The sequence below is a fragment of the Pseudomonas sp. TWI628 genome, from assembly GCF_039673865.1.
GTDB lineage: Bacteria > Pseudomonadota > Gammaproteobacteria > Pseudomonadales > Pseudomonadaceae > Aquipseudomonas.
Window position 1 is genome coordinate 1 of sequence record NZ_JBDJMM010000014.1, and the last position, 57,671, is coordinate 57,671.

The 57,671-nt window shown below is 63.8% G+C and carries 49 protein-coding genes, 1 tRNA gene and 1 pseudogene (1 of these 51 running past the window's edge); 39 read left to right on the forward strand and 12 right to left on the reverse strand.

Features of this window, described 5'->3' with window-relative positions:
• Positions 1-118 precede the first annotated feature (118 nt).
• From ABE528_RS12495 to norR, 5 genes are all read right to left on the reverse strand, one after another.
• Positions 119-1,303: an HlyD family type I secretion periplasmic adaptor subunit gene (locus ABE528_RS12495; RefSeq protein ID WP_152956604.1), complete on the reverse strand. Its 1,185-nt coding sequence runs from the start codon at positions 1,301-1,303 to the stop codon at positions 119-121.
• Positions 1,300-3,468 (reverse strand): type I secretion system permease/ATPase, encoded by a 2,169-nt coding sequence (locus ABE528_RS12500; RefSeq protein WP_346653136.1) that lies wholly within the window; start codon positions 3,466-3,468, stop codon positions 1,300-1,302. Before ABE528_RS12500 ends, ABE528_RS12495 begins: the two co-directional genes overlap by 4 nt.
• On the reverse strand, positions 3,465-4,898 hold the full coding sequence (locus tag ABE528_RS12505) for a TolC family outer membrane protein (RefSeq protein WP_346653137.1): 1,434 nt from the start codon (positions 4,896-4,898) through the stop codon (positions 3,465-3,467). Before ABE528_RS12505 ends, ABE528_RS12500 begins: the two co-directional genes overlap by 4 nt.
• Before the next feature lie 63 nt (positions 4,899-4,961).
• Positions 4,962-16,457 carry a BapA/Bap/LapF family large adhesin gene (locus ABE528_RS12510; RefSeq protein WP_346653138.1) on the reverse strand — a complete coding sequence of 3,832 codons (11,496 nt, stop codon included), beginning with the start codon at positions 16,455-16,457 and terminating at the stop codon, positions 4,962-4,964.
• 195 nt (positions 16,458-16,652) lie between these two features.
• Positions 16,653-18,206, reverse strand: coding sequence for a nitric oxide reductase transcriptional regulator NorR (gene norR / locus ABE528_RS12515; RefSeq protein WP_346653139.1), 1,554 nt, complete (start codon positions 18,204-18,206; stop codon positions 16,653-16,655).
• 155 nt (positions 18,207-18,361) lie between these two features.
• Here norR and hmpA point away from each other — a divergent pair, with 155 nt between their 5' ends.
• The 12 genes from hmpA (at position 18,362) to ABE528_RS12575 (ending at position 29,467) form a co-directional block, all read left to right on the forward strand.
• Positions 18,362-19,540, forward strand: coding sequence for an NO-inducible flavohemoprotein (gene hmpA, locus ABE528_RS12520; protein ID WP_346653140.1), 1,179 nt, complete (start codon positions 18,362-18,364; stop codon positions 19,538-19,540).
• A 361-nt stretch (positions 19,541-19,901) separates the two neighbouring features.
• Positions 19,902-20,408: a disulfide bond formation protein B gene (locus tag ABE528_RS12525; protein ID WP_346653141.1), complete on the forward strand. Its 507-nt coding sequence runs from the start codon at positions 19,902-19,904 to the stop codon at positions 20,406-20,408.
• Between the two features lie 558 nt (positions 20,409-20,966).
• Positions 20,967-21,911 (forward strand): ubiquinol oxidase subunit II, encoded by a 945-nt coding sequence (cyoA, locus tag ABE528_RS12530; protein ID WP_152956609.1) that lies wholly within the window; start codon positions 20,967-20,969, stop codon positions 21,909-21,911.
• Between the two features lie 3 nt (positions 21,912-21,914).
• Entirely contained in the window at positions 21,915-23,933 is a 2,019-nt protein-coding gene (gene cyoB / locus ABE528_RS12535) for a cytochrome o ubiquinol oxidase subunit I (RefSeq protein WP_027920309.1), read from the forward strand.
• A gap of 3 nt (positions 23,934-23,936) precedes the next feature.
• On the forward strand, positions 23,937-24,560 hold the full coding sequence (cyoC, locus tag ABE528_RS12540; RefSeq protein WP_027920308.1) for a cytochrome o ubiquinol oxidase subunit III: 624 nt from the start codon (positions 23,937-23,939) through the stop codon (positions 24,558-24,560).
• Entirely contained in the window at positions 24,560-24,892 is a 333-nt protein-coding gene (gene cyoD, locus ABE528_RS12545; protein ID WP_027920307.1) for a cytochrome o ubiquinol oxidase subunit IV, read from the forward strand. Before cyoC ends, cyoD begins: the two co-directional genes overlap by 1 nt.
• Before the next feature lie 11 nt (positions 24,893-24,903).
• A complete protein-coding gene (gene cyoE, locus ABE528_RS12550; protein WP_110638487.1) occupies positions 24,904-25,791 on the forward strand; it encodes a heme o synthase in 888 nt (295 codons plus the stop codon).
• 240 nt (positions 25,792-26,031) lie between these two features.
• Complete coding sequence (alaC, locus tag ABE528_RS12555; protein ID WP_152956610.1) at positions 26,032-27,240, forward strand: alanine transaminase; 1,209 nt, start codon at positions 26,032-26,034, stop codon at positions 27,238-27,240.
• Between the two features lie 151 nt (positions 27,241-27,391).
• A complete protein-coding gene (locus ABE528_RS12560) occupies positions 27,392-27,775 on the forward strand; it encodes a YkgJ family cysteine cluster protein (RefSeq protein ID WP_346653142.1) in 384 nt (127 codons plus the stop codon).
• Positions 27,776-27,957: 182 nt separating this feature from the next.
• A complete protein-coding gene (locus tag ABE528_RS12565) occupies positions 27,958-28,521 on the forward strand; it encodes a GNAT family N-acetyltransferase (RefSeq protein WP_254483275.1) in 564 nt (187 codons plus the stop codon).
• Positions 28,518-29,075, forward strand: a complete 558-nt coding sequence (locus ABE528_RS12570; protein WP_346653143.1) for a hypothetical protein — start codon at positions 28,518-28,520, stop codon at positions 29,073-29,075. Before ABE528_RS12565 ends, ABE528_RS12570 begins: the two co-directional genes overlap by 4 nt.
• Before the next feature lie 11 nt (positions 29,076-29,086).
• Positions 29,087-29,467, forward strand: a complete 381-nt coding sequence (locus ABE528_RS12575; protein WP_346653144.1) for a lysozyme inhibitor LprI family protein — start codon at positions 29,087-29,089, stop codon at positions 29,465-29,467.
• A 41-nt stretch (positions 29,468-29,508) separates the two neighbouring features.
• On the opposite strand, the gene mnmH is transcribed toward ABE528_RS12575, so the two are convergent.
• Positions 29,509-30,609 (reverse strand): tRNA 2-selenouridine(34) synthase MnmH, encoded by a 1,101-nt coding sequence (gene mnmH / locus ABE528_RS12580; protein WP_346653145.1) that lies wholly within the window; start codon positions 30,607-30,609, stop codon positions 29,509-29,511.
• Positions 30,609-31,643 carry a selenide, water dikinase SelD gene (selD, locus tag ABE528_RS12585; protein ID WP_152956679.1) on the reverse strand — a complete coding sequence of 345 codons (1,035 nt, stop codon included), beginning with the start codon at positions 31,641-31,643 and terminating at the stop codon, positions 30,609-30,611. Before selD ends, mnmH begins: the two co-directional genes overlap by 1 nt.
• Before the next feature lie 126 nt (positions 31,644-31,769).
• Here selD and ABE528_RS12590 point away from each other — a divergent pair, with 126 nt between their 5' ends.
• The 4 genes from ABE528_RS12590 to phnE are packed head-to-tail and all read left to right on the forward strand — an operon-like array spanning position 31,770 to position 35,003.
• Positions 31,770-32,624 (forward strand): putative selenate ABC transporter substrate-binding protein, encoded by an 855-nt coding sequence (locus ABE528_RS12590; protein ID WP_152956680.1) that lies wholly within the window; start codon positions 31,770-31,772, stop codon positions 32,622-32,624.
• A complete protein-coding gene (locus ABE528_RS12595; RefSeq protein ID WP_346653146.1) occupies positions 32,621-33,418 on the forward strand; it encodes an ATP-binding cassette domain-containing protein in 798 nt (265 codons plus the stop codon). The genes ABE528_RS12590 and ABE528_RS12595 overlap by 4 nt, the downstream gene beginning before the upstream one ends.
• Positions 33,412-34,239: an ABC transporter permease gene (locus ABE528_RS12600; RefSeq protein ID WP_346653147.1), complete on the forward strand. Its 828-nt coding sequence runs from the start codon at positions 33,412-33,414 to the stop codon at positions 34,237-34,239. Before ABE528_RS12595 ends, ABE528_RS12600 begins: the two co-directional genes overlap by 7 nt.
• Entirely contained in the window at positions 34,236-35,003 is a 768-nt protein-coding gene (phnE, locus tag ABE528_RS12605; RefSeq protein ID WP_346653148.1) for a phosphonate ABC transporter, permease protein PhnE, read from the forward strand. Before ABE528_RS12600 ends, phnE begins: the two co-directional genes overlap by 4 nt.
• Before the next feature lie 29 nt (positions 35,004-35,032).
• Here the strand turns inward: phnE and ABE528_RS12610 are convergent, their stop codons facing one another.
• Complete coding sequence (locus ABE528_RS12610; RefSeq protein ID WP_346653149.1) at positions 35,033-35,923, reverse strand: bestrophin family ion channel; 891 nt, start codon at positions 35,921-35,923, stop codon at positions 35,033-35,035.
• Positions 35,924-36,133: 210 nt separating this feature from the next.
• Between ABE528_RS12610 and ABE528_RS12615 the strand changes: the two are divergent.
• Positions 36,134-36,280 (forward strand): annotated as a pseudogene (locus ABE528_RS12615) (transcriptional regulator); the annotation flags it as partial.
• Positions 36,281-36,290: 10 nt separating this feature from the next.
• On the opposite strand, the gene ABE528_RS12620 reads toward ABE528_RS12615, so the two are convergent.
• The gene (locus ABE528_RS12620; protein WP_152956684.1) at positions 36,291-36,770 is read right to left on the reverse strand and encodes a GNAT family N-acetyltransferase; all 480 of its coding nucleotides are present in this window, start codon (positions 36,768-36,770) and stop codon (positions 36,291-36,293) included.
• Between the two features lie 79 nt (positions 36,771-36,849).
• Entirely contained in the window at positions 36,850-37,494 is a 645-nt protein-coding gene (locus ABE528_RS12625; RefSeq protein WP_152956766.1) for a trypsin-like peptidase domain-containing protein, read from the reverse strand.
• A 357-nt stretch (positions 37,495-37,851) separates the two neighbouring features.
• Between ABE528_RS12625 and ABE528_RS12630 the strand changes: the two genes are divergently transcribed.
• Positions 37,852-39,183 (forward strand): Fic family protein, encoded by a 1,332-nt coding sequence (locus tag ABE528_RS12630; protein ID WP_346653150.1) that lies wholly within the window; start codon positions 37,852-37,854, stop codon positions 39,181-39,183.
• A 92-nt stretch (positions 39,184-39,275) separates the two neighbouring features.
• On the opposite strand, the gene ABE528_RS12635 is transcribed toward ABE528_RS12630, so the two are convergent.
• Positions 39,276-39,360, reverse strand: a tRNA-Leu gene (locus ABE528_RS12635).
• A 108-nt stretch (positions 39,361-39,468) separates the two neighbouring features.
• Between ABE528_RS12635 and queA the strand changes: the two genes are divergently transcribed.
• The 6 genes from queA (at position 39,469) to ABE528_RS12665 (ending at position 45,534) form a co-directional block, all read left to right on the forward strand.
• The gene (queA, locus tag ABE528_RS12640) at positions 39,469-40,518 is read left to right on the forward strand and encodes a tRNA preQ1(34) S-adenosylmethionine ribosyltransferase-isomerase QueA (protein WP_152956685.1); all 1,050 of its coding nucleotides are present in this window, start codon (positions 39,469-39,471) and stop codon (positions 40,516-40,518) included.
• A gap of 14 nt (positions 40,519-40,532) precedes the next feature.
• Positions 40,533-41,648 (forward strand): tRNA guanosine(34) transglycosylase Tgt, encoded by a 1,116-nt coding sequence (gene tgt, locus ABE528_RS12645; protein WP_178120086.1) that lies wholly within the window; start codon positions 40,533-40,535, stop codon positions 41,646-41,648.
• Between the two features lie 42 nt (positions 41,649-41,690).
• A complete protein-coding gene (yajC, locus tag ABE528_RS12650) occupies positions 41,691-42,026 on the forward strand; it encodes a preprotein translocase subunit YajC (protein ID WP_027920288.1) in 336 nt (111 codons plus the stop codon).
• A 64-nt stretch (positions 42,027-42,090) separates the two neighbouring features.
• On the forward strand, positions 42,091-43,953 hold the full coding sequence (gene secD, locus ABE528_RS12655) for a protein translocase subunit SecD (RefSeq protein ID WP_152956687.1): 1,863 nt from the start codon (positions 42,091-42,093) through the stop codon (positions 43,951-43,953).
• 10 nt (positions 43,954-43,963) lie between these two features.
• A complete protein-coding gene (gene secF, locus ABE528_RS12660; RefSeq protein WP_152956688.1) occupies positions 43,964-44,872 on the forward strand; it encodes a protein translocase subunit SecF in 909 nt (302 codons plus the stop codon).
• A 119-nt stretch (positions 44,873-44,991) separates the two neighbouring features.
• The gene (locus ABE528_RS12665; protein WP_346644602.1) at positions 44,992-45,534 is read left to right on the forward strand and encodes a glycine zipper 2TM domain-containing protein; all 543 of its coding nucleotides are present in this window, start codon (positions 44,992-44,994) and stop codon (positions 45,532-45,534) included.
• 57 nt (positions 45,535-45,591) lie between these two features.
• Here the strand turns inward: ABE528_RS12665 and suhB are convergent, their stop codons facing one another.
• Positions 45,592-46,410 (reverse strand): inositol-phosphate phosphatase, encoded by an 819-nt coding sequence (gene suhB / locus ABE528_RS12670; protein WP_152956689.1) that lies wholly within the window; start codon positions 46,408-46,410, stop codon positions 45,592-45,594.
• Positions 46,411-46,561: 151 nt separating this feature from the next.
• Here suhB and trmJ point away from each other — a divergent pair, with 151 nt between their 5' ends.
• The 15 genes from trmJ to ispG form a co-directional block, all read left to right on the forward strand.
• Entirely contained in the window at positions 46,562-47,332 is a 771-nt protein-coding gene (gene trmJ / locus ABE528_RS12675) for a tRNA (cytosine(32)/uridine(32)-2'-O)-methyltransferase TrmJ (RefSeq protein WP_152956690.1), read from the forward strand.
• A gap of 3 nt (positions 47,333-47,335) precedes the next feature.
• Entirely contained in the window at positions 47,336-48,124 is a 789-nt protein-coding gene (cysE, locus tag ABE528_RS12680) for a serine O-acetyltransferase (RefSeq protein WP_152956691.1), read from the forward strand.
• A gap of 179 nt (positions 48,125-48,303) precedes the next feature.
• On the forward strand, positions 48,304-48,795 hold the full coding sequence (iscR, locus tag ABE528_RS12685) for a Fe-S cluster assembly transcriptional regulator IscR (protein WP_054887562.1): 492 nt from the start codon (positions 48,304-48,306) through the stop codon (positions 48,793-48,795).
• 51 nt (positions 48,796-48,846) lie between these two features.
• Positions 48,847-50,061, forward strand: coding sequence for an IscS subfamily cysteine desulfurase (locus tag ABE528_RS12690; RefSeq protein WP_027920282.1), 1,215 nt, complete (start codon positions 48,847-48,849; stop codon positions 50,059-50,061).
• A gap of 46 nt (positions 50,062-50,107) precedes the next feature.
• On the forward strand, positions 50,108-50,494 hold the full coding sequence (gene iscU, locus ABE528_RS12695) for a Fe-S cluster assembly scaffold IscU (RefSeq protein ID WP_007929523.1): 387 nt from the start codon (positions 50,108-50,110) through the stop codon (positions 50,492-50,494).
• A gap of 35 nt (positions 50,495-50,529) precedes the next feature.
• Positions 50,530-50,853, forward strand: a complete 324-nt coding sequence (iscA, locus tag ABE528_RS12700; protein WP_023630636.1) for an iron-sulfur cluster assembly protein IscA — start codon at positions 50,530-50,532, stop codon at positions 50,851-50,853.
• Positions 50,854-50,861: 8 nt separating this feature from the next.
• Positions 50,862-51,383 (forward strand): co-chaperone HscB, encoded by a 522-nt coding sequence (gene hscB, locus ABE528_RS12705; RefSeq protein ID WP_346653151.1) that lies wholly within the window; start codon positions 50,862-50,864, stop codon positions 51,381-51,383.
• Between the two features lie 42 nt (positions 51,384-51,425).
• Complete coding sequence (hscA, locus tag ABE528_RS12710) at positions 51,426-53,288, forward strand: Fe-S protein assembly chaperone HscA (RefSeq protein WP_346653152.1); 1,863 nt, start codon at positions 51,426-51,428, stop codon at positions 53,286-53,288.
• A 3-nt stretch (positions 53,289-53,291) separates the two neighbouring features.
• Positions 53,292-53,633, forward strand: coding sequence for an ISC system 2Fe-2S type ferredoxin (gene fdx, locus ABE528_RS12715; protein WP_054887566.1), 342 nt, complete (start codon positions 53,292-53,294; stop codon positions 53,631-53,633).
• A gap of 10 nt (positions 53,634-53,643) precedes the next feature.
• Positions 53,644-53,844, forward strand: coding sequence for a Fe-S cluster assembly protein IscX (gene iscX / locus ABE528_RS12720; RefSeq protein ID WP_023382209.1), 201 nt, complete (start codon positions 53,644-53,646; stop codon positions 53,842-53,844).
• A 90-nt stretch (positions 53,845-53,934) separates the two neighbouring features.
• Positions 53,935-54,360 (forward strand): nucleoside-diphosphate kinase, encoded by a 426-nt coding sequence (ndk, locus tag ABE528_RS12725; protein WP_054887567.1) that lies wholly within the window; start codon positions 53,935-53,937, stop codon positions 54,358-54,360.
• A gap of 28 nt (positions 54,361-54,388) precedes the next feature.
• The gene (gene rlmN / locus ABE528_RS12730) at positions 54,389-55,534 is read left to right on the forward strand and encodes a 23S rRNA (adenine(2503)-C(2))-methyltransferase RlmN (RefSeq protein ID WP_152956693.1); all 1,146 of its coding nucleotides are present in this window, start codon (positions 54,389-54,391) and stop codon (positions 55,532-55,534) included.
• A 13-nt stretch (positions 55,535-55,547) separates the two neighbouring features.
• Positions 55,548-56,309 (forward strand): type IV pilus biogenesis/stability protein PilW, encoded by a 762-nt coding sequence (gene pilW, locus ABE528_RS12735; protein ID WP_152956694.1) that lies wholly within the window; start codon positions 55,548-55,550, stop codon positions 56,307-56,309.
• The gene (locus ABE528_RS12740) at positions 56,306-57,328 is read left to right on the forward strand and encodes a RodZ domain-containing protein (protein ID WP_346653153.1); all 1,023 of its coding nucleotides are present in this window, start codon (positions 56,306-56,308) and stop codon (positions 57,326-57,328) included. Before pilW ends, ABE528_RS12740 begins: the two co-directional genes overlap by 4 nt.
• Before the next feature lie 3 nt (positions 57,329-57,331).
• Positions 57,332-57,671 carry the beginning of a flavodoxin-dependent (E)-4-hydroxy-3-methylbut-2-enyl-diphosphate synthase gene (gene ispG, locus ABE528_RS12745; RefSeq protein WP_060511408.1) on the forward strand. Its footprint extends 770 nt past the window's final position, so only the first 340 of its 1,110 coding nucleotides appear in the window; the start codon lies at positions 57,332-57,334; the stop codon falls past the right edge of the window.

Genomic DNA, 57,671 nt, shown 5'->3' on the forward strand with positions numbered 1-57,671 from the left:
GGCGATTGGCCGCGAAGCGGCCCCAGGATTTAAGGTTGTTGCATAAATTGCCGGGGCCGCTTTGCGGCCCATCGCCGGCAAGCGCGGCTCCCACAAGGGCTTTGTGCTGCCTTTGAGGTCAGCGTTCGCGCAAGGCCTCGCGGGCGCGGTTCAGCGGTTTGATCAGGTAATCGAGGATGGTCTTCTCGCCAGTGCGGATATCCACCGTGGCAATCATCCCCGGCACAATGGCGAAGTGCTTGCCGGCCTTGTTGGTCAGGCTGTCCTGTTCGGTGCGGATGAACACCCGGTAGTAGTAGATCTCCGGTTTCACCTCATCCTGCAGGGTATCCGGCGATATCCCCACGACCTTGCCTTCCAGCCCGCCATACACCGAGTAGTCATAAGCACTGATCTTGACCTTGGCTGCCTGGTCGGGGTGGATGAAGGCGATGTCCCGTGGGGCGATGCGGGTTTCGATCAGCAGGCGCTCATCCATCGGCACGATCTTCATCACTTGCCCGCCAGGCTGCACCACGCCGCCCAGGGTGTTGACCTCGATATCCTTGACGATGCCGCGTACCGGCGAACGCAGGGTCAGGCGCGTCAGCGAATCGCTGCGCCCGCGGATCACTTCCGACAGGCTGTCGGCCTCGGCACTGGCCTTGGCCAACTCTTCGCGTGCGCGCACCAGGTACTCGGAGCGGGCTTCGTTGGCCTTGAGTTCCAGCTCCGAACGCTGGCGGTTCAAGCGGATCACTTCGACCCGGCTGGAGGCGCCCATCTTGGCCAGGTTCTCGGTGATCTTCAGCTCCGCGCGCACCAGCCGCAGCGAATCCTCGATGCCGGCCAAGGTCTGCTCCAGGCCACGGCGGCGGGTCTCGTACAGCGCCGTCTCGGCGTCGATCAGCTCGGGCGAATCACGCAGGCTTTCAGGGAAGCTCAGCGGCTTGCCGGTAACCTCGGCACGCAGGCGCGCCACGCTGGCCTTGGCTGCACGGTATTTGGCTTCGCTTTCGCCAACGCTGGAAGCGGTCTTGGTCGGGTCGAGCTGGGCGAGCACCTGGCCGCGTTCCACCAGGTCGCCTTCGGCCACGTTCATCTCGGCAACGATGCCGCCTTCGAACGACTGGATCACCTGCTCGCGTGAACTGGGAATCACCTTGCCGGTGCCGGTGGACACCTCGGTCACCTCGAACCACGCCGCCCAGGCCAGGAACGCCGCGAGCATGAGTGCGCAAATGGTGATGATGCGGCCGGCGCGCAGCACGGCCTGGTCGTCCTGGCCGTCCAGATACGAGGCGGGGAGTTCGTGGTTGCTCATGCCTGCGCTCCTTGCAGCTTGGCCAGGGCGGCGTCGCGTTGGTCGTCGATGACGATGCGCCCGCCGTCCAGCACGATGATGCGGTCCACACGCTGCAGCACGCTGAGGCGGTGGGTGGCGATCACCAGGGTGCGGCCCTGGCAGAAGCGCTCGAGGTTATCCAGCAGCTTGCGTTCGGTGACGTCGTCGAGCGAGGCGGTGGGCTCGTCGAGCAGCAGCACCTGCGGTTGGCGAACCAGCAAACGGGCGAGCACCAGGGCCTGGCGCTGCCCGCCGGACAGGCCCTGGCCGCCTTCGAGGATCAGGTGGTCGAGGCCTTTGGGCAGGTGGCGGACGAATTCCAGTGCGCCGGTGGCGGCCAGCGCGGCCACCAGTTCCTGGTCGCTGGCCTGGCCGGCGCCGAGGGTGAGGTTTTCCCGCAGGGTGCCGTGGAACAGCCGGGCGTACTGGGCCAGCAGGCCGACGTCACGGCGCAGGTCGGCCGGGTCGAGGTGGGCCAGGGCGATGCCGTCTAGGCTGACCTCGCCCTGGCTCAGGTCCATGGCACCGCCCAGTGCCTGCAGCAGGGTCGATTTGCCGGCGCCGTTGCGCCCGAGCACGGCGATGCGCTCACCGGGCTGTATGACGAGCTGGGCGATGTTCAGTACGGGAGGCGCTTCCGGGCTGTAACGGAAGTTGGCCTGGCGCAGCACATATTCGCCACGGATCGCCGGCAGGTGCACGCGGGCCTCGCCTTCGGGGTGGTCAACCGGTGCCTGCATCAGTTTATCCAGGCCCTCCAGGGCCACCTTGGCCTGCTGCCAGCGGGTCAGCACATGGGTCAGCTGCGCCAGCGGCGCCATCATCCGCGATGACAGCATCGAAGCGGCCACCAGGCTACCGGTGGTGAGGTCGCCGGCAATCACCATCGGCGCACCGATCACGATGACCACGGCAAACACCGCGCCCTGCACATTCTGGGTCCAGGTCACCAGGCCGTTGGTCAGGGTGCGCAGGCGCAGGCTGGAGTGCGCGCAGGCGGCGTTGTACTGGTTCCACTGGCGCTCGAAGCGCGCCTCGGCCTGCAGCGCCTTGATCTCGTCCAGGCCCTGGATGCTCTCAACCAGCATGGCGTTGCGCAGCGACGACTCGCGCATCGAGGCATTGGCCAGTGCCGCCAGCCGCCGCTGCGCCAGCAGCCCTGGGATGACCATGGCCAGCAGCGCCACCAGCGGGATGAACACCAGCACCCCGCCGATCAGCCAGAACACCAGCAGGAATAGCAGGAAGAACGGCAGGTCGGCCAAGGCCGTGGCGGTGCTCGAAGTGATCAGGTCGCGGATCGACTCCAGTTCACGCAGCTGAGAGATGAACGAGCCAGTGGATTTCGGCCGTGCCGAATTACGCAGGCGCAGCGCATGGCCGTAGACCAGGTCAGACACCCGCAGGTCGGCACGCTTGCCCAGCAGGTCGGTGACCTTCAGCCGCAGCAGGCGCATGCTGAAATCGAACACCAGCGCCAGCACCACGCCCCCGAACAGCACGTACAGGGTCGGCAGGGACTCGGCGGGAATCACCCGGTCATACACCTGCATCGAAAACAGCACCCCGGCCAGGGCCAGCACGTTGGCCACCAAGGAGGCGACCATCACCTGGCCATACGGGCGCAGGTCGCGCAGCACGATGCGGGTGAACCAGTGGCGATCGTAGGGCGCGGTGTAGTCGTCGGTGCGCACATCGCGCAGCGGCCGTGCCGGGCGCATCAAGGCCACGCGGTTGATGCGCCCTTCGAGCGCTTCACGGGGCAGGCGCGAGGTCAGGCGCTGGTCACCGGCAAACACCACAGCCAGTTCGTTTTCCTCGGTCACCGCCTCGACCGTGGCCAGCTGGCCATCGTCCAGTTCCAGCACCAGCGGCGTGCGCCATTGGCGCAAGGCCTTGGCGTCGTAGCGCACGAAGCGCAAGGTCAGCCCGGCCTGGCGCGCCATGTGCCGGAGGATTTCATCCAGCGGGCGCGCATCTTCCACCGCTGCCAGGCGGATACGCTGGGGCGAGACGTCCAGGCGGTAGTGGTGGGCGACTTGCAGCATCACTTCCAGCCAGGGGCCGAGATCAGGGCGGTGCACCACCGCCGGCTCCGGGTTCTGTGCCTGACCGGCCTGGCTCAGCTTGACGGTATCGTTCATGGCTCGATTTCCACCCCTTGCAGGTTGCGCCCTTCCAGCCCGAAGGCGGTGCGCAGGGCGCCGGAGTTGTACAGGCAGTCGACGTCCAGGCGCAGCAGGTCGGAACGGGTGCCGGCGAGTTCGAAGCGTGACTGGTAGATCTCCTGCTCGGCGTTGAGCAGGTCGAGCAAGGGCCGGGTGCCCAGGTCCAGGTACTGCCGGCCATACAGCTCGCGGGCTTCCTGGATGCTGGCCTGGCGCGCCTCCAGCGAACTCAGGCGCCGGCCCAGCCCGGAGGTCTGCGCCATGGCTTCGGCCAGGCCACGGCGGGCTTGCAGGCGCGCGGCGTCTTCGGCGGAATCGGCGGCGCTCAAGGCGTGGCCGGCGGCGCGGCTGCGGGCGCTGATGGCGCCACCCTGGTAGATGGGCACCTCGACGTTCAGGTAGATGCCCGCCTGGGTGCGGTCCAGGCTGCGGTTGTCGCGGTTGTAGTCGTTGTCCAGGTAGTGGTTGACCTGCGGTTGCAGCGACAGTGTGGGGTAGGCCTCGGCCTTGGCCTGGGCCAGTTCGGCCTGGGACTGGGCGCGCAAGGCCAGGGCCATCAGCACCGCCGGCAGGCGGTCGCTAGCGCCTGAAGAGCGCTTGCAGGCCTGGTTCAGCTCCGGTGGCGACTCCTCGGCCAGGGCCGGCGGTGCCACGCGGCCGAGCAGTTCGGCCAGGGTCGAACGCCAGCGTTCGTACTGCGACTGGTATTCCTCGAGGGTGGCGCGGGCGCCTTCCACCCGCGACTCGGCCTGGACCACATCGGAGCGGGTGCTGGCGCCCATGTCGCTGCGCTGGCGGGCCATGCCGGCGATGTCGCCGACGCCAAGGATCTGGTCGCGGGCAATCACCATCAGCTGTTCATAGCGGCGGGTTTCGATCCAGGCGTAGGCGGTGTCGCGGGCGAGGTCGTCGACCACCAGCAGGATGTTGGCCTGGGCCCGGGTAGCGGCGGCCTGGGCGGCACTGACGGCATGGTCGACCTTGCCGAAGTCGTAGAGCATCTGCTTCAACGACAGGTTCAATGCCTGGCTGTTGCGGTCACCGCCATAGCCGGAGTCATAGCCGGTGCGGATACCGCCGGAAATCTGCGGGTAATACCCGGCACGGGCGACGTTGATGCCTTCGCCCTGCTTGTAGAGGTTGCCGACAGCTTCGGCGATGCTCGGGTGCCACTGGGCGGCGGTCAGCACCGCCTCGGCCAGCCCCAGGCGGTCGCCATTGCTGGTGGCCTGGCCTGACGGCGGGCGAGCGGGGATGGCATCGGGCGCATCACGCATCAATGACGGCCCGATGGTGCGCAGTCTGGGGTCTATGTCATCGGCTGCCTGGGCAACCGGGTTGAGGTTCAACACCAGGAGCCCGAAGGCCCCCAGCCACAGCGGTGACAGCGGACTGCGTCGCTTCACGAAATTCCCTTACTGCTGTTCGTCCTTGCCGCCGGGCGCACTGCCCGGCGGATTGCGCCGGCCTCAAACGACATGGATGCTGTTCTGCACCCACAGGTGGTGGCTTGGATCTTCCTGGGCCGTGTACTGGTTATAGTCGATGCCGTCGACGGTCTGGTTGCCGACCAGGGTCCAGTTGTCCGTCATGTGCACCGAATCTTTGTCATCCCCCTTGATGATCAGCGTGTCGTTGCCGGTTTCGGTGATTGCCACCACGTCCGCCAGGTTGAGGGTCAGGGCCACCGCACTGGTGTCGTTGAGGTCGATCACCTCGATGTTGTGGATACGGTCGGCCAGGGTGCCCAGGTCGATGCTGGTATCGCCGCCACCCCACAGCAGGGTGTCGGTACCAATGCCACCATCGACGCTGGCGAACTGCTGGTCGACCACTTCGAGGATGTCGTTGCCAGCGCCGCCTTCCAGGGTGATGTGCCCGCCCTGGCTGCCGACCAAGTGGTCGTTGCCGTCGCTACCGGCGAGCACTTCGCTGGACGTGGCGGCCGCCACGCTGGCCACGGTGAGGCTGTCGTCGCTGGTGTCGGCCACCAGTGCGGAGAAGGTAGTGACGCTGGCGGCGTTGTCCAGGTTGACGGTGAGTGTGGCGGTGTCGGTGGTGCCGTTAGGGTGGGTCAGTTCGTAGGTGAAGGTGTCGTGCTGGCCGATCACCGCCGAGGTCAGCCCGCTGTTGAGGGTGTAGGTGTAGCTGCCGTCCGCATGCACCAGCAGCGTGCCGTAGGTGCCGGCCACACTGACCCCGTTGTAGCCGGGGATGGTGTAGGTGCCAGCGGCCGTCAGCACGCTCAGCACGGTCAATGCCGAACCCAGGTTGTCGGTACCGGCCGGGTCGGTGATCAGGTTGCCGCTGGCCACCGTGGCGCTGCTGACCACGAACTCGGTGAGGTGGGTGGTGGTGGTATTGAGGCTGGTGGTGATCGAACTGGCCAGGCCGATGCCACCGGCGCTGACCACGATGTGGTAGGTGCCTGCGCCCTGGTTCTGGAAGGTATAGCCGGCGCCGCCACCGAGCAGGCTGATCAGCGAGCTGCCGCTGACCGTCTGCACCACGTCGTACTGACCGGTGCTGGTGTTGAGCTTGAGCAGCTGGATGGTGGTGCCGTTGAGCAGGCTCAGCAGATTGGTGGAGTTGACCACCACTTGCAGGTTGGCTGTGGTGTCGGCGGCCACCGTAGTGGTGTAGGTGGCCGAGCGCGAGCCGATCAGTGGCAGGGTCAGTGAGCCTAGGGTAGCGCTGCTGCTGTCGACCCGGTTGGCCAGGGTGATGTGGCTGCTGTCGACATCGTTGACCGCATCCACCACCGTGGCCGGCGCGCCGAGGTTGCTGTTGTTCCAGGTCTCCGTGGCTTGTGGGCTGTCGATGCGCACGTAGAGGTTGGCCGTAGAGGTCAGCCCGTTCGGGTGCACCAGCTCGTAGCTGAACACATCCACCTTGCCGACGCTCGCCGGGCTGCCGTTGGGGGTGTAGGTGTAGCTGCCGTCGGCATGGATCACCAGGGTGCCGTACTGGCCCTGCACCGTGGTGCCCGCGCCGCTGGCTGCGGTCACGTAGGTGCCGTTGATCAGTACCTTCAGCACGGCGCCGCTGTCCGGGCCGAGGGCGTCGACCGCGCCATTGGTGCCCGGGTCGGTGATGACGTTGCCCGAGGTGGCGGTGCCGGTGCCAGTGAACTGGGTCAGGCTGGTGGCTTCGATGTCCAGGCTGGTGGTGACCTGGGTCACCAGGCCAATGCCGCCGCTGGCCACGGTCAGGCGGTAGTCGCCTGCCTGCAGCTTGCCGATGTCGACCTGGAGCCCCAGCGGCAGCACGATCAGGTCGAGCAGCCCCTGGGTGTTGCCGGTGGCGATGGTGACCCAGGCACCGCTGGCGTCTTTTACCTGCAGGGTGAAGGTGGAGTTGTTGAGCAGTGCCAGCACGCTGTTGGTGGTCAGCGTCAGGGTCGGGTCGACCGTGGTGCCGGGCGCCACCGTCCAGGTGTAGGTCTTGCTGAAGCCCGACAACAGGGTGGTGAAGCTGTCGGTGTAGGTGGTGGTGGCGGTGACCGGCGCCAGGTTGACGGTGGCGGTGGCCAGGTTGTTGCTGGCGACTACCGGGGCGTTGGCATCGACGTCGGGCGCGGTGATGTTGACGTTGCCGGAGACGTTGCTGCGTGGGTCGGTCAAGGTCACCGACAGCACCTGGCCGTTGTCCTGGGCCGGGCTCAGGGTGACAGTGAAGGTGCCGTTGGCCTGCACCACGGCGGTTTGCAGCACGGTGCCGCTGGCGCTGCGCACGGTGACCGTGGCGCCGACCTCGCCGGTGCCGGTGAGGGTGGTGCCGTCGGCGCTGATCACCAGGTTGCTGGCGTTGGCCGGTGGGGTGAGGTCCGGGGCGGTCAGCGCCGTGGCGGTGGAGGTGTTGCCTGCGGCGTCAGTGAGGGTGACGGTCAGTGCCTGGAAGTTGATTTGCGCCGTGCTCAGGCTGACCACGTACTGGCCGTTGCTGCCCACCGTGGCGGTGCCGAGCACGGTGCCGGCACTGTTGCGCACGGTGACCGTGCTGCCGATTTCGCCAGAGCCGCTGACCGAGGTGCCATTGGCGTTGATGGCGGCCACCGGCGCGGCTGGCGGGCTGGTGTCTGGCGCGGTGATGCCGGTACTGCCAGACACGTTGTTGCCGGCGTCAGTCTGGCGCACGACCAGGGCCTGGCCGTTGTTCTGGGTGCTGGTCAGGGTGACGCTGAAGGTGCCGTCGCCCTGCACGATGGCGGTGCCGAGCGAACCACCCGGGCCTTGCACGGTCACGGTGGCACCCGGCTCGCCGTTACCGGTGAGCACGGTGCCCGCGCCATTGATTGCCAGGTTGGTCGGTGCCAGCGGCGCCTGGGTGTCGGGCGCGGTGTAGCTGGTGGCGCCGGAAACGTTTTGCGCGGCGTCGGCCTGGGTCAGGCTCAGTACCTGACCGTTGAGCTGGGCACTGCTGAGGTTGATGCTGAACGCCCCGGCGCCATTGACCAGGCCGCTGCCGAGGATGTTGCCGCCGGCATCACGCACGGTCACCGTGGCGCCGGCTTCACCGGTACCGCTGAGCACCAGGCCGTTGGCCGACAGCGCGCTGACCACCGGGTTGGCCGGTGGAGTGATGTCGGCGGCGGTGACGAATACCGGTTGCGACTCACCCCCCAGCAGCGACACCGAAGTCACCGACAAATGTTGCCCGTTGAGCTGGGCGGCGCTCAGGGTGATGGAGAAACCACCGTTGAGGATGTTGGCCGAGCCGCTGCCAATCAGGTTGCCCGCGGCGTCATAGACACGGATGGAGGTGCCGGTGGCGGCGGTCCCCGTGAGGGTCAGGCCGTCGGCGGCCAGTGTCACGCTGATGGGGGGCTCCGGTGGCGGCACCAGTGGCGTGACGTAGGTCGCCACGGCCGAGGTGTTGTTGGCGGCGTCGGTCTGGGTCACGGCCAGGGAGGCGACCGACCCGGGTGCCGGTTGCAGGTTGATCGAGAAGTTGCCGCCGGCGTCCACCAGGCCGGTGCCTATTACCACGCCGCCGAAGCTGACGGTCACGCGGGCGCCGGCTTCGCCGCGCCCGGTGAGGATGTCGTAGGTGTTGTTGACGGCGAGGTTGGTCACGGCCGCAGGCGGTGAGGTGTCGGCGGTCTGGTACTGGGCGGGCGTCGAGGTGTTGCCGGCGCTGTCGGTGGCGATCACGGTCAGCAGCTGGCCGTTGTTCTGCGCCGCGTTCAGGGTCACGGTGAAGTTACCGCCCGCTGGCACGGTGACGGTACCGACCACGGTGCCGGCCGGATCGCGCACGCTGATGATGCTGCCCACCTCACCGGTGCCGCTGAGTAATGTGCCGTTGCCGGTCAGGTTGAGGTTGGCGGGCTGCGTCGGTGGGGTCAGGTCGGGCGCGGTCAGCTGCAGCGGTGCAGATGGGTTGCCGGTGGCGTCCTGGGCAATGACGCTGAGCACTTGGCCGTTGATTTGCGCTGAAGTCAGGTTGAGTACGAAGGTGCCGTCGGGGTCGATGGTGCCCTGGCCGAGCATATTGCCCTGGCTGTCCATCACGGTGACGCGCGCCCCGGCCTCACCGGTGCCCACCAGCTGGGTGCCGCTGGCGTTGAGGCTGGCGACCACCGTGGCCGGTGGCGTGCTGTCGATGGCGGTGACGGTACTGATTGGCGAGACGTTGCCGCTGGCGTCCGCCAGGGTCACTTGCAGGGTCTGGCCGCTGAGCTGGGCTGGGCTGAGGTTGACCACGAAGGTGCCGTTGGGCCCGACCGTGGCGGTGCCGATTTCGGTAGTGCCGGCGAACACGCGCACGGTGCTGCCGACTTCGCCGGTACCGCCGAGCTGGTCACCTGCCGCATTGAGGTGCAGGTCGGTGGCTGCGGCCGGCGGGGTGAGGTCCGGTGCGTTGAGCGTGACCGGCTCGCTGATGTTGCCGGGTGGGTCGGCCTGCTGCACCGACAGCACCTGCTGGTTGACCTGCGCGGGGCTCAGTTCGACACGGAAGCTGCCATCGGCGAGCACCACGGTGGTGCCCAGCACCACGCCGGCGGTGTTGGTCACGGTGACTGTCGCACCGGGCTCGCCCGAGCCGCTGACCACGCTGCCGTTGGCATTGATCACCACGTTGGTGAGGATGTCTGGCGGCGTGAAGTCAGGTGTCTGCAGGGTGGCGGCTGGCGACACGTTACCGGCGCCGTCGGTCTGGGTGAAGCTGAGCACTTCGGCGTTGCCCAGGGCCGGGTTGAGGGTCAGGGTGAAGTAGCCGCTGGCATCGACCAGGGCCGTGCCGATCTGCTGGCCGGCCGGGCTGGTCACGATCACCGTGGCGCCGGCTTCGCCTCGCCCGGTGATGGTCGCACCATCGCTGGAAATGGCCAGTTCGCTGGGCGCATCAGGGGGGGTGGTGTCGGGTGCGGTGATGGCGCTGGCGCTGGACTGGTTGCCGGCGGCATCGGTCAGCACCACCTGCACCGCCTGGCCGTTGGCCTGTGGCGGGTTGAGGGTGACCTGGAAGCTGCCGTTGCTCATCACCGTGGCGGTGCCCAGCACGGTGCCGTCGGCCGCGACGACTTTCACCGTGGTATTGGCTTCGCCGGTACCGTTGAGCAGGCTGCCGCCACTGGCGAATGCCAGGTTGGCTGGCGCATTCGGTGCAGTGGTGTCAGGCGCGGTCAGGCTGACGCTGTTGGACTCGTTGCCGGCAGCGTCGGTTTGCGCGGCGCTGAGCCGTTCGCCGTTGACCTGGGCGGCGGCGAGGTTGACGCTGAAGTTGCCATTGGCGCCCACCACGGCGGTGCCCAGATTGGCCCCGCCGAAACCGAGCACGGTCACCGTGGCACCTGGTTCGCCATGGCCGGTGAGCACCAGACCATCGTTGGACAGCACCAGGTTGGTCAGCGCTTGCGGCGCAGTGGTGTCCGGTGCCTGCAGGTCGGCCGGCAGTGAGGCGCTGCCATCGGTCCCTACGGCGCTGACTTGCAACAGCTCGCCGTTGGCCTGGGCGCTGCCGAGGTTGACGGTGAAGGTGCCGTCGTTGCCGACCGGGGCGGAGCCCAGCAGCACACCGCCGGCGCCGTAGACGTTGACCGTGCTGCCTGGCGCGGCGCTGCCGGTGACGACCAGGCCATCGGCGGACAGCACCAGGTTGTCGGGTGCGTCTGGCGCCAGCGCACCGGGTGCAGTGACGCTTTGGGCTGGCGAGGCATTTTGCGCAGCGTCGGTCTGCACCACGCTGAGGCTTGCGCCCGTCGTGGCGGCCGGTGCAAGGCTGACCGTGAAGCGACCATCGTTGCCCACCGTGGCGGTGCCGAGCGACGAACCGTCCGGGGCGCGTACGGTGACCGTTGCGCCCGCTTCGCCGGTCCCCATCAACGTGGTGCCGTCGGCGGATACCGCCAGGTTGGCGACTGCTGCTGGTGCTGTGGTGTCGGCAGCGGTGTACGACGCTGCGGGCGATACGTTGCCTGCTGCATCGGTGGCCGTGACGTGCAAGGTCTGGCCGTTCGTCTGGGCACTGTTCAGGGTGACCTGGAAGGTGCCGTTGCTGTTGGCCAAGACGGTGCCGAGCAGATTGCCCGCGGCGTCGCGCACGGTCACCGTGCTGCCGGCCTCGGCACTGCCGCTCAGTTGCAGGCCGCTGCCGGCCAGGGCCAGGGCGGTGGGCGCCGCGGGTGGGGTATGGTCGGGGGCGGTCACTGCGACGGCGGCAGAGGTGTTGTTGCCAGCGTCGGTCTGGGTCACGCTCAGGCGCTCGGCGTTGAGCTGCGCAGTGGTGAGGTTGAGGGTGAAGCTGCCGTTGGCGGCCACCAGGCCGGTGCCGATGATGGTGCCGTCAGGGCCACGCACGGTCACCGAGGCGCCGGCTTCACCCAGGCCGGTGAGGGTCAGGCCGTTGTTGTTGAGCACCACGTTGGTCAGCGCCGCCGGGGCACTGAGGTCGCTGGTGACGACAGTGACCGCTGGCGAGGTGTTGCCCGCAGCATCCAGCTGGGTCACGCCGAGCGCCTGGCCGGTGGCCTGCGAGGTCGCGAAGGTGACCGTGAAGCGCCCGTCTGCACCCACGGTGGCGCTGCCCAGCACGGCGCCGCTGGCATCGCGCACCTGCACCGTGGCACCGACTTCACCGCTGCCGGACAGCTGCCGGCCATCGTTGCTGAGCGCTGGGTTGGTAATGGCTGCCGGTGGCGTGCGGTCCGGGGTTGCCAGGCTGGCCGGGCCGGACACGTTGCCGGCGGCGTCGCTGAGGGTCACCTGGAGCGTGCTGCCGGTGGTCTGTGCGCTGGGCAGGGTGATCTGGAACTGGCCGCTCTGGTTGACCGTGCCGGTGGCCAATACGGCGCCACTGGCATCGCGCACGGTCACCAGTGCGCCCGCTTCGCCCAGGCCACTGACCACCGTGGCGGCGCTGTTCAGGCTCAGGCCGCTGGCGGCATCCGGGGCTTGCAGGTCAGGCGCCTGCAAGGTGGCGGCCAGCGAGACGTTGCCGGCGGCGTCGGCCTGGGTAATGGTGAGGTTCTGCGCGTTGGTCTGCGCTGGCACCAGGCTGATGTTGAACAGGCCGTTGCTGCCCACGGTGCCGGTACCTACAAGCGTGCCACTGGCGTCGGTCACCCTCACGGTCGCACCGACTTCACCATGGCCGCTGAGCGTGTTGCCGCTGCGGTTGATGGCCACCTGGGTGGGGGCGTCGGGTGGGGTGGTGTCCGCCGCCACGATGGTGGCGGGCACTGACGGGGTGCCGCTGGACGAATCCCGGGCGGTGACGTTGAGGATCTGGGCGTTGAGCTGGGCATTGGCGAAGAAGATGCGGAAGAAACCGTCGCTGCCGACCGTGCCGGTGCCCAGGGTAGTGCCGCCGGAAGTGACGGTGATCAGTGAGCCGGCGGTGCCTTGACCGGTCAGCAGGAAGCCGTCGGCGCTGATGGCAAGGTTTGTCGGTGCGGCGAGCTCGCTGCCACTCGGGCCGTTCACGGTGATGGCGGTTTCGTTGTTGCCGGCGTCATGGACCACCAGTTGCACGCTGTCGCCAGCGGCCAGCGGTGGGCTGACCTGCACCACGAAGGTACCGTCCGGGCCGACCGTGGCGGTGCCCAGCTCGGTGCTGCCGTCGCGCACGATCACCGTGGTGCCCGGTTCGGCGGTGCCGCTGATGATGCTGCCATCCGGGCTGACCGCAATGCCGCTGGCCGGTGCCGGTGGTGAATTGTCGGCCGCAGTCAAGCTGGTCGGCGCGGTGCCGTTGCCGGCGGCATCGGCGACCACCACGGTCACTGTCTCGCCATTGATCAGGGCCGGGGACAGCGGCACGCTGAAGCTGCCGTCGGGGTTGACCGAGACGGTGGTTTCGACGCCCGTCGGGCTGAGCACGGTGACGGAAGCCGCGCCGGGCGCGTTGCCGGTCAGTGTCAGGCCATCGGCGCTGATCGCCAGGCCTGTGGGGAGGGCAGGCGGGGTGAGATCCGGTGCGGTCGCCTGGCCGGCACTGGAGGCATGGCCCTCGGGATCGGTCTGGGTCACGTCGAGGGTCTGGCCATCCAACTGCGGCGGGTTCAGCGACACGCTGAAGCTGCCACTGGCCGGCACCACTACGCTGCCCAGCAGGTCGCCAGCGGCGTTGCGCACTTGCACGGTGGCACCCGCTTCACCGGTACCTTGCACCTGGGTGCCGTCGGCGCTGACCTGCAACCCGCCCGGGGTGGCCGGGGCGCTGTTGTCGGCGGCGGTGAACGGCGCCGATGGCGAGGCGTTGCCAGCGGCATCGGTGAGTACCACCGATACGGTTTCGCCGCGGGTCTGGGCGGGTGTCAGGGTGATGCTGAAGGTGCCGTCGTCCTCGACCACACCGCTGCCGAGCAACTGCCCGGCAGTATCGCGCACCTGCACGGTGGCACCGGCTTCGCCCTGGCCCGTGAGGGTGATGCCATCGCCACTGAGCCCGAGGCCTTGGGCAGGGGCTGGCGCTTCGCGGTCGCTGGCGGTCAGGGTGTTGGCGGGGGAGGGATTGCCAGCGCCGTCGGTCTGCACCACCGTCAGCAGCTGGCCGTTGAGTTGCGGCGGGGCGAGGGTGATGCGGAAGCTGCCGTCGGCCTCGACCACGGCAGTGCCCAGCACCGCGCCGCCGATGCCCGTCACCTGCACTTGCGCGCCGGGCTCGCCGGTGCCGGTCATCACCGTGCCGTCGGCGGACAGCGCCAGCCCGGCAGTGATGGCTGGTGCCTGGGTGTCTGGCGCTGTCAGGTCGACGGCGGCCGAGACGTTGCCGGTCGGGTCGCGTTGCTCGACGGTCAGGGCCTGGCCATTGGCTTGGGTGGGGTTCAGGGTGACCTGGAAGCTGCCGTCGCCGTTGACCACGGCGGTGCCCAGCACAGTGCCGTTCGGGCCGCGCACGGTGACCGTGGCGCCCGGTTCGCCAGTGCCGGAGACGCTGGTGCCGGTACCGTTGATGCTTGGATTGCTCACGCTCTGCGGTGGCGTGCTGTCGGGGGCGGTGAAGCTGACCGGCCCGGCGCTGTTGCCCAGCGAGTCGGTGGCTTCGACGCTCAGTGCTTCACCGTTGCGCTGGGGCACGTTGAGGGTGACGTCGAAGTGCCCGTCGGCGGCAACGATGGCCGTACCCAGCACGCTGCCGTCGGCGGCGCGCACGGTGACGATCGAGCCTGCCTGGCCGGAGCCGGTGAGGTGCAGGCCGGTGGCGTCGACGGCCAGTGCCGAAGGTTGTAGCGGGCCATCCAGGTCGGGCGCGGTGAGGGGGGCGGTGGAGCTGTTGCCGGCGGCATCGCGCAGCACCACGTCGAGCGCCTGGCCGTTGACCTGGGCGGGCGACAGCGTGACGGTGAAGTAACCGTTGGCGCCGACCGTGGCGGTGCCCAGCAGCGTGCCTTGGGCATTGGTGACCTGCACGGTGGCGCCGACCTCACCGCGGCCACTGAGGGTGATGCCGTCCGCCGTGAGGCTCAGGTCGCTGGCCGCGCTCGGCGGGGTGATGTCCGGGGCGTTGATCTGGCTCGGCAACGAACTGTTGCCGTCGGCGTCGATGGCCACCACGTCGAGCAGTTCGCCATTGGCCTGGGCCGGGGCGAGGGCAATGGTGAAGGTGCCATCGTTACCCACCTGCACGCTGCCGATGAGTGTGCCGTTGGCATCGCGTACCTCCACCAGGCTGCCCACCGGGGCGGTGCCGCTGATGGACGAACCGTCGGCGGCCAGCACCAGCCCGGCAGGGCTTTCTGGCACGGCAACGGCGGGGACGATGACGGTAAGCGCGACCGAGGGGTTGCCGGCAGGGTCGGTCTGCACCAGGGTGATGGACTCTCCGGCGCTGACCGGGCCGTTCAGATCGACCAGGAAGGTGCCGTTGGCTGTCACCACGCCAGTACCAATGACCGTGCCATTGGCGTCACGTACTTCTACCGTGGCACCTGGCTCGCCTCGGCCGGCCACCACCAGGCTACCGGCGCCAATGATGACGTTGCTGATGATCGACGGTGGTGTGGTGTCCGGCACGGTGTAATCCAGCAGTGCCGAACGGTTGCCGGCGGCATCGAACACGCTGATGGCCAGGTGTTCGCCGTCAGTCTGGGCCGCGACGAGGGTGAAGCTGAAGCGGCCATCCGGCCCGACGATGCCGCTGCCGATCAGGGTGCCGTTGGCATCGCGCACTTCCACCCGGGTACCCGCTTCGGCGCTGCCGCTCAGGGTCACGCCATCGACCAGGCTGAGCCCGGTGGGCTGAGCTGGCGGCACCAGGTCCGGTGCGGTCAGCGGGCTTGGCGTCGAGACGTTGCCGGCGGCATCGGTGAGGGTGACCTGCAACGATGAGCCATCGACCACCGGCGAAGTCAGTTGCAAGGTGAAGCTGCCATCGGCTTGAACGGTACCGGTGCCGATCAGCTGACCTTGGTCGTTCAGCACCTTGACGGTGGCACCGACTTCGCCACGGCCCGAGACAGTGCGCCCGTCGGCGCTGACGGCCAGGTTGGTCGGGGCGTTCGGGGGCGTGGTATCGGGTGGGTTCACGACGCTGTCGTGTGGTGCGGTGATGGCGGTGGCGGGAGAGGCGTTGCCGGCCGCGTCGGTGGCAGTCACTTGCAAGGCTTGGCCGTCTGTCTGCGGCGGTTGCAAGGTAACGCTGAACTGGCCGTCGGCACCGGCCACCGCGCTTCCCAATACAGCGCCGTTGGCACCCAGTACCTGCACGGTCGAGCCTGGTTCGGCGCGGCCGGTCAGGGTATTGCCTGGTGCGTTGATCACCAGCTCCGTCGGTGCCGTGGGCGCGGTGAAGTCGGGTGCGGTGACGGCACCGGGCTGCGAGGTGTTGCCGGCAGCATCGGTCAGCGAGACGCCGAGGTTTTCGCCGTTGCCCTGCGGGCTGTTCAGGGCGACATCGAAGCTGCCATCGGCATTCACCGTGCCGCTGCCAATCAGGTTGCCGGCGGCATCGAACACCTTCACCGTGGCACCCGCTTCACCGCGCCCGCTCAGGCGCAGGCCATCAGGCGAGACCAGCAGGTCGATGGGCGTGGCCGGTGCAGTGGTGTCGCCCGGCGCGCTGCCGCCACCGCCACCGCCGCCGCCACCACCACCGTTGTTTGCCGCGGCAGCCACGCCGCCGACACCGAGCAGGCTCAGGCCGGCAATAGCAAAGGTCGAGGTTTCGTTACCGGCGGTGCCGATGCCGGCCACCAGTTCGTCGAGCGAATTCACTTCGTCGAAGGTAAAGCCCGTGAACGCCGTCGCGTCATAGTTGGCGTGCCAGAGGGTGCCGTCTTCGCCGACGAACACCATGTCACTGCCCACACCTGCCTGGTCCACGGCAAAGAAATTGCCGACGGTGACCTTTTCTCCGTTCTTGAGCGTGACGATCAGGTCCTGACCGCGCCGGGTGACGGTCGCCACCTGGTCGGGCGCGACCGGCATCTGCACGACGCCTGGGCTGTTGAGGGTGATGTTGCCCCAGGCATTCTGGGTGGCGACGGCAGATTGCTTGTCGGCGACGACGATGTTGTCCATGAGTGCTCCCTGCTGGATTTCGGTACACAGGACCGTCTTCGCGATCCTTGGCTGGCACAACCTGCCCGACGAACTGAACGTGTTGTGCACAGCTTGGCCGAGTAGTGGCCGCGTAACCGGAGATTAGGGAGATATAGCAGCCCAGCGGATTGCCACCAGATGGCTTTACGGATAGTCCTTTAGTGAGTTGCTGGTTCAGCGAAGCCCCAGGCGACGAGCCAGGCGGCTCAGGTTTGCACGGTCCAGCCCTAGCTCGCGGGCCGCCGCGGCCCAGTTGTCCTCATGACGTTGCAGGCAGGCATCGATCATCTGTCGCTGGTAGTCATCGGTAGCTTCGCGCAGACCACCGGCAGGTATCGCAAGGGGCGCGGGCGGGGCCGGGGAAAGGGGGGCAGTCGCAGTTGGCTGAGTGGGTCGCAGGTCGAGGTCGCTAGCTTCCAAGGTGAGGATACGTGGGCGTTGCGGGTGTTGCCCCATGGCCTTGAGGGCCGAGCGACCGATCAAGTGTTCAAGCTCGCGCACGTTGCCCGGCCAGTCATACGCCAGCAGTGCCGCTTGCGCCTCACTGCTCAGCCGAAGGCTGTTCAAGCCCAGGCGTGACCGGTTCTGTTCGAGGAAATAGCCGGCAAGAAGCAGCACATCTCGCCCTCGTTCGCGTAACGGTGGCACCTGTAGCGGGTACACGCTGAGGCGGTGGTAGAAGTCGGCGCGGTAGTTGCCCGTGCGCACCTCGGCGGCCAGGTCGCGGTTGGTGGCGGCGATCAGGCGCACATCGACGCGGTGTTCGCGGTCCGAGCCCAGGCGTTGCAGTTGGCCGCTCTGCAGCACGCGCAGCAGCTTGGCTTGCACGGTCAGTGGCAATTCGCCGACTTCATCAAGAAACAGCGTGCCACCGTTGGCCAGTTCGAACTTGCCACGCCGCTCGCCGTGGGCACCGGTGAACGCGCCGCGCACATGGCCGAACAGTTCGCTTTCCACCAGGGTATCGGGGAGGGCTGCGCAGTTGAGGCTGACCAGGGGTTGGTCGGCGCGGTTGCTGGCCTGGTGCAGGGCCATGGCCACCAGTTCCTTGCCCACGCCGGTTTCGCCGGTAATCAGCACGGTCAGCTCGCTGCCACCGACCAGGCGGATTTCTTCCAGCAGGCGCTTGTGCGCCGGGCTTTGGCCGATCAGCTCCTTGTCCTGGCCGCTGGCCTGGCGGTAGAGCTCGGCGCGGTGGTGCTCGTCCTCGGCGCGCAGGGCCAGGTGCTCGATGCGTTCGGCCACGGTCACGGTGGCAGCGGCCAGGCTGGCGAAGGCTTGCAGGGCGTCCAGCTCCAGGCTCTGGAACTGGCCGGGGGTGAGGGCGTCGAGGGTAACCAGGCCCCACGGGCGCTCGTCAACCATCAGCGGGCAGCCCATGCAGTCGTGCACTTCAAGGTCGGCGTCAGGGGCGTTGACCAGGCCATCGTAAGGGTCGGGCAGCTCGGAGTCGCTGGCAAAGCGAGTCGGCTCCGGGCGGCTGAGCAGGATCTGGAAGCGCGGGTGTTCACTGACCTTGAAGCGACGGCCCAGGGTATCTGGCGAAAGCCCATCGACGGCCAGCGGCACCAGCCATTCACCCTCCAGGCGCAGCAGTGCGGCGGCATCGCAGGGCAGCAGCCCACGCATGGCCTGCAGCAGGCGGCGGTAGCGCTCCTGATCGGGCAAGTCGCGGGACAGGTCACTGACCAGGGGGAGCAAGGTGGTGAGCAACGGCTTTGTAGTCATATGGACTCCTATTGGTCGATTTGACTATACGCCGGAGTAGGTCGTTTTGACATGATAGGCGTCAATGCCCTGATTTCATTGGCGAAAAAAGTTGGCACGATTGCTGTAATAGCAAGGGCAACCATTTGAAGCCTCAGGCTCAGGAGTTGTCGCAAATGCTCAATGCCGAACAACGTGCAATCATCAAAGCCACTGTCCCGCTGCTGGAAACCGGTGGTGAAGCGCTGACCACCCACTTCTACAAGATGATGCTCAGCGAGTACCCAGAGGTACGCCCGCTGTTCAACCAGGCCCACCAGGCCAGTGGCGACCAGCCGCGCGCGCTGGCCAATGGCGTGCTGATGTATGCCCGTCACATCGACCAGCTGGAGCAGCTCGGTGGCCTGGTCGGCCAGATCATCAACAAACACGTTGCCCTGCAGATTCTGCCGGAGCACTACCCGATCGTCGGCAGCTGCCTGCTGCGCGCCATCGAAGAAGTGCTGGGCAAGGAAATCGCCACCCCTGAGGTGATCGCTGCCTGGGCCGCTGCCTATGGCCAGCTGGCCGACATCCTGATCGGCGCCGAAGAAGGCCTCTACAAACAGAAGGAAGAAGCCGCTGGCGGCTGGCGCGGTGCCCGCGAATTCCGCGTGGTTCGTCGCGAGCAGGAAAGCACTGAAATCACCTCGTTCTATTTCGCCCCGGTGGATGGCCTGCCGGTACTCAAGGCCGAGCCTGGCCAGTATATCGGCCTGCAGCTGTTCATCGACGGTGCCGAGCAGCGCCGCAACTACTCGCTGTCGGCCCTGTGCGACGGCCAGGAATACCGCATCAGTGTCAAGCGCGAGGAGGGCGGCAAGGTCTCCAATTACCTGCATGACCAGTTGCTGGTGGGCGATACGCTGCAGCTGTTCCCGCCGGCGGGTGACTTTACCCTGGCGGCCAGCGACAAGCCGCTGGTGCTGATCAGCGGTGGTGTGGGCATCACCCCGACCCTGGCCATGCTGGAGGCGGCACTGCAGACTCCGCGTGAAGTGCATTTCATCCACTGTGCGCGCAACGGGGCCGTACATGTCTTCCGCGACTGGGTCGACGGCCTGGCCGAGCGTCATCCGCAGCTCAAGCGCTTCTACTGCTACGCCGAGGCGGAAGGTGGCGCGGCCGCCGATGCCGTGGGCTTGCTGAGCGAAGACCTGCTGGCCGAGTGGCTGCCGCACGGGCGTGACGTGGATGCCTACTTCCTTGGGCCCAAGGGCTTCATGGCGGCGGTCAAGCGCCAGCTCAAGGGCCTGGGTGTGCCGGAACAGCAGAGCCGCTATGAGTTCTTCGGGCCGGCGGCTGCCCTGGAGTGATGTATTGACCGTGCCGGCCTCTTCGCGGGCTTGCCCGCGAAAGGGCCGATCAAGACTTCCTGCCTATATATAAGGAAAGATGAAAGGTGCCTCGGGCACCTTTCACCTTTAATCCTCCTTTAATCACTGTATCCTTCACTCCCGGGTGTCGAGGGGCATGCCCCTGCGCGGCACCCGGGCAGCCGCTTTTTTACCGGCCGACGTTGAACCGACGTCGCTGCAGCCGGTCACAGCATCTCCGGATAGCCCTGCGCAGTGCTGTCTCGCCGCTTCCTCGACACGCTAAGGGGCCATGCCTGCGTGTAGAATTGCACTCAGGCGGGCGGACCACGCTGCCACCTATCCATCGAAGGAATCGGCAATGAACGAACAAACATCGCGCCTGAACCGCGAACGGCGCTTTCTGGTGCTGCTGGGGGTGATCTGCCTCGCCCTGATTGGCGGTGCGCTGTACATGCAGGTGGTACTGGGTGAGGCACCTTGCCCGCTGTGCATCCTGCAACGCTATGCATTGCTCTTTATCGCCATCTTCGCGTTCATTGCCGCCGCCATGCCCGGGCGCCGCAGCCTGACCCTGTTCGAGGGCCTGGTGGTGGTGAGTGCCATTGGCGGAATCATTGCGGCTGGCAACCATGTGTATATACTCGCCAACCCCATGGTCAGTTGCGGCATCGATACCCTGCAACCGATCGTCGATGACCTGCCCTTGGCCAAGCTCTGGCCGCTGGCGTTCCAGGTCGACGGCTTCTGCAGCACGCCATACCCGCCGATCCTCGGTTTGTCGCTGGCGCAGTGGGCACTGGTGGCGTTCGTCCTGACCGCCATCCTGGTACCGTTCGGCATCTACCGCAACCGGCGCCAGTCTTAGACATAAGTCCCGATTTCGGTGTGGTCTTTTACACCGGATGAGAAGAGCAAAAAGTCCTCTCCCGCTTGATCCAGATCAACCTCGAAGCCTTGCGTAATGCGGGTTTGAGGGCTAGCAAGCGGGGTGCGACAAACTGTCGCGAAGTTGATTTGTAGAGCGGTATTGTTACGGATCCTGTAAAAGACTGTTGCTCAATAAGTCATAGTCAAGGGTTGGCGACCTATCTACAATCGCCCCCAATTTCCGTTCGGCACTGCTTGCGAGTCGCAGGATTGAAGGAAGCCCCAGCGCTCCTTTTTGCTGACTTCGTCAAGTTTCGCCCAACGGCGATACCGGGCGGACCCCCCTCCGCGTTTTCCCGCACCAAATGGACTTGGTCTGAAGTACAGGCCTGTTGCCTACGAAACCATAAGCACCGCTAACACGCTTTGCGCCAAGGTCCTGCAGTCGGGCCCGGGCAGGAGCGAGTACGGGCGCGAAATGCCGCACTTGGCAGGACGAAGTGTTGGCTACCAAAACACAAATTGCATTGAAGCAAGCTGATCTAGAGGTCGTGAGATGAGTAAAAAGCGTTACCCCAGACTGTTTGGCATATTGCCCTTTTTAGGCATGCTTTTACTCAGTGGGTGCAACTGGACCCTGCTCGACCCGAAAGGTCAGGTCGGCATTGAGCAAAAGAACCTGATCCTGATCGCTACCGGCCTGATGCTGCTGGTGGTGATTCCGGTCATCATCATGACCGTGGCATTCGCCTGGAAGTACCGTGCTTCCAACAAGGCCGCCACCTACACCCCCGACTGGTCGCACTCGACCAAGATCGAAGCCGCGGTGTGGATCATCCCGATCATCATCATCATCGCCCTGGGTTACGTCACCTACAAGTCGACCCACAAGCTGGACCCATACCGTCCGCTGGATTCGGACGTGAAGCCGATTCAGATCGACGTGGTCGCGCTGGACTGGAAATGGCTGTTCATCTACCCGGAACAGGGCATTGCCACGGTCAACAAGATCAACTTCCCGGCTAACGTCCCGGTCAACTTCCGCGTCACCTCCGACGCCGTGATGAACTCGTTCTTCATCCCGGGCCTGGGTGGCCAGATCTACGCCATGGCCGGCATGACCACCAAGCTGCACCTGATCGCCAACGAAAACGGCGAATTCGACGGTATCAGTGCCAACTACAGCGGCGCTGGCTTTACCGGCATGAAATTCAAGGCCACTGCAACCTCTCAGGAAGACTTCGACAAGTGGGTCGCCGAGGTCAAGCAGTCGCCACTGAAACTGGGCAAGGCCGAGTACGAAGCTCTGGCCAAGCCTAGCGAATACAACCCAGTCGCGCTGTACAGCGAGGCACCAGCAGAGCTGTTCCAGACCATCGTCGACAAGTACGAAGGCATGAACCGCGGCAAGCCGGTCCACGAAGAAGCAGGCAGCAAAGATCTGGCCACAACCAAGGGTGTGGAATCGAGTATGCAACCAGCTGCCGGTGCAGAGGAGTAAGAGATGTTCGGTAAATTAACCCTGGAGGCGATACCCTTCCACGAGCCGATAGTCATGGTGACGCTTGCCATGATCGCGCTCGGGGGTATTGCTGTCGTTGGTGCTATCACCTATTTCCGCAAGTGGACCTACTTGTGGACCGAGTGGTTGACCACCGTCGACCACAAGAAAATCGGGGTGATGTACATCGTCGTCGCGATGGTCATGCTGCTGCGCGGCTTTGCCGACGCCATCATGATGCGTACCCAGCTGGCTGCCGCTACCGGTGGCTCCGAAGGCTACCTGCCGCCTGAACACTATGACCAGATCTTCACCGCTCACGGTGTGATCATGATCATCTTCATGGCGATGCCGTTCTTCACCGGCCTGATGAACCTCGCGGTTCCTCTGCAGATCGGTGCACGTGACGTTGCCTTCCCGTTCCTGAACTCGCTGAGCTTCTACCTGCTGCTGGCAGGCGTGCTGCTGGTCAACATCTCGCTGGGCGTTGGTGAATTCGCCAAGACCGGCTGGGTTGCCTATCCGCCGCTCGCGGGCATTCAGTACAGCCCTGGGGTGGGTGTTGACTACTACATCTGGGCGCTACAGCTCTCAGGCTTGGGTACGACACTGACCGGCGTGAACTTCCTCGTCACCGTGATGAAGATGCGCGCACCTGGCATGAAGCTGATGGACATGCCGATCTTCACCTGGACCTGCACCTGGGCCAACGTGCTGATCGTGGCTTCGTTCCCGATCCTGACCGCTGCACTCGCTCTGCTGACTGTTGACCGTTATCTGGACTTCCACATTTTCACCAACGAGCTTGGTGGGAACCCGATGATGTACGTCAACCTGTTCTGGGCGTGGGGTCACCCTGAGGTTTACATCCTGATCCTGCCGGCCTTCGGCGTGTTCTCGGAAGTGACTTCGACCTTCTCCGGCAAGCGTCTGTTCGGCCACCACTCGATGATCTACGCATCGGGCGCCATCGCCGTTCTGGGCTTCGCTGTATGGCTGCACCACTTCTTCACCATGGGTGCCGGCGCCAGCGTCAACACCTTCTTCGGCCTGGCGACGATGCTGATCTCCATTCCGACCGGTGTGAAGCTGTTCAACTGGCTGTTCACCATGTACCAGGGCCGTGTGCGCTTCACCGCACCGATGCTGTGGACCCTGGGCTTCATGATCACCTTCTCGATCGGTGGCATGACTGGCGTTCTGCTGGCTGTTCCAGGTGCTGACTTCGTGCTGCACAACAGCCTGTTCGTAATCGCTCACTTCCACAACGTGATCATCGGTGGTGCGGTATTCGGCTACATCGCCGGCTTCGCCTACTGGTGGCCAAAAGCGTTCGGCTTCAAGCTGAACGAGAAGTGGGGCAAAGCTGCCTTCTGGTTCTGGATCTCCGGTTTCTACGTAGCGTTCATGCCGCTGTACGCCCTGGGCTTCATGGGCATGACCCGTCGTCTGAACCACTCCGACAACCCACTGTGGGAACCCTACCTGTACGTAGCCGTAGTCGGCGCCGTGCTGATCCTGTTCGGTATCGCCTGCCAGCTGATCCAGATCGTCGTTTCGATCCGCGATCGCGAGCAGAACCTGGACGTGACCGGCGACCCATGGGGCGGCCGTACCCTGGAATGGTCGACCTCGTCGCCACCTCCGTTCTACAACTTCGCCCACATGCCAGAAAAAGTTGGCCTGGACTGCTGGAACGAAGCCAAGGAAGCCGGTGTTGCCTACAAGGTGCCGGGCAAGTACGAAGCGATCCACATGCCGAACAACACCGCTACCGGTCTGTTCATGGGTATGTTCCTGACTGTCTTCGGCTTCGCTTTCATCTGGCACATCTGGTGGCTGGTTGGCGCGAGCCTGCTGGCAACCATCGCAGTCTTCGTTCGCCACGCTGCGCGTGACGACCAGGGCTACATGGTTCCGGCCGAAGAAGTGGCGCGCATCGAAGGCGAGCGTCTCAAAGCGCTGGCCAAAGCAGGTGCTCTGCCTGCCGGCGCACGTGTCGAATCGTTTGAACGGGTGTAATCAATGTCCAGTCAAGTAATCCACGGTGGCGCGCATGGTCATGACCATGCTCACGATGACCACCACCACGACTCGGGCCAGATGACCGTCCTCGGTTTCTGGCTGTACCTGATGACCGACTGCATCCTGTTTGCGTCGCTCTTCGCTACCTACGCGGTGCTGTCCGGCAGTTTTGCCGGCGGCCCGTCGGGTCACGACATCTTCCAGCTCGACTTCGTAGCTGTTGAAACGCTGTTCCTGCTGCTGTCCTCGATCACCTTCGGCTTCGCCATGCTGAAGATGTTCGACGGCAAGAAAGCGGGCGTACTGGGCTGGTTGGCTGTGACCTTCCTGTTCGGTGCCGGCTTCATCGCGATGGAAATCTATGAATTCCATCACCTGATCGGCGAGGGCTTCGGCCCAACCCGCAGTGGCTTCCTGTCGGGCTTCTTCGCCCTGGTAGGTACCCACGGTCTGCACGTGACCGCCGGCCTGATCTGGATGGCAATCATGATGTACCAGATCAACAAGCACGGCATCACGCCGACCGCCAAGACCCGCATGAGCTGCCTGAGCCTGTTCTGGCACTTCCTGGACGTGGTCTGGATCTGCGTATTCACCGTCGTCTACCTGCTGGGGGTTCTGTAATGGCTAACGCACACGACACTCATCACGAAGGTAACCACGGCAGCGTCAAGTCGTACATGATCGGCTTCATCCTGTCGATCATCCTGACCGCGATCCCGTTTGGGCTGGCCATGTCGCCAAGCCTGCCGAAGAACCTGACCGTTCTGATCATCGTGGCCATGGCCGTGATTCAGGTAGTGGTACACCTCGTGTACTTCCTGCACATGGACCGCTCGAAAGAGCAGCGTTCCAATGTGTCGACGTTCCTGTTCACCGCGCTGGTAATCGCTCTGCTGGTCGGCCTGTCGCTGTGGATCATGTTCAGCATCCACTTCGAAATGATGGCCAAGTGAGGTAAGACTGCATGTCCGTTAAGCACTTTATCCAAATCACCAAACCGGGGATCATTTTCGGTAACGTGCTTTCCGTGGCAGGCGGTTTCTTCCTTGCCTCGAAGGGCCATGTGGACTTCGCCCTGTTCCTGGCGGTGGTGATCGGTACTTCGCTGGTGGTGGCGTCCGGATGCGTGTTCAACAACTGCATCGACCGTGACATCGACCACAAGATGGAACGCACCAAGAACCGCGTCATGGTGCAGGGCGGCATGTCGCTGACCCTCGCGCTGGTCTACGCCACCCTCCTCGGGGTGGCGGGCTTCAGCCTGCTGTATGTGCAGGCCAACCCGTTGTCGGCGTTCTGCGCGCTGATCGGTTTCATCGTCTACGTCGGTTTCTACAGCCTCTGGCTGAAGCGCAAATCGGTGCACGGCACCTTGGTCGGCAGCCTGTCTGGTGCCATGCCTCCGGTGATCGGCTACTGCGCCGTGAGCAACAGCTTCGACCTGGCTGCTGTGACCCTGCTGGTGATGTTCAGCCTGTGGCAGATGCCGCACAGCTTTGCCATCGCGATCTTCCGCTTCAAGGATTACAGCGCTGCCAACATTCCGGTGCTGCCGGTGGCACGTGGTGTTCTCGCAGCGAAGAAGCAGATCGTGCTGTACGTGCTGGCGTTCCTGCTCGCCACCTTGATGCTCACCCTCGGCGGTTACGCCGGCCTCGGCTACCTGGCCGTGGCAGCTGCCATGGGCCTGTACTGGCTGTACATGGCCTGGGGTGGCTACAAGGCCGAGGACGACAGCAAGTGGGCGCGCAAGGTGTTCGGCTTCTCCATCCTCACCGTCACTGCCCTGAGCGTGATGATGGGTGTGGACAGCCAGACCGCTGCGGACGTGCTGATGACCTACGCGCGCTGATCGAGGCGAGTGCTTCACTGAAAACCCGGCCACTGTGCCGGGTTTTTTCATGCCTGTTTTTCCTGTTCTGGCGTGGAAACATAAATCTTTCATTTTCAAAAAATACATCTGAAAAGTTCTAACAAAACAGGAAATTGTCCTTTACAGGCATCCTGTTTCGGCACTATCTTCTGAATCAGGCCGCCGCAGCGGCCAGCGTCGCTCGGACGGTTCCGGGCGCTTACGTCTGCAGAGGAAACCATGGCCAATCCAGGTTCGCCGCGCCGCTTCGCGCGCATCGATCGTCTCCCCCCTTACGTCTTCAACATCACTGCCGAACTCAAGATGGCTGCCCGCCGCCGTGGCGAGGACATCATCGACCTGAGCATGGGCAACCCCGATGGCGCGACCCCGCCGCACATCGTCGAGAAGCTGGTGCAGGTCGCCCAGCGTGATGACACCCATGGTTATTCCACCTCACGCGGCATTCCACGCCTGCGCCGGGCCATCTCCAACTGGTACAAGGAACGCTACGAGGTCGACATCGACCCGGAAAGCGAAGCCATCGTCACCATCGGCTCGAAAGAAGGCCTGGCGCACCTGATGCTCGGCACCCTCGACCACGGCGACACCGTGCTGGTGCCCAACCCGAGTTACCCGATCCACATCTACGGCGCCGTGATCGCCGGTGCCCAGGTGCGCTCGGTGCCACTGGTGCCGGGGGTGGATTTCTTCAACGAGCTGGAACGGGCGATCCGCGAGTCGATCCCCAAGCCGAAGATGATGATCCTCGGCTTCCCGTCCAACCCCACCGCCCAGTGCGTGGAGCTGGATTTCTTCGAGCGCGTGGTGGCCCTGGCCAAGCAGTACGACGTGCTGGTGGTGCACGACCTGGCCTACGCCGACATCGTCTATGACGGCTGGAAGGCCCCGTCGATCATGCAGGTACCGGGCGCCAAGGACATTGCGGTGGAGTTCTTTACCCTGTCCAAGAGCTACAACATGGCCGGCTGGCGGATCGGCTTCATGGTCGGTAACCCCGAGCTGGTCAGCGCCCTGGCGCGGATCAAGAGCTACCACGACTACGGCACCTTCACCCCGCTGCAGGTGGCGGCCATTGCCGCGCTGGAAGGCGACCAGCAGTGCGTGCGTGACATCGCCGAGCAGTACCGCCAGCGCCGCAACCTGCTGGTCAAGGGCCTGCACGAGCTGGGCTGGATGGTCGAGAACCCCAAGGCGTCGATGTACGTGTGGGCGAAAATCCCGGAGCAGTATGCGCACCTGGGTTCGCTGGAGTTTTCCAAGAAGCTGCTGGCCGAGGCCAAGGTCTGCGTGTCGCCGGGCATCGGTTTTGGTGATTACGGCGACGACCATGTGCGCTTCGCCCTGATCGAGAATCAGGACCGCATTCGCCAGGCGATTCGCGGTATCCGCCAGATGTTCCGTGCCGACGGGTTGATCCAGAAGTAACGCGTCGCCCGGGCCCGCTTCGGCGGGCTTGGGCCCGTCGGATCAACGGCAAACTATTTTTGCGTTACCCCTCTTCTCAGCCGACCTGGCTTCGATTACAAATGGCGCGCGGGCCCAGCCCCGATAACAACAACCTTCCTTCCGTGCCCTCATGTCCGAATACAACCCTTGCCTTGACTGCGGCGCCTGCTGCGGGTACTTCCGTGTGTCCTTCTTCTGGGGCGAATGCCAGTCTGCCGGCGGCGTAGTGCCGGATGACCTGGTGGTACAGATCAACCCCACCCGCGTTGCCATGATCGGCACCGACGCCAAGCCTTGCCGCTGCGTGAGCCTGCAGGGCGAGATTGGTACCGAGGTGGCGTGCAGCATCTACGCCAACCGTTCCAGCCCGTGCCGCGAGTTCGAGGCGTCGTGGGTGGGTGGTGTGCATAACCCCAGCTGTGACGATGCGCGGGCGGCCTATGGGCTGCCACCACTGACCCCGCCGGGGGCCAACGAGCCGCATTGGCCGGATGATGGGGCTGAGGTGGCCTGAGCCATTTTCGCCTGCTTGTGGGCCCTTTGGTGGGTTCGCCGGTAGAGTTGCTGCGCTCTTGAGATCGAGCGCCGCCCGCGCGGCGCTCGGTTTCCGCCCCACCGCAAACCCCAAGACATACACCCGCAGCCCCCACATAACGTTAAACTGTCATCTCCCCAGCAATGGACAGGAGATCCGGCGTGACCCCACCCCGCAGTTTCCCGACTGACCTCTGCCTCGACAGCCCGCGCCTGCAGTTGCGCCCGATGCGCCACGCCGACGCTGCGCAGTGGCTGAAGATCATGGCCGACCCCGAGGTCATGCGTTACTGGCACCATGCCCCCTGGCAAGACCTGGCCGAAGCCGAAAGCGCCCTGGCCGCCGACCGCGAAGCCTACACCAATGGCGACCAGCTCAAGCTCGGCATGTACCGCCGAGACAACGGCGAACTGATCGGCATGGTCCAGCTGTTCAACATCGACGATGTCTCACGCCGCGGCGAGATTGGTTACTGCCTGGCCAGCGCCGTGCAGGGCAGGGGCTACATGGACGAAGCACTGACCTGCTTCATCGACTACATCGCCCACACCCTGCACATGCGCCGCCTGGAAGGCGAGATCGACCCGCGTAACCAGGGCTCGGCCCGTACCCTCGAACGCCAGGGCTTCGTCCTCGAGGGCACGTTGCGGGCGCGCTGGTGCGTGGCGGGCGAGCTGACCGACTCAGGTATCTACGGCCTGCTGCTGGAGCCGCCAGTCGCATGACCCTGGCCGCCCGTTTACCGGCCTTCTACCTGACCCTGAGCCTTGCCCTATACCTGCTCAGCCTGGCCTTCGACGGTGCCCTGATGAGCGCCGGCCGGCACATGCCAGCGCTGCAGATGTTCCTGTACGGCCCCTGGGGCATCCCCTTCGGCATGTTCCAGTGGTTCGCCAACCCGCTGCTGGCGGTCGCCATCCTTTGCCATCGACGCTTTCGCCGGCTGGCGTTGCTGCTCGGGCTGGGGGCGTTGTACTTGGCTTTCAGCTGCTTTGGCATCGAACGCCTGCCAGACAACATCAGCTATGAATTCACCAACCGCACCGGTTTCGGCGCAGGTTTCTACCTGTGGCTGGCGGCGATCACGGTATTTTGTCTGGGCCAGACCTGGCAGTGCTGGATTGCACGCAGCAGCGACGATGTGCCGGGCTGGAACTGGCTGGATGTCGCCCTGATTGCGGCGCTGGCCGTGGCCGCTTATGCGGCGACCCAGATGCCAGCGCTGCAATTCGAGCCAGGAAAGGTGTTGATGCCGCCTGAGCCAGTACAAACGCTATGAAGGGATTTGCGATGAACCCGCGATATCTGATGCTCCTGGCCTTTTTGGCGCCGCTGGCGCAGGCCGACGACAACTCCCCGGCCTACAACCAATGCATGGACAAAGCCTCCAGCACGCAGGCCATGAGCAGTTGCATCCAGGCCGAGACCCAACTCCAGGACCAGCGCCTGAACCGGGTCTACAAGCAACTGATGGCCAAGCTCGACTCCGCGCCGCAACAGAGCCTGCGCGATGTGCAGCGGCAGTGGATCGGCTATCGCGACGCCAATTGCAAGTTCCACGTGCAGGCCAGTGGCGGCACCCTGGCGCAGCTGGAAGGCGGCATGTGCATGCTGGACATGACCCGCGAGCGGGCGGCGGAGCTGGAGCGGGTGCTCAGCCCCGGGCAGTGACCTTGCCTGAGGCTAGCGCCCACAGGAGGGGCGCGCCGCGATCAACGTTGGGCGCGGGCCTTGAGATACTCGCGCACCGCCACTGCTTCCCCGGCAAACTCGATCCGCTCGGCCTTGGCTTCACGCTGGTAGGCGTACATCGGGTCGTAGTATTCCTTGAGCAGCCCTTCGATCCAGCCCCGGTGCAGGTCAACCGCGCCACTGCGCAGTTGCTCGTCCAACGCCTCGTTCAACATGGCTGACAAGCGCTGGAAGCGCTCCCCGCCAAGACGCTTGTGGATGTTGCTCATGCTTTGCGTCATCCGCGCGGCAAACTTCTGGCGGCCGTCTTCCTCGCCATGCACGTCGACGAACTCGGCGCACAGGTTGATCACGTAATCACGCAGGATGCGCTCGACGCGATTGTCGAAACTGTCTTCCAGCCACACCATCGGGTACTGCTGCATGCCCTGGTACAGCTCCAGCGGCACCGAGCAACTGCCGACGATGCGGCCTTCATCCTCCAGTACGAACTGTTCGATGCCACGGGCACGCTTCTTCAGCACGTCGACGGCGAGCTTGTTCTCGAAGTCGATCTGCGCCGGCTGGGCGGTGGCGCGCTTGCCGAAGCTGGAGCCACGATGGTTGGCATGGCCTTCGAGGTCGAGCACGTTGTTCAGCTGGTGCAGCACATCGGTCTTGCCGGTGCCGGTAAGGCCGCCGACCAGCACGAAATCGCATTGCTCGACGGCCTGCTGGGTGGTTTCCAGGAGGAAAGTACGCATGGCCTTGTAGCCGCCCTTGATGCGCGGGTAGTCGATGCCGGCCTCGTCACGCAGCCACTGCTGCACGATCAGCGAGCGCAGGCCGCCGCGGGCGCAGTACAGGTAACCATCCGGGTGGGCCTTGGCAAAGCTGGCCCAGGCATGCAGGCGCTCGCGCTTGGTCGCGCCGCTGACCAGCTGGTGGCCGAGGGTGATGGCGGCGGCCTGGCCCTGCTGCTTGTAGCAGGTGCCGACCTTCTGCCGCTCATGGTCAGTCATCAGCGGCAGGTTGACGGTGCCGGGGAAGGCACCCTTGGCGAATTCGACCGGCGCGCGCATGTCCATCATCGGCGCGTCGTCGAGGAACAGTTGGCGGAAGTCGGTGCAGTCGGGGCGCATCAGTTCACCTCGACCGCGTGGCTCTGTCGCTCGACCAGCTGGCCGATCGGCGCCAGGCTCAGGCCCAGTTCGCCTGCCACTGCCAGGAATTCGGCTTCGCCTTCAGGGGCCACGGCAACCAGCAGGCCGCCGCTGGTCTGCGGGTCGCACAGCAGGTGCTTCTGCTCGTCGGTCAAGGCGCCGAGCTTGTGCCCGTAGCTGTCGTAGTTGCGCAGTGTGCCGCCAGGGATGCAGCCTTCGGCCAGGTAGTGGTCGACGCTGGGCAGGCGCGGGACCGCAGCGTAGTCCAGCTTGGCAGTCAGGCCACTGCCTTCGGCCAGCTCCACCAGGTGGCCGAGCAGGCCGAAGCCGGTGACGTCGGTCATCGCCTTGACCCCGCCGAGCTTGCCGAAGCGGCTGCCCGGGGTGTTCAGCGTGCACATCCAGTCGCGCGCCAGGCCCTGGTCCTGCTCGCGCAGCTTGGCCTTTTTCTCGGCGGTGGTGAGGATGCCGATGCCCAGTGGCTTGGTCAGGTACAGGCGGCAGCCAGCGGTGGCGGTGTCGTTACGCTTGAGGTGGCGCTTGCTGACCACGCCGGTGACCGCCAGGCCGAAGATCGGCTCCGGCGCGTCGATGGAGTGGCCGCCGGCCAGCGGGATGCCGGCTTCGGCGCACACGGCGCGGCCGCCGCGGATCACTTCGCGGGCCACTTCCGGTGGCAGCACGTTGACCGGCCAGCCGAGGATGGCGATGGCCATCAGCGGGTCACCGCCCATGGCATAGATGTCGCTGATGGCATTGGTTGCGGCAATACGCCCGAAGTCGTACGGGTCGTCGACGATCGGCATGAAGAAGTCGGTGGTCGATACCACCCCGCGCTCGTCGTCCAGGGCATACACGGCGGCGTCGTCACGCGAGGCGTTGCCGACCCACAACTTCGGGTCCAGGGCCTGGGCGCCGCTTTCGGCGAGGATCACATCCAGCACCTTGGGGGAGATCTTGCAGCCACAGCCAGCACCGTGGCTGTACTGGGTCAGGCGAATCGGCTCGCTCATATGCACCTCAGGGGATCAATTTGTTGCGCGATTGTAGCAAAGCTGGCCTTTGCGCCTGCGCCTCTTATAATTCCCACGGTCGGCGCGTTGCCGGCACTTTCCCCGCTATTGAACCGGAGAACTCCCATGCTCAAACGCCCCCTGGCGCTCGCCGCCGGCCTCGTGCTGTCCTGCTGTGCCGTAGTCGCCCAGGCTGCCGATACCCTGCGGGTCAGTGCCATTCCCGACGAAGCGCCGACCGAACTGCTGCGCAAGTTCGAGCCACTGGGCAAGTACCTGTCCAAGCAGTTGGGCATGGAGGTGAAGTTCGTACCGGTGGCTGACTACCCGGCGGTGGTCGAGTCGCTGGCCAGCAACCGCCTGGACATGGCCTGGCTGGGGGGATTCACCTTCGTCCAGGTGCACCTGAAAGACCCGACTGCCACACCGCTGGTGCAGCGTGAGCAGGACGCCCAGTTCACCTCCAAGTTCATCACCGCCAACCCGGCCGTGAAGAGCCTGGCCGACCTCAAGGGCAAGTCGTTCGCCTTCGGTTCTATCTCGTCTACCTCAGGCAGCCTGATGCCGCGCTACTTCATGCTCAAGGAAGACAACATCAAGCCTGAGAGCTACTTCAGCCGTGTGGCCTATTCCGGTGCCCACGACGCGACCGTAGCCTGGGTGCAGGCTGGCAAGGTCGATGGCGGCGTGCTCAACGCCAGTGTCTGGCAAAAGCTGGTCGATGCCGGCAAGGTCGATACCAGCAAGGTCAAGGTGTTCGCCACCACGCCGGCCTACTACGACTATAACTGGACCGTGCGCGGCAACATGGACCCGGCGCTGAAAGAGAAGATCAAGAAGGCCTTCCTCGACCTTGACCCGGCCAACCCGGAGCACAAGGCGATCCTCGACCTGCAGGCGGCCAGCCGCTTCATCGAGACCAAGCCTGAGAACTATGCGGGCACCGAGCAAGCCGCACGTGAGGCCGGCCTGCTCAAGTGACTATTCATGTACACGGCGCCGGCCTGCGCCACGGCCAGGTCCGCGCGCTCGATTCGATCAGCCTGAGCATCGCCAAGGGTGAGCGGGTGGCGATCATCGGCCCTTCGGGGGCCGGCAAGTCCAGCCTGCTGCACCTGATGGCCACCGCCGTGCAGCCCAGCAGCGGGCACCTGGAACTGTTCGGTGAGCAGCCTTGGGCGCTGTCAGCGGCGGCGCGTCAGCGTCTGCGTGCACGGATTGGCCTGGTGCACCAGGCGCCGCCTTTGCCACCCCGCCAGCGCGTGGTGACAGCCGTACTGGCGGGGCGCCTGGGGCAGTGGGGCCTGCTGCGTGGCCTGCTCAACCTGGTGTATCCGACCGATGTGCCGGGGGCGCGTCAGGCCTTGGCCGAGCTGGGCCTGGCCGACAAGCTGTTCGTCCAGTGCGGGCAGTTGTCCGGCGGCCAGTTGCAGCGGGTCGGCATTGCCCGGGCGCTGTATCAACGGCCGGAAGTGCTGTTGACCGATGAGCCGGTGTCGGCAATGGACCCAGTGCTGGCCGATCACAGTTTGGCATTGCTCAATCGCCATGCCGTGGCCAATGGTGTGACCCTGGTGGCCAGCCTGCATGCAGTGGACCTGGCGCTGGCGCACTTTCCACGGGTGATCGGTATTCGTGAAGGGCAGGTGGCGTTCGACTGCCCGGCCGAGGCGGTGACCGAGCAATTGCTGGATGCGCTGTACGCCAATGAGCAACTGGGCTCGCCTGCGCAAGCCCAGGGGCCGACCCTGACTGTGCAGATTCCACGATGCTGAAGGCCGATGCCCGCGACCCGGCCACGTTGCCGCGTTTGTTGCTGACCTTGCTGGCGTTGGCCGTGCTGTGGCCTGGGCTGCAATTGAGTGAACTGAACCCTGGCGTTTTGCTGCAGGCGGAGAACCGGCAGCAGATTGCCAGTTTCACCAGCGCTTTCTGGCCGCCAGCGCACAGTGCCGAATTCCTCAAGTTGCTGTACGACGCCACCTTGCAGACCTTGGCCGTGGCGACTGCTGGCATGGCCCTGGCGCTGTTGCTGGCAGTCCCGACCAGCCTGCTGGCCAGCCGTGCGCTGTCACTGCGCGCCGCTTCCCGTGGTGGCCGGGCCGGGCCGTGGTCGCGCTTGTTGCGCCTGCCCGTGCGTGGCTTGCTGATTTTCCTGCGCAGCGTGCCGGAGATCGTCTGGGCGCTGTTGTTCGTGCGGGCCGTGGGCCTGGGGCCGACCGCCGGGGTACTGGCCATTGCCATCACCTACAGCGGCATGCTCGGCAAGGTCTATGCGGAAATCTTCGAATCGGTCGACCAGCGCCCGGCGCATGCCTTGTTGCAGGCTGGCAGCGGCCGGTTGACGGCATTCTTCTACGGCATCCTGCCCAGTGCTTCGGCGGAGGTGGTGTCCTACACCGTCTACCGCTGGGAATGCGCCGTGCGCGCCTCGGTGGTGATGGGCTTTGTCGGTGCTGGCGGGCTGGGGCAGCAGATCGACCTGTCGATGCGCATGTTCGCCGGGGGCGAGGTGGCGAGCATGCTGCTGGCGTTCTTTGGCCTGGTGCTGCTGGCCGATCTGCTTAGCCGCTTGCTGCGGGGGAGGCTGGCATGAACCGGGTGATCAACCTGCTGGTGATCGTTGCCATCTTCGCGGCGGTGGTGGCGTCGTTCGGTTATCTGGAGCTGGACCTGCATGCGTTGGTGGGTAATGGCGGGCTGGGGCAGATGGGCGAGTATGCCGGCCGTTTCCTGCATCCGGACTTGTCCGTCGAGCACTTGCAGGCTGTTGGGCGAGGGGCCATGGAGACCTTGGCGATGTCCGGGCTGGGCACCTTGCTGGCGATGCTCCTCGGCATGCTGTTGGCCTTGCCCGCAGCGGGGCGCTTCGGTTGGCCGCTGCAATCGCTGGCGCGGCTGTTGCTCAATGCCCTGCGGGCCATTCCGGAGTTGGTGTGGGCTGCCTTGACGGTACTGGCGGCGGGCCTGGGGCCCAATGCCGGTACTTTGGCTTTGGCGCTGCACACGTCTGGGGTGCTCGGGCGATTGTTCGCCGAGGCGCTGGAGAATGCGCCGGCAGAGCCTGCCGCGGCCATTCGCCTGCAGGGCGGTGGGCAGGTGGCAGCGTTCTGTTTCGGGACTTTGCCGAATCTGTGGCCGCAGTTGCTCGCTTACAGCCTGTACCGCTGGGAGAACAACATTCGCATGGCCAGTGTGCTGGGCTTTGTCGGGGCAGGGGGGCTGGGGCAGATGCTCTATACCACCCTGAGCCTGTTCCAGGAGGCCCAGGCCAGTACGGTGATCATGGCGATGCTGGTATTGGTGTTGCTGGTGGATGCCTTCAGTGATGTGCTGCGCCAGCGGTATGTCCGGGCCTGACAGATAGCCGGGGCTGCAAAGCAGCCCCTTTACGGCACCAGCTCTCCACACTGCGCTTCCCGCTGCATCGATTCCAGATTCCGTTCAATGGTCTCGCAGATGCTATCCATCTGAATCTGATGCTCACTAAAGCGAAACGGACTCTGCAGATCAGTCCCGATCCGTTCGATCGCCAGCAGCATGAACCCGACCACCGTCGATGCCAGCGGCGTGAACCAGCCCAGCGATTCCACCAGCCCCACCGGCACGATCAGGCAGAACAGGGTAATGAACAGCCGTGGAAAATACACGTAAGGGTAGGGCAGCGGCGTATTGGCAATACGCTCCATACCGCCCTGGGCGTTGGACAGGTCCACCAGCGTCGACTCCAGCCGCGCCAGGCGAATGCTGTCCAGCCGCCCGGCCTGGTATTCCCGTGCCAGCAATGCTGCCGAGCCACTGAGGATATCGTTGGCAAAGTTGTTCGAGCGGTTGCGCCGCTCGAACTCGCCCGGCGGGATGAACGCCATCAGCTCGTCCGGGCAGGCCTCGCCCTTCAGGTGCGCCGCCAGGCAGTTCACATAGGCGATATGCCGGCGCAACAATGTCGCCTTGACCGGGTTAAGTCCCTCTTCGGTGTCATCGATGAGCGTCAGCGTCTGCCGGGCGAAGCTACGCGAACCGTTCACCAGCGCCCCCCACAAGGTCCGCGCTTCCCACCAGCGGTTGTAGGCGCTGCTGTTGCGAAAGCTCACCAGCACCACCAGCGCCGAACCCAGCAAGGTCAGCGGGATCAGCGGCAGGGTGAACTTGCTGTTGAAGAACAGCATGAAGTCGATGGTGACCAGCACATCCCAGAGCAGCAGCCAGAACAGCGACCAGCCGATGTAGCCGAAGGTCTTGACGATCAGGCGGTATTTGCGGGCGATGACGTCTTTCACATGAGCTGCCTCGAAAAGCCGGGGATGCAGGATGGGACGTCGAGGGGCGGGTATGGTTCGGTGCTGTTTGTCCTGGCGGTGTTACTGGACGTGTTGTTTAAAAAGCGCGAAGCGGACTACACAGCTTTCGGAGGCCGCTGACTAGGGTGTCGAAAAAAGAACTGGCATTGTCGGTGCCTCTTTATTTCGCGCATTTATGCGGGGGCTCTGATGAAGCCGAATCTGATTCCTTTCGACATGGCAAACCTCCTGGATTGCGAAGAGGCAATCGAGGAATACCTGATGCAGGTGATGAGCGATGGCAACTCTGCCGAACTTGCCCGGGCGCGGCTTCACGTCGACAGAGCGCGGGCGCGCAATTCCGTGATCAACGCAGTTGCTGTTTCATCTGTACCAACGCCACCCGCTTGCCATCCTGAGCCTGCCGCTCCTCAATGCCAAACGGTACGAAGCCAAGCTGTGGATAAAGCAGCAATCCCGCGGTGTTGTGGTTGAAGCACGACACCCAGACCTCCCGCGCCGCGAACTGCTCGCGGGCCAGTTCGATCATGCTCTGTACCAGGTAACGTGCCACGCCCTGGCCGCGAGCGGCGGGGGCGACCACCACGTTGCCGAGGGCGCAGATACCGCCGTGCTCGGCCTTGTAGAAGTTGGCAAAACCGAGCACCAGGCCGTCGCCTTCGACCACGCTCGAGCCGCTGCGCTGGGCGATAGCGTCGCTCAGTTGCGCGGGGGTGAGCGGGTAGGTGGCCTTGGGGAACATGTAGAACAGCTCGTCCGGGCCTTGCGGGAAGCAGCAGATGGCCGGGATGTCACTGGGTTGGACGGGGCGGTGGGCAAAGTGCATGGCAGGTCCTTTTGCGTGAATGTGCTGGCCAAATCGTCAGGCCGACCGCAACCGTATCATGTTGGCCCACAACGGTGGATCAAGGCTTGCTGGCAACCACATAGCCTTTCACCGGAGCCGGCGCGCCGTTCGGTTTGCCCTTGTGCGCCAGGTACTGGAAGCGCCGCCATTCCTTGTCGATCTCGCTGTACGACATGAACACACTGACGCGTGCCTTGCCGGCCAGGTCCGGGCGGTTGCGGGCATCGATCCCGTCCTTGGCGATGAAGGCGACGTTCATCCCGACCACCTTGCCGTCAGCGGCGAACACCGGGCCACCGGACATGCCCTTGACCAGCGGGCCGTCATGCACCGAGTAGAAGACGCTGCCCGGTGTGCCTTCCAGGCGCACCAGCGAGTCGAGCGTATGGCCCTTGCCTTGCACCGGCATCATCAAGCTGTTGAAGCCGACCGCCGTCACCGACTCGCCCGGGACGAACTGGCGCCACTGCGGCACCTTGCTGGCCTTGTGCCTGAAGAACACCACATCACCCAGCCCCTCATGCACCACGTTGCGCAGGAACGGGGTGTGCTTGGCAGTGACGGCGTAGTCTTCATTCCACTGAATGGCGCTGGCCATCAGCAGCATCGGCAGGGGGGCACCGGAGGTGACGACAAAAGCCTGGTCGTAGACGGGGTCTGAAACGTATGCGGTTGGCATTCCATTGCACCCACTCAGCAGCATCATTGCTGCCAGACAGGGCGCGGTTTTGTTCATGGGTCACGCAGTCATCATGGGTAAGGGGGGCGCAACTATGGCTAAGTGATATTACGGCATCAATACTTTCGACATATAACCGACGAATGACAGCTTATGGCCAGCACTGCCGTGGCGGCCAATAGAATCCCTGGATACCTGGAAGGCGCGTGGACATTGGGGTGGCGTCAATAGCTCGGTGCTTTTTGGCTTGTCACGACGAATGAGCTGGGTTGAGCTCGAATGAGCTGCATTGAGCTGCATTGAGCTGCATTGAGCTGCATTGAGCTGCATTGAGCTATATTGAGCTATATTGAGCTGCATTGAGCTATATCCGGAGATGTCATGACGTTGCCAAACAAGATCCTGATCGCTTTGCAAGGCAATCAAGCACTCAGTTCTCGCGAACTGGCCGAGCGCCTGGATGCGAGCTGGTCAACTGTCAAACGCCACCTGGAGGTATTGCTGGAGGCGGGCAAGGTTGAGCGTGAAAAAGAAGGGCGTACAACGCGATATCGACTGAAGTTTGCTGCTCCTCTTGCCAGCGAAAGTGAGCAAGCACCGAATATCACCGCCGAATTGCCTTGGTCGTCGGAAAGCCGCGCACTTCGTGCATCGCTGCTTCGGCCATTGGCAGCGCGCGACGTGGTGACGTATCAGCGTGATCTGGTGGACAGCTATCAACCGAATCAGACCACGTGGCTGCCCCAGAATCTGGCCGCCGCACTAGAGCTTGAGGGCCGAATGAGAGGGCAGCAGCCAGCGGGCACTTATGCGCGCAAGGTGCTGGAGCCTTTGCTGATTGATCTGTCCTGGTCTTCATCGCGCCTGGAAGGCAACCGCTACACACTGCTCGACACCGAAAGGCTTTTCGAAAGTGGTGTGACAGGTGGCGATCTGGATGCGGTCATGCTGCTCAACCACAAGGCTGCCATCGAGTTCATGGTTGATGCGGTGCCTGAGTACGGGCTCAATCCGGCGGTTATCAGCAACCTGCATGCCCTGCTGATGCAGGATCTGCTGGCAGATGGCGCTGCCTTGGGCAGTATTCGCCAGACCGTAGTGAACATCAGTGGTACCACCTGTTTCCCGACCCAGGTGCCCTCCCTGCTGGAGGAGATGTTCGAGCAGATATTGGACAAGGCGAGGCAAATCAAGAACCCGATAGAAGCCGCGTTCTTCCTGTGGATAAATCTGGCCTACCTGCAACCGTTCGAGGATGGCAACAAACGCACAAGCCGGTTGGCAGCGAACATTCCGTTGATGCTCTATAACTGCTCGCCGTTGTCATTCCTGGATGTGAATCCAGAAGATTATGCGCTGGCAATGATGGGGGTCTACGAGCAGCGGAATATGTCCATGGCCGCAGATCTGTTTGTCTGGGTATATCGCCGTTCGATCAGCAAGTATGGCGTGATGCTCGAAGCCATGGGGGTGCCGGACCCTGTTCGCCTGCGCTATCGAGAGCTGTTGAACGAAGCAATCAATGCCGTCGTGCGCGAGGGCTTGACTGCGGATCAGGTGGTGGCTGGGCTGGAACTGTCTGAAGAAGAGAAAGTGCAGTTTGCGCCACTGCTACGCGGCGAACTGGATATTCTGGCGTTGCACAACTGCGCCCGTTACAGGTTGGGCATGAAGCAGGTGAAGGCATGGATTGATGCCGGTCGTCCCTGCTGAGGCCGAGCAAGCCGTGAGCTGCCACGTGGCCCTGTCAGGGGAAAACGCCAGGCACAAAAAAACCGACCATAAGGTCGGTTTCTTCTGGATCTTGGTGCCCCGAGGGAGACTCGAACTCCCACTCCTTTCGAAAACGGATTTTGAATCCGCCGCGTCTACCAATTCCGCCATCAGGGCTTGTGGCGCGCAGTATAGAGAGCTGCCCTTGGTCGGTCAATCGGCTTTCATGGTCAATTTTCACGCATTGGGCTAAACTTCCCGGCCCTGTCGAACCCGAACATCATCATGCGCGTCGCCGATTTTTCCTTCGAACTCCCCGATTCCCTGATCGCCCGCCACCCTCTGGCCGAGCGCCATGGCAGCCGTCTGCTGGTCCTCGATGGGCCGAGCGGGGCGTTGGCGCACAAGCAATTCCCCGATCTGCTCGACTATCTGCGGCCGGGCGACCTGATGGTGTTCAACAACACCCGGGTGATTCCGGCCCGGCTGTTTGGCCAGAAAGCCTCTGGCGGCAAGCTGGAAGTGCTGGTCGAGCGTGTGCTCGACAGCCACCGCGTGCTGGCCCATGTGCGGGCCAGCAAGGCGCCGAAAGAAGGGGCAATAATCCTCATCGATGGCGGTGGCGAGGCCGAAATGGTTGCCCGCCATGACACGCTGTTCGAGTTGCGCTTCACCGAAGAGGTGTTGCCACTGCTCGATCGCGTCGGTCACATGCCATTGCCGCCGTACATCGACCGCCCCGACGAAGGCGCCGACCGTGAGCGCTACCAGACCGTGTACGCCGAACGCGCCGGTGCGGTGGCCGCGCCCACTGCCGGCCTGCACTTCGACGAAGCGCTGCTGGAGAAGATCGCCGCCAAGGGCGTCGAGCGCGCCTTCGTCACCCTGCATGTGGGGGCTGGCACCTTCCAGCCGGTGCGGGTCGACAAGATCGAAGATCACCATATGCACAAAGAGTGGCTCGAAGTGAGCCAGGACGTGGTCGACGCCATCGAGGCCTGCCGCGCCCGTGGCGGCCGGGTGATCGCGGTCGGTACCACCAGCGTGCGTTCGCTGGAGAGCGCAGCGCGCGACGGCGTGCTCAAGGCCTTCAGCGGCGACACCGACATCTTCATCTACCCGGGCCGGCCATTCCATGTGGTCGATTGCCTGGTCACCAACTTCCATCTGCCGGAGTCCACGCTGCTGATGCTGGTCTCGGCCTTCGCCGGTTACCCCGAGACCATGGCTGCCTACGCGGCGGCGGTCGACAACGGTTACCGCTTCTTCAGTTACGGTGATGCCATGTTCATTACCCGCAATCCGGCGCCACGCGGCCCAGAGGATCAAGCATGAGTCGCACCTGTCGAATGTCGTTCGAACTGCTGGCCACCGACGGCAAGGCCCGTCGTGGTCGGCTGACCTTCCCCCGTGGCACGGTCGAGACCCCGGCGTTCATGCCGGTGGGCACCTATGGCACGGTCAAGGGCATGCTGCCACGTGACATCGAGGCCATCGGCGCCGAGATCATCCTCGGCAACACCTTCCACCTGTGGCTGCGCCCGGGTACCGAGGTGATCAAGAAGCACAACGGCCTGCATGATTTCATGCAGTGGAAAGGCCCTATCCTCACCGATTCCGGTGGTTTCCAGGTGTTCAGCCTGGGCGCCATGCGCAAGATCAAGGAGGAAGGCGTGACCTTCGCCTCGCCAGTCGACGGCTCCAAGGTGTTCATGGGCCCGGAAGAGTCCATGCAGGTGCAGCGCGACCTGGGCTCGGACATCGTGATGATCTTCGACGAGTGCACGCCGTACCCGGCCGAGCACGACGTGGCGCGCACCTCCATGGAGCTGTCGCTGCGCTGGGCGCAGCGCTCGAAGAATGCCCACGCCGACAACACCGCGGCACTGTTCGGTATCGTCCAGGGCGGCATGTATCAGGACCTGCGCATGCGCTCGCTGGAAGCCCTGGAAAACATCGGCTTCGATGGCCTGGCCATCGGCGGCCTGTCGGTCGGCGAGCCGAAGCACGAAATGATCAAGGTGCTCGACTACCTGCCGGACCAGATGCCGGCTGACAAACCTCGTTACCTTATGGGGGTAGGCAAACCGGAAGATCTGGTTGAGGGTGTGCGCCGCGGCGTCGACATGTTCGACTGCGTGATGCCCACGCGCAACGCGCGCAACGGCCACCTGTTCGTCGATACAGGGGTGATCAAGATCCGCAATGCGTTCCATCGCCATGATGATTCGCCGCTGGATCCGACCTGTGACTGCTATACCTGCACCAACTTCTCCCGCGCTTATCTGCACCATCTGGACAAGTGCGGCGAAATGCTGAGCAGCATGCTGAATACCATCCACAACTTGCGCCATTACCAGCGCTTGATGGCCGGTTTACGCGAGGCTATTCAACAGGGTAAATTGGCCGCCTTTGTCGACGCCTTCTACGCCAAGCGCGGGCTGCCTGTGCCGCCTTTGGACTGACTGTTCGCATCCATTATTAGAAAATTACATTAGGAGTGCCCAATGAGCTTCTTGATCCCCGCCGCATACGCGGACGCTGCAGCACCCGCCGCTGGCCCAGCCGGTACCGGTTTCGAGTGGATTTTCCTGGTCGGTTTCCTGGTCATCTTCTACCTGATGATCTGGCGCCCGCAATCCAAGCGCGCGAAAGAGCAGAAGAACCTGCTGAGCAACTTGCAGAAAGGTGACGAAGTTGTCACCAACGGCGGCATCGCCGGCAAGATCGTCAAGGTTTCCGATGACTTCGTGGTCCTGGAAGTTTCCGACACCGTCGAGCTGAAGTTCCAGAAGGGTGCCATCGCGGCCACCCTGCCAAAAGGTACGCTCAAGGCTATCTGAGTTACCGGTTTCATTTTTCCAGTCGGGGCGCGCAAAGCGCCCCGCGTCTTGAACGGGCGGCGTGATGCTGAACAAATACCCTCTGTGGAAATACGCACTGATCCTGGTGGTACTGGCGATCGGTTTCATTTATTCCGCTCCCAACCTTTACCCGGATGATCCGGCGGTGCAGATCAGCGGTGCCAGTTCGGCGCTGCAGGTCAACCAGGCCGACCTCGACCGTGTCGGCAAGGCGCTGGTCGATGCCGGTATCACCGTCAAGGGCGTGAGCCTGGGTGAGAAGGGCAGTGGCCTGATCCGCCTGACCAAACAGGAAGATCAGCTGCCAGCCAAGGATGTCGTGCGCAAGGCACTGGGCGATGATTATGTCGTGGCCCTGAACCTGGCCCAGACTACTCCGCAATGGCTGCGCAACCTGGGCGCACGCCCGATGAAGCTGGGCCTGGACCTGTCCGGTGGTGTGCACTTCCTGCTGGAAGTGGACATGGACAAGGCCATGAGCGCCCGCATGAAAGTCTACGAAGGCGAGGTCAAGACCTTGCTGCGCAAAGAGCGCATCCGCTACCGCAGCCTGCCGCAGCAGGATGGCGGTGTGATGCTGGGCTTTGCTGACGATGCTACCCGCGAACAGGCACGTGCCCTGATCCGCAAGAATTTCAATGATTTCGACCTGACCACCACCGAGCGCAACGAACTCGCCGTGCTGCGTCTGGCGCTGACTCAGGCGAAAGTCGCCGAGATCCGCGAATACTCGATCAAGCAGAACCTCACCACCGTCCGCAACCGTGTCAACGAGCTGGGCGTGGCTGAACCGCTGGTGCAGCGCCAGGGCGCCAACCGCATCGTGGTCGAGCTGCCAGGCGTGCAGGACACTGCCGAAGCCAAGCGTATCCTCGGCAAGACTGCCAACCTGGAGTTCCGCTTCGGTGCCGAGCCGGGCGCTTCCAAGGCCACTACCGAGGTCTTCGAGTTCCGTGAAGGCAACCGTTCCGCCGCAGTCGAGCGCGGCCTGATCATTACCGGTGACCAGGTGACCGATGCCCAGGCCAGCTTCGACGAGCATGGTCGGCCGCAAGTGAACATCCGCCTGGATGGCCACGGTGGCGAGCTGATGAGTCGTGCGACCCGCAGCAACGTTGGCCGTAGCATGGCGGTGATCTTCATCGAGCAGAAGCCGGTCACGCGCTACGTCAAGCAGACTGTCGATGGCGTCGAAAAGGACGTTGCCGTACAGAGCTTCCAGGAAGAGAAGAAGATCATCAGCCTGGCGACCATTCAGTCGCCACTGGGCAGCCAGTTCCGCATCACCGGCCTGAACGGCCAGGGTGAATCGTCGGAACTGGCCCTGCTGCTGCGTGCCGGTGGTCTGGCGGCGCCGATGTACTTCGCCGAAGAACGTACCATTGGCCCAAGCCTGGGTGCCGACAACATCACCAAGGGTATCGATGCGTCGCTGTGGGGCATGCTGTTCGTCTCGCTGTTCATCATCGCCATCTACCGCGGCTTCGGCGTGATTGCCACCGTTGCCCTGGCGGGCAACATGGTCCTGCTGCTGGCGCTGATGTCGCTGCTGGGCGCGACCCTGACCCTGCCAGGTATCGCCGGTATCGTGTTGACCATGGGTATGGCGGTGGACGCCAACGTGCTGATCTTCTCGCGTATCCGCGAGGAGCTGAATGCCGGCATGTCGGTGCAGCGCGCCATCCACGAAGGTTTCAACCGCGCCTATACCGCGATCATCGACGCCAACCTGACCAGCCTGCTGGTCGGCGGCATCCTGTTCGCCATGGGTACCGGCCCGGTCAAGGGCTTCGCGGTCACCATGTCCCTCGGGATTTTCACCTCGATGTTCACCGCCGTCATGGTGACCCGTGCAATGGTCAACCTGACCTGCGGCGGGCGTGACATCAAGAAGCTGTGGGTTTGAGGGAGCTGCGATGAAAACCATCAACTTCATGGGCGTGCGCAATGTCGCGTTCGCCGTTACCGTGCTCCTCACCGTGCTGGCGCTGTTCAGCTGGTGGCAGAAGGGCCTGAACTTCGGCCTGGACTTCACCGGCGGTACGCTGATCGAGCTGACCTACGAGCGCCCGGCCAACCTTGAAGCAGTGCGCACCGAGCTGGTTGGTTCCGGCTTCCACGAGGCGGTTGTACAGAGCTTTGGCGCTACCACCGACTTGCTGGTGCGTATGCCTGGCGATGACCCGCAGTTGGGCAACAAGGTCGCTGAAGCCTTGCAGAAAGCTGGCGGGGACAACCCGGCCACGGTCAAGCGGGTCGAGTTCGTCGGCCCGCAGGTGGGGGAAGAACTGCGCGACCAGGGCGGCCTCGGCATGCTGCTGGCACTGGGCGGCATCCTCATCTACCTGGCTTTCCGCTTCCAGTGGAAGTTTGCCGTGGGCGCGATCGTTTCGCTGATTCACGACGTGGTGGTGACCCTGGGTATCCTGTCGTTCTTCCAGATCACCTTCGACCTGACGGTGCTGGCAGCGGTACTGGCGATCATCGGCTACTCGCTGAACGACACCATCGTCGTGTTCGACCGGGTACGTGAGAACTTCCGCGTGATGCGCAAGGCCTCGCTGATCGAGAACATCAACGTCTCGACCACTCAGACCCTGCTGCGCACCATCGCCACCTCGGTGTCGACCTTGCTGGCGATTGCTGCGCTGCTGTTCTTCGGTGGCGACAACCTGTTCGGCTTCTCCCTGGCACTGTTCATCGGTGTCATGGCTGGTACCTATTCGTCGATCTACATCGCCAACGTGGTACTGATCTGGCTGAACCTGAACAGCGAAGACCTGATTCCACCTGCGAAAAACGAAGGTGTGGACGACCGTCCTTAAGGATTAGTCCTACGCCGTTCGGCGACCAAAAGGCGCGAGTGTTGAACTCGCGCCTTTTTTTTCGCTCCAAGGCTGGGAGAAGGCGGGATGGCTCCCGCGGGTAGGATCAGGAGGTTCATGTGAATAAATCAATGCTGGTAGGTGCTGTACTGGGTGCTGTCGGTGTGACTGCCGGAGGTGCTGTCGCAACCTACAGCTTGGTGAACAAGGGGCCTGAATACGCCCAGGTCACCGACGTGCAACCGATCAAGCAGCAGGTCAAGACCCCCCGCGAGGTCTGCAAGGATGTCGCCGTTACGCGTCAGGCGCCGGTCAAGGACCAGCACCAGATCGCCGGTACCGTGGTCGGTGCCATTGCTGGTGGCCTGCTGGGTAACCAGATCGGCGGCGGTACTGGCAAGAAGATCGCCACCGTGGCCGGTGCGGTCGGTGGTGGTTATGCCGGTAACAAGGTGCAGGAAGGCATGCAGGAGCGTGACACCTACACCACTACGCAAACTCGCTGCAACACGGTCAACGACATCAGTGAGAAGGTGGTGGGCTACAACGTCAAGTACACCATCGGTGACCAGGTCGGCCAGGTGAAGATGGACCGCGAGCCGGGTTCGACCATTCCGCTGGACAAGAATGGCAAGCTGATCCTCAGCGAAGCCGGGCAGTAAGCGCCGAGCATAAAAAAAGCACCCCGAGGGGTGCTTTTTTTTGCCTGCAATCCGCGCTTAGCGCTTCATGTGCTCTGGCAGGTGTGGCTGGATGGCGGTCAGGACGGCCTTGAAGCACTTGATGTTGCCTGCAACGATGTGGCCCTTGTCGAGGAAGTCGTGGCCACCGTTGAAGTCGCTCACCAGGCCACCGGCTTCCTGGATCAGCAGCACGCCTGCAGCCATGTCCCACTCGGACAGCCCCGACTCCCAGAAGGCGTCGAAGCGGCCGGCAGCCACGTAGGCCAGGTCCAGGCTGGCGGAGCCGGCGCGGCGAATGCCGGCGGTCTGGCCAGTCAGGGCGCGGAACATGCCCAGGTAGTTGTCCATGTCAGCCATCTGGTTGTCACGGAACGGGAAGCCGGTGCCCAGCAGGGCGCCGTCCAGGCTGGTGCGCGAGCTGACGCGCAGGCGGCGGCCATTGAGTTGGGCGCCACGGCCGCGGCTGGCGGTGAATTCTTCCTGGCGAACCGGGTCGACGATCACGGCGTGCTCGAGGCGACCACGGTATTTGCAGGCGATGCTGACAGCGAAGTGCGGAATGCCGCGCAGGAAGTTGGTGGTGCCGTCCAGCGGATCGATGATCCACAGGTAGTCCTTGCCTTCTTCGCCGGTGCCGGCGTGCAGGCCGGTTTCTTCACCTTGAATGGAGTGGTTCGGGTAGGCCTTGCGCAGGGCATTGACGATGCTCTGCTCGGCGGCGCGATCCACTTCGGAGACGTAGTCCTTGGCCTCTTTCTCGTCGACCTTGATGGTATCCAGGCGTTCGATGGAGCGGAAAATCAGTTCACTGGCGCTGCGAGCGGCGCGCAGGGCGATATTCAGCATGGGCTGCATGGGCGGGTCACCTGGAGATGTTAAAGAAGAAAGCCGATCATTCTAGCAGAAAAGTTTGGCGGCAGAAGTGTCACATTTGCTTTCATGGCGTTACGCTGGTCGGTTCTGTAAGATCGATTTCCCGCAAACCTGCATCTGAGAGCACAACACCTTGCTGCAAAATATTCGTGTTGTTCTGGTCAATACCAGCCACCCCGGCAACATCGGCGGCGCTGCGCGTGCCATGAAAAACATGGGCTTGTCGCGTCTGGTGCTGGTGCAGCCAAAAGAGTTCCCGTCCGGCGACGCCACCGCGCGTGCCTCGGGCGCCGACGATATCCTGGCCAATGCCCAGGTGGTCGACAGCCTTGAAGACGCGTTGGTCGGATGCAATCTGGTCATGGGCACCAGCGCCCGTGAGCGCAGCATCCCCTGGCCGTTGATCGACCCGCGTGAGTGCGGGGCCAAGGCCGTGGAGCACGCCAACGGGGGTGAAGAGATCGCCTTGGTGTTCGGGCGCGAACACGCCGGCCTGACCAACGAAGAACTGCAGCGATGTCACTTCCACGTGCACATTCCCTCGAACCCCGACTTCAGCTCGCTGAACCTTGCTGCCGCAGTCCAGGTGCTCTCCTACGAGGTGCGCATGGCCTGGCTGGCAGCCGAAGGCGCGCCATCGAAAGTCGAGAAGTTCGATGCCAACTCGCTGCGCAGCAACGAGCTGGCGACCATGGACGAAATGGAGCTGTTCTATGAACACCTGGAGAAAACCCTGGTGGACATCGGCTTCCTCGACCCCGAGAAGCCCAAGCACCTGATGCCGCGCCTGCGCCGGCTGTATGGGCGCAGCTCGGTCAATCGTTCGGAAATGAGCATTTTGCGCGGCATCCTCACCGAGACCCAGAAGGTCGTCCGGGGCGAGCCGCATAAACGGAAGGACTGACAGATGTTCGAACGTCTGCGTGAAGATATCCAAAGCGTATTCCATCGTGACCCGGCGGCGCGCAACGCCTTCGAGGTACTGACCTGCTACCCCGGCATGCACGCCATCTGGCTGCACCGCCTGGGCAATGCCCTGTGGAAGCGCGACTTCAAGTGGCTGGCCCGCCTGGTGTCGAACTTCGGGCGCTGGCTGACCGGTATCGAGATCCATCCCGGTGCGACCATCGGTCGACGCTTCTTCATCGACCACGGCATGGGCATCGTCATCGGCGAAACCGCCGAGATCGGCGACGATGTCACTCTTTATCAGGGCGTGACCCTGGGTGGTACCAGCTGGAACAAAGGCAAGCGCCACCCGACCCTTGAGAACGGTGTGGTGGTTGGGGCGGGTGCCAAGGTGCTCGGCCCGTTCACCGTCGGTGCCGGGGCCAAGATCGGCTCCAATGCGGTGGTGACCAAGGCGGTGCCGGCTGGTGCCACTGCGGTTGGCATCCCAGGGCGGATCATCGTCAAGAACAGCGAGGACACCGAGCTCGAGGCCAGGCGCAAGGCCATGGCCGAGAAGATCGGTTTCGATGCCTATGGTGTCAGTGGCGACATGCCGGACCCGGTAGCCCGTGCCATCGGTCAGATGCTTGACCACCTGCAGGCCGTCGACGAGCGCCTGGAGGGCATGTGTGGTGCGCTGACCAAGATGGGCAGTGATTACTGTGCCAAGGAGCTGCCGAAGCTGCCGGAAGATGACTTCGCGGTCGAAACCCAGGCGGCCCAGCGCGACACTCAGTCACATTGATTGCGCCACAGTGAAGTCACTCTGACATATGGGGCGTGTGCTCGCGCCCCTTTACTGCTACACTCGCGCCCGCCTCCCCGATGCAAACCCGACTAAAGCAGTAGGTCTAATAGTTGACTTAAATGCTCGGGAATCGCATACTCGCACACATCCCGTAACTCCCGTGGTACCCACTAGCCATGCGACTGACTACCAAAGGCCGATACGCCGTCACTGCCATGCTCGACCTGGCACTGCACGCGCAGCATGGGCCGGTGTCTTTGGCCGACATTTCCGAGCGCCAGGGCATTTCCCTCTCTTATCTGGAACAGCTGTTCGCCAAGCTGCGCCGCAGCAGCCTGGTCTCCAGTGTGCGCGGTCCGGGCGGTGGCTACCAGCTGTCGCGCGGCATGGAAACCATCCAGGTGGCCCAGGTCATCGACGCGGTCAACGAGTCGGTCGATGCCACCCGTTGCCAGGGCCTTGGGGATTGCCATGCCGGTGACACCTGCCTGACCCACCACCTGTGGTGCGACCTCAGCCAGCAGATCCACGAATTCCTCAGCGGCATCAGCCTGGCCGACCTCGTCATGCGCCGTGAGGTGCAGGAAGTCGCTCAGCGCCAGGACCTGCGGCGTGTCGCAGGCCGTACCGCCTTGCTGGACAAGATTGAGACGTCCGCCGTCGACTGACCGATTAGATCAACAGTGACGAGCGACGCCACCGCCTGATAGGAGATACCCATGAAGTTGCCGATCTACCTCGATTACTCCGCTACCACGCCGGTCGACCCACGTGTCGCCCAGAAGATGGCCGACTGCCTGCTGGTCGACGGCAACTTCGGTAACCCGGCCTCGCGTTCCCACGTGTTCGGCTGGAAGGCCGAAGAAGCGGTCGAGAACGGCCGCCGCCAGGTTGCCGAGCTGATCAACGCCGACCCGCGCGAAATCGTCTGGACCAGCGGTGCCACCGAGTCCGACAACCTCGCCCTGAAAGGCGTGGCGCACTTCTATCAGACCAAGGGCAAGCACATCATCACCTCCAAGATCGAGCACAAGGCGGTCCTGGATACCGCTCGCCAGCTCGAGCGTGAAGGTTTTGAAGTTACCTACCTGGAACCGGGCGAAGACGGCATCGTCACCCCGGCCATGGTTGAAGCCGCCCTGCGCGACGACACCATCCTGGTCTCGCTGATGCACGTGAACAACGAAGTCGGCTCGATCAACGACATCGCCGCCATCGGTGAACTGACCCGTTCGCGCGGCGTCCTGTTCCACGTCGATGCCGCCCAGTCGGCTGGCAAGGTCGAAATCGACCTGCAGAAGCTGAAGGTCGACCTGATGTCGTTCTCGGCGCACAAGGTCTACGGTCCTAAAGGTATCGGCGCGCTGTACGTCAGCCGCAAGCCGCGCGTGCGTCTGGAAGCCATCATTCACGGCGGTGGCCATGAGCGCGGCATGCGTTCGGGCACCCTGCCGACCCACCAGATCGTCGGCATGGGCGAAGCCTTCGCCATTGCCAAGCAGGAAATGGCCGCCGAGAACGTGCGTATCAAGGCCCTGAGCGACCGCTTCTTCAAGCAGGTCTCGGACCTCGAAGAGCTGTACGTCAACGGCAGCAAGACTGCCCGCGTGCCACACAACCTGAACCTGAGCTTCAACTACGTCGAAGGCGAATCGCTGCTGATGTCCCTGAAGGACATCGCCGTATCGTCCGGTTCGGCCTGTACCTCCGCTTCGCTCGAGCCGTCGTATGTACTGCGCGCTCTGGGCCGCAACGACGAGCTGGCGCACAGCTCGATCCGCTTCTCCTTCGGCCGCTTCACCACTGAAGAAGAAGTCGACTACGCCGCGCAGCAAGTCTGCATGGCCGTCAACAAACTGCGTGAGCTGTCGCCGCTGTGGGACATGTACAAAGACGGCGTTGACATCTCCAAGATCGAGTGGGCCGCCCACTAAGCAGTCGCCGGCAAGAGCGGCTCCCTGATGAGGAAGGAATTGCACCATGGCATACAGTGAAAAGGTCATCGACCACTACGAAAACCCACGCAACGTCGGCAAGATGAACGCCGAAGACCCGGATGTCGGTACCGGCATGGTCGGCGCCCCAGCGTGCGGTGACGTGATGCGTCTGCAGATCAAGGTCAACGAGCAAGGCATCATCGAAGATGCCAAGTTCAAGACTTACGGCTGCGGTTCGGCCATCGCTTCCAGCTCCCTCGCCACCGAGTGGATGAAGGGCAAGACCCTGGACGAAGCTGAAACCATCAAGAACACCCAGCTGGCGGAAGAACTGGCGTTGCCGCCAGTGAAGATCCACTGCTCGGTACTCGCTGAAGATGCCATCAAGGCAGCTGTTCGCGACTACAAGCAGAAGAAAGGCTTGATCTAAGCCGCCCGTTGCAAGGTAAGACTCAAGGAGTTCCGATGGCTATCAGCATGACAGAAGCCGCCGCCAACCACATTCGCCGCTCCCTCGACGGGCGCGGCAAGGGTGAGGGCATTCGCCTGGGCGTGCGCACCACCGGCTGCTCGGGCCTGGCCTACGTGCTGGAGTTCGTCGACGAGCTGGCCGCAGAGGACCAGGTGTTCGAGAACCACGGCGTCAAGGTGATCATCGATCCCAAGAGCCTGGTCTACCTCGATGGCACCGAGCTGGACTTCGTCAAGGAAGGGTTGAACGAAGGCTTCAAGTTCAACAACCCCAACGTGCGCGGTGAGTGTGGCTGCGGCGAAAGCTTCAACGTCTGAGGCTGGCCGTGGGTACTCCTTGTCATTACGCTCTGTTTGACCTCCAGCCCTGCTTCCGCCTGGACCTCGACAAACTGGCCACTCGCTATCGCGAGCTGGCCCGCGAGGTCCATCCGGACCGCTTCGCCGACGCCTCCGAGCGCGAGCAGCGGGTAGCGCTGGAAAAGTCCGCGGCCCTCAACGATGCCTACCAGACCCTGCGCAGTGCGCCGCGCCGTGCCCGCTACCTGCTGGCTATCGGTGGCCACGAAGTGCCTCAGGAGGTCACGGTCCATGACCCTGATTTCCTGTTGCAGCAGATGCAGTGGCGTGAAGAGCTCGAAGAGCTGCAGGACGAAGCCGACCTCGATGGCGTGGCTGTGTTCAAGAAGCGCCTGAAGGCTGCTCAGGACACCCTCAACGAGGATTTCGCCGCCTGCTGGGATGTGCCTGCCGAGCGCGACAAGGCCGAACGCCTGATGCGCCGCATGCAATTCCTCGACAAGCTCGCCCAAGAAGTGCGCCAACTGGAAGAGCGCCTCGACGATTAACCCGGTGTCGCCCGTGATGACGCCTAAGGTATTCAGATAAGCATGGCCCTACTGCAGATCGCCGAACCCGGTCAAAGCCCTCAGCCGCACCAGCGCCGCCTGGCGGTGGGTATCGACCTGGGTACCACCAATTCTCTGGTCGCTGCCGTGCGCAGCGGTCGCAGCGAGCCCCTGCCCGATGCGCAGGGCAACGTCATTCTGCCTTCGGCGGTGCGATACCTGGCTGGCCACAGCGAAGTCGGCCTGGCCGCGCGCGAAGCGGCTGCCAGCGACCCGCTGAACACCGTGCTGTCGGTCAAGCGCCTGATGGGTCGTGGCCTGGCAGACGTCAAGCAGCTTGGTGAGCAACTGCCGTACCGCTTTATCGGCGGTGAGTCGCACATGCCGTTCATCGACACCGTCCAAGGGCCGAAAAGCCCGGTCGAAGTGTCCGCCGACATCCTCAAGGTGCTGCGCGAGCGTGCCGAAGCCACCCTGGGTGGCGAGTTGGTGGGCGCAGTGATCACTGTGCCGGCCTACTTCGACGACGCCCAGCGCCAGGCCACCAAGGACGCTGCACGGCTGGCCGGCCTGAGCGTGCTGCGCCTGCTCAACGAGCCGACTGCCGCTGCCGTGGCCTATGGCCTGGACCAGAACGCTGAAGGCCTGGTGGCCATCTATGACCTGGGTGGCGGTACCTTTGATATTTCCATTCTGCGCCTGACTGCCGGTGTGTTCGAAGTGCTGGCTACCGGTGGCGATACCGCCCTGGGGGGCGACGATTTCGACCACGTCATTGCTGGCTGGATCATCGAGCAGGCCGGCCTGTCCGCTGATCTCGATCCGGCCACCCAGCGCCAGTTGCTGCAGGCCGCCTGCGCTGCCAAGGAAGCCCTGACCGATGTTGACACTGTCAGCGTCAGCCACGGTGCCTGGACGGGCGAACTGAGCCGCACCGCCTTCGAAGCCATGATCGAGCCGCTGGTTGCCCGCAGCCTGAAAGCCTGCCGCCGCGCTGTGCGCGACAGCGGCGTCGAGCTGGAAGAAGTAGGCGCAGTGGTGATGGTCGGTGGTTCGACTCGCGTGCCCCGTGTGCGCGAAGCCGTGGGCGCGCTGTTTGGTCGCACCCCGCTGACCTCGATCGACCCGGACCAGGTGGTGGCCATCGGCGCCGCCATCCAGGCCGATACCCTGGCCGGCAACCGCCGCGAAGGTGGCGAGCTGCTGCTGCTCGATGTCATCCCGCTGTCCCTGGGCCTCGAGACCATGGGCGGGCTGATGGAGAAGGTGATCCCGCGCAACACCACCATTCCGGTGGCTCGCGCCCAGGAATTCACGACGTATAAAGATGGCCAGTCGGCCATGATGATCCACGTCCTGCAGGGTGAGCGCGAGCTGATCAGCGACTGCCGCTCCCTGGCGCGCTTCGAGCTGCGCGGCATTCCGGCCATGGTTGCAGGTGCCGCCAAGATCCGCGTGACCTTCCAGGTCGACGCCGATGGCCTGCTCAGCGTTGCCGCCCGCGAACTGGGCTCGGGCGTGGAAGCCAGCATTCAGGTCAAGCCGTCCTACGGCCTGACCGACGGCGAGATTGCCCGCATGCTCAAGGATTCCTTCGAGCACGCAGGTTCCGACAAGCAGGCGCGCCAGTTGCGCGAGCACCAGGTCGACGGCGAACGCCTGCTCGAAGCGGTGCAGGGCGCCCTGGACGCCGACGGTGAGCGTCTGCTCAGCGAAGACGAGCGGGTCGCCATCGAGTACCAGATGCAAGAATTGCGTGATTTGCTCAGCGGCACTGATGGCGCGGCCATCGAGCAGCAGACCAAGCGTCTGTCGCAGGTGACCGATGCTTTTGCCGCCCGTCGCCTTGATTCGACGGTCAAAGCCGCACTGGCCGGGCGCAACCTGAATGAGATCGAGGAGTAACCGATGCCCCAGGTGATTTTCCTGCCGCACGAGAAGTTCTGCCCGGACGGGCTGGTGGTTGAAGTGGAGCCAGGGACCAACATCCTGGAGCTGGCCCACGAGCACCACATCGAGATGGAAAGCGCGTGCGGCGGTGTGTGCGCCTGCACCACCTGTCACTGCATCGTGCGTGAAGGCTTCGACTCGCTCGAGGAAGCCGACGAGCTGGAAGAGGATATGCTGGACAAGGCCTGGGGCCTGGAGGCGCAATCGCGCCTGGCCTGCCAGGTGATCGTCGGTGAGGATGACCTCACCATCGAGATTCCGAAGTATTCGCTCAACCACGCTGCCGAAGCGCCGCACTGAGGTTTGCCCGATGAGCCTGAAATGGATTGATGTACTTGAGATCGCCATCCAGCTTGCGGAAAGCAAGCCGGACGTCGATCCTAGATATGTGAATTTCGTCGATCTGCACCGTTGGGTGCTGGCCTTGCCAGAGTTCAGCGACGATCCGTCACGTGGCGGTGAGAAAGTGCTCGAGGCCATCCAGGCGGCCTGGATTGAAGAAGCCGACTAAGCGTGACGCTGCAGGTTAGGCAATCCCCTGGAACCCGCGTATAATTCGCGGGTTTAATTTTTCGTAACACTCAATATTCTGGAGTTTTCCATGGCTGTTCAACGTACTTTCTCGATCATCAAGCCTGACGCCGTTGCCAAGAACGTTATCGGCAAGATCACCACCCGCTTCGAAGAAGCCGGCCTGAAAATCGTTGCCTCGAAAATCAAGCAACTGTCCAAAGCCGAAGCCGAAGGCTTCTACGCCGAGCACAAAGAGCGCGGCTTCTTCGCTGACCTGGTTGCCTTCATGACTTCCGGCCCAGTCGTTGTTCAGGTTCTGGAAGGCGAAAACGCCATCGCTCTGAACCGTGAGCTGATGGGCGCTACCAACCCTAAAGAAGCTGCTCCAGGCACCATCCGTGCTGACTTCGCCGAGTCGATCGACGCCAACGCCGTTCACGGTTCGGACTCCGAAGCTGCTGCTGCTCGCGAAATCGCTTACTTCTTCGCTGCTACCGAGGTAACCACTCGCTAAGCGAAAGCTTACGGGTGAGGGTGAATCCATGACGACATCTACTGGCAAAATCAACCTGTTGGGGCTGACCCAGCCGGAAATGGAAAAGTTCTTCGACTCGATAGGGGAGAAGCGCTTCCGTGCCGGTCAGGTGATGAAATGGATTCACCATTTTGGCGTGTCCGACTTTGCGGCCATGACCAACGTAGGCAAGGTCTTGCGCGAAAAGCTCGAGGCCGTTGCCGAGATTCGCCCTCCGGAAGTGGTCAGTGAAGACATTTCCGCCGACGGCACCCGTAAATGGGTGATCCGCGTTGCCTCCGGCAGCTGCGTCGAGACCGTCTACATCCCCACCGACGACCGCGGTACCCTCTGCGTTTCGTCGCAAGCCGGCTGCGCCCTGGACTGCAGTTTCTGCTCCACCGGCAAGCAAGGCTTCAACAGCAACCTCACTGCCGCCGAAGTGATCGGCCAGGTGTGGCTTGCGAACAAATCCTTCGGGACCGTCCCGGCCAAGATCGACCGCGCGATTACCAACGTGGTCATGATGGGCATGGGCGAGCCCCTGCTGAACTTCGACAACGTCATCGCCGCCATGCACATCATGATGGACGACCTGGGCTATGGCATTTCCAAGCGTCGCGTCACCTTGTCCACCTCGGGCGTGGTGCCGATGATCGATGAACTGGCCAAGCACATCGACGTGTCCCTGGCGCTGTCGCTGCACGCGCCAAACGACGAACTGCGCAACCAGCTGGTGCCGATCAACAAGAAGTACCCGCTGAAGATGCTGCTGGAGTCGTGCATGGGCTACATGTCGACCCTGGGCGGCAAGCGTGTGCTGACCATCGAGTACACCCTGCTCAAGGACGTCAACGACCAGCCTGAGCATGCGGCACAGATGATCGAGCTGCTGCGTGACGTACCGTGCAAGATCAACCTGATCCCGTTCAACCCGTTCCCGCATTCGGGTTACGAGCGGCCGAGCAACAACGCGATTCGCCGCTTCCAGGACCTGCTGCACCACGGTGGTTTCAATGTCACCACCCGTACCACCCGTGGCGACGACATCGACGCTGCCTGTGGCCAGCTTGTGGGTCAGGTCAACGACCGTACCCGCCGCAGCGAGCGCTACATCGCGGTCCGCCAGCTGTCCGCTGACGCCGAGCTGCAAGACAGCACCGTGCGTCACTGAGTCCGGCCTTGCCATGAGCCTGCGCGCCGCGCTGTCGATCCTTGCGCTTTCGCTGCTGGCCGGCTGCGTGTCGGGCGGCGCGAGCGACCCTCTGGCCAATCGCCAGGGGCGGGCGGAGGCAGGGCGGGCCTATACGCAGCTTGGCCTGGGTTATTTGCAACAAGGTTTGACCCAGCAGGCCAAGGCCCCCTTGGGCAAGGCGCTCGCGCTGAATGCCGGGGATGCCGATGCTCATGCGGCCCTGGCCCTGGTGTTCCAGGCCGAAGGTGAGCCAGCCCTTGCCAATGGGCACTTCGAAAAAGCGCTGGCTGCCCGCCCGGGCGACACGCGAATTCGCAACAACTACGGCAGTTTCCTATATGCTCAGCAACGTTTTGCCGAAGCCGAGCAGATGTTTCGCCTGGCCAGTGCCGATACCCTGTATCCTGAACGTTCGCGGGTGTACGAGAACCTTGGCCTGACCGCCCTGGAGCTCGGCGATCGCGACCAGGCACATGCGTATCTGACCAAGGCCCTGCAACTCAACCGACGCCAGCCCAGAGCGTTGCTGGAAATGGCTGAGTTGTCCTTCGAAAACAGGCATTATGTGCCGGCCCGGGATTACTACGATCGTTTCAGCCAGTTGAGCGATCACAGTCCCCGTAGCCTTCTGCTGGGCAGCCGCCTTGCCCGGGTATTCGACGAGCAGGGCACCCTGGCCGATCTGGGCCAGCAATTACAACGACTTTATCCCGGTACGCCGGAATATCAGCAATACCTGTCGGAGCAACGATGAAAGCCGCGCATCCCGAAGTAGCAGCAGCGACTGGCCAGAACCCCGGTGAGCTGTTGCGCCAGGCCCGCGAAAAACGGGAGTGGTCGCAAGCCGAGGTGGCCCGCAAGCTCAACCTCACCGTAAGTTCGCTGAACCACCTGGAAACCGGCGCCTTCGACAAGCTGCCAGGGCATACTTTCGCTCGTGGTTACATCCGCGCCTACGCCAAATTGATGGACATGGACCAGGCACCGCTGGTCGAGGCTTTCGACCAGTACACCGGTACCCATGCCAAGGGCAGTGAAGTGCATTCCCTTGGCCGCATCGAAGAACCGGTGCGCCTGTCGCACAACATCATGCGCGGCGTCACCCTGTTGCTGCTGGTCGCTGTGGTCGGCGGCAGCTTCATCTGGTGGCAGGACCAGGGCAGCTTGAAAGGCAAGGACCTGGCCAAGATGGCGCTGGAGCACGTGGAAGTCGAAAGTGCCGACGGTACCACCCAGATTCACCCGCTGGACGAGCCTGAAGACCAGGCCGTGACCGCGGGTCAGCAACCTGAGAGCGCACCGCTGCCACTGGAACAGGCCCCCGCCGAGGCGGCAGCCGAAAGCACCAGCGAAGCCGCCCCGGCCGCGACTGCGCCTGCACCGGCTCCAGTGCCTGTTCCTGCTCCGGTTCAGCAGGCACCGGTTCATGCTGTCGCGCCAGCCCCTGCCCCTGTAGCGCCTGCCGCGCCAGTTGCCAGCGTGCCGGCCGTTGCCGCTGCCGAGCCTACCGCCCCGGCGGCCGTGCCGGCCGGCAGCGCCAAGGTTGCCATCCAGTTCACCGCCGATTGCTGGACCCAGGTGTCCGATGGCAACGGCAAGGTGCTGTTCAGCGCCGTCAAGCGCAAGGGGGACAACCTCGAGTTGACTGGCAAGCCGCCGTTCGCGGTCCGCCTGGGCTTTGCCCGTGGCGCCCAAGTCAGCTACAACGGCCAGGCCGTCGATGTTGCCCCGTTCACCAGTGGCGAGACCGCTCGCCTGAAGTTGGGACAGTAAGTCATGCACGGCGAATCTCCGATCAAACGTCGCGAATCCCGCAAAATCTGGGTCGGCAATGTGCCGGTGGGTGGTGATGCCCCCATCGCGGTGCAGAGCATGACCAACACCGACACCAACGATGTGATGGCCACCGTGGCGCAGATCCAGCGCCTGGTCGATGCCGGTGTCGACATCGTCCGCGTCTCGGTACCGGACATGGACGCCGCCGAAGCGTTCGGCAAGATCAAGCAGCGGGTCAGTGTGCCGCTGGTGGCCGATATCCATTTCGACTACAAGATCGCCCTGCGTGTCGCCGAGCTTGGCGTCGATTGCCTGCGCATCAACCCGGGCAACATCGGCC

Bases quoted from the DNA above. Each gene is read 5' to 3' on its own strand.
- ABE528_RS12495 (WP_152956604.1), bottom strand. From the start codon at position 1,303: ATGAGCAACCACGAACTCCCCGCCTCGTATCTGGACGGCCAGGACGAC.
- ABE528_RS12500 (WP_346653136.1), bottom strand. From the start codon at position 3,468: ATGAACGATACCGTCAAGCTGAGCCAGGCCGGTCAGGCACAGAACCCG.
- ABE528_RS12510 (WP_346653138.1), bottom strand. From the start codon at position 16,457: ATGGACAACATCGTCGTCGCCGACAAGCAATCTGCCGTCGCCACCCAG.
- norR (WP_346653139.1), bottom strand. From the start codon at position 18,206: ATGACTACAAAGCCGTTGCTCACCACCTTGCTCCCCCTGGTCAGTGAC.
- hmpA (WP_346653140.1), top strand. From the start codon at position 18,362: ATGCTCAATGCCGAACAACGTGCAATCATCAAAGCCACTGTCCCGCTG.
- ABE528_RS12525 (WP_346653141.1), top strand. From the start codon at position 19,902: ATGAACGAACAAACATCGCGCCTGAACCGCGAACGGCGCTTTCTGGTG.
- cyoA (WP_152956609.1), top strand. From the start codon at position 20,967: ATGAGTAAAAAGCGTTACCCCAGACTGTTTGGCATATTGCCCTTTTTA.
- cyoB (WP_027920309.1), top strand. From the start codon at position 21,915: ATGTTCGGTAAATTAACCCTGGAGGCGATACCCTTCCACGAGCCGATA.
- cyoC (WP_027920308.1), top strand. From the start codon at position 23,937: ATGTCCAGTCAAGTAATCCACGGTGGCGCGCATGGTCATGACCATGCT.
- cyoD (WP_027920307.1), top strand. From the start codon at position 24,560: ATGGCTAACGCACACGACACTCATCACGAAGGTAACCACGGCAGCGTC.
- cyoE (WP_110638487.1), top strand. From the start codon at position 24,904: ATGTCCGTTAAGCACTTTATCCAAATCACCAAACCGGGGATCATTTTC.
- alaC (WP_152956610.1), top strand. From the start codon at position 26,032: ATGGCCAATCCAGGTTCGCCGCGCCGCTTCGCGCGCATCGATCGTCTC.
- ABE528_RS12560 (WP_346653142.1), top strand. From the start codon at position 27,392: ATGTCCGAATACAACCCTTGCCTTGACTGCGGCGCCTGCTGCGGGTAC.
- ABE528_RS12570 (WP_346653143.1), top strand. From the start codon at position 28,518: ATGACCCTGGCCGCCCGTTTACCGGCCTTCTACCTGACCCTGAGCCTT.
- ABE528_RS12575 (WP_346653144.1), top strand. From the start codon at position 29,087: ATGAACCCGCGATATCTGATGCTCCTGGCCTTTTTGGCGCCGCTGGCG.
- mnmH (WP_346653145.1), bottom strand. From the start codon at position 30,609: ATGCGCCCCGACTGCACCGACTTCCGCCAACTGTTCCTCGACGACGCG.
- selD (WP_152956679.1), bottom strand. From the start codon at position 31,643: ATGAGCGAGCCGATTCGCCTGACCCAGTACAGCCACGGTGCTGGCTGT.
- ABE528_RS12590 (WP_152956680.1), top strand. From the start codon at position 31,770: ATGCTCAAACGCCCCCTGGCGCTCGCCGCCGGCCTCGTGCTGTCCTGC.
- ABE528_RS12600 (WP_346653147.1), top strand. From the start codon at position 33,412: ATGCTGAAGGCCGATGCCCGCGACCCGGCCACGTTGCCGCGTTTGTTG.
- phnE (WP_346653148.1), top strand. From the start codon at position 34,236: ATGAACCGGGTGATCAACCTGCTGGTGATCGTTGCCATCTTCGCGGCG.
- ABE528_RS12620 (WP_152956684.1), bottom strand. From the start codon at position 36,770: ATGCACTTTGCCCACCGCCCCGTCCAACCCAGTGACATCCCGGCCATC.
- ABE528_RS12625 (WP_152956766.1), bottom strand. From the start codon at position 37,494: ATGCTGCTGAGTGGGTGCAATGGAATGCCAACCGCATACGTTTCAGAC.
- ABE528_RS12630 (WP_346653150.1), top strand. From the start codon at position 37,852: ATGACGTTGCCAAACAAGATCCTGATCGCTTTGCAAGGCAATCAAGCA.
- queA (WP_152956685.1), top strand. From the start codon at position 39,469: ATGCGCGTCGCCGATTTTTCCTTCGAACTCCCCGATTCCCTGATCGCC.
- tgt (WP_178120086.1), top strand. From the start codon at position 40,533: ATGTCGTTCGAACTGCTGGCCACCGACGGCAAGGCCCGTCGTGGTCGG.
- yajC (WP_027920288.1), top strand. From the start codon at position 41,691: ATGAGCTTCTTGATCCCCGCCGCATACGCGGACGCTGCAGCACCCGCC.
- secD (WP_152956687.1), top strand. From the start codon at position 42,091: ATGCTGAACAAATACCCTCTGTGGAAATACGCACTGATCCTGGTGGTA.
- secF (WP_152956688.1), top strand. From the start codon at position 43,964: ATGAAAACCATCAACTTCATGGGCGTGCGCAATGTCGCGTTCGCCGTT.
- suhB (WP_152956689.1), bottom strand. From the start codon at position 46,410: ATGCAGCCCATGCTGAATATCGCCCTGCGCGCCGCTCGCAGCGCCAGT.
- cysE (WP_152956691.1), top strand. From the start codon at position 47,336: ATGTTCGAACGTCTGCGTGAAGATATCCAAAGCGTATTCCATCGTGAC.
- iscR (WP_054887562.1), top strand. From the start codon at position 48,304: ATGCGACTGACTACCAAAGGCCGATACGCCGTCACTGCCATGCTCGAC.
- ABE528_RS12690 (WP_027920282.1), top strand. From the start codon at position 48,847: ATGAAGTTGCCGATCTACCTCGATTACTCCGCTACCACGCCGGTCGAC.
- iscU (WP_007929523.1), top strand. From the start codon at position 50,108: ATGGCATACAGTGAAAAGGTCATCGACCACTACGAAAACCCACGCAAC.
- iscA (WP_023630636.1), top strand. From the start codon at position 50,530: ATGGCTATCAGCATGACAGAAGCCGCCGCCAACCACATTCGCCGCTCC.
- hscA (WP_346653152.1), top strand. From the start codon at position 51,426: ATGGCCCTACTGCAGATCGCCGAACCCGGTCAAAGCCCTCAGCCGCAC.
- fdx (WP_054887566.1), top strand. From the start codon at position 53,292: ATGCCCCAGGTGATTTTCCTGCCGCACGAGAAGTTCTGCCCGGACGGG.
- iscX (WP_023382209.1), top strand. From the start codon at position 53,644: ATGAGCCTGAAATGGATTGATGTACTTGAGATCGCCATCCAGCTTGCG.
- ndk (WP_054887567.1), top strand. From the start codon at position 53,935: ATGGCTGTTCAACGTACTTTCTCGATCATCAAGCCTGACGCCGTTGCC.
- rlmN (WP_152956693.1), top strand. From the start codon at position 54,389: ATGACGACATCTACTGGCAAAATCAACCTGTTGGGGCTGACCCAGCCG.
- pilW (WP_152956694.1), top strand. From the start codon at position 55,548: ATGAGCCTGCGCGCCGCGCTGTCGATCCTTGCGCTTTCGCTGCTGGCC.
- ABE528_RS12740 (WP_346653153.1), top strand. From the start codon at position 56,306: ATGAAAGCCGCGCATCCCGAAGTAGCAGCAGCGACTGGCCAGAACCCC.